The sequence below is a fragment of the Lonepinella koalarum genome, assembly GCF_004565475.1.
GTDB lineage: Bacteria > Pseudomonadota > Gammaproteobacteria > Enterobacterales > Pasteurellaceae > Lonepinella > Lonepinella koalarum.
Map to the genome: position 1 here is coordinate 1 of NZ_SRHX01000011.1, position 57,671 is coordinate 57,671.

The 57,671-nt window shown below is 38.8% G+C and carries 57 protein-coding genes, 1 rRNA gene, 3 pseudogenes and 1 riboswitch (1 of these 62 running past the window's edge); of the genes and pseudogenes, 17 read left to right on the forward strand and 44 right to left on the reverse strand.

The window, feature by feature from the left end:
• The 19 genes from E0709_RS10875 to E0709_RS10965 form a co-directional block, all read right to left on the reverse strand.
• A 16S ribosomal RNA gene (locus tag E0709_RS10875) occupies positions 1 to 224 on the reverse strand; the annotation flags it as partial.
• 366 nt (positions 225 to 590) lie between these two features.
• A complete protein-coding gene (locus tag E0709_RS10880; RefSeq protein WP_132302816.1) occupies positions 591 to 1,802 on the reverse strand; it encodes an acetate kinase in 1,212 nt (403 codons plus the stop codon).
• Between the two features lies 1 nt (position 1,803).
• The gene (locus E0709_RS12560; RefSeq protein WP_132302815.1) at positions 1,804 to 2,274 is read right to left on the reverse strand and encodes a BMC domain-containing protein; all 471 of its coding nucleotides are present in this window, start codon (positions 2,272 to 2,274) and stop codon (positions 1,804 to 1,806) included.
• A 127-nt stretch (positions 2,275 to 2,401) separates the two neighbouring features.
• Positions 2,402 to 3,400, reverse strand: coding sequence for an AraC family transcriptional regulator (locus E0709_RS10890; RefSeq protein WP_165867249.1), 999 nt, complete (start codon positions 3,398 to 3,400; stop codon positions 2,402 to 2,404).
• Positions 3,393 to 4,646, reverse strand: a complete 1,254-nt coding sequence (locus E0709_RS10895) for a sensor histidine kinase (RefSeq protein WP_132302813.1) — start codon at positions 4,644 to 4,646, stop codon at positions 3,393 to 3,395. Before E0709_RS10895 ends, E0709_RS10890 begins: the two co-directional genes overlap by 8 nt.
• A gap of 22 nt (positions 4,647 to 4,668) precedes the next feature.
• A complete protein-coding gene (locus E0709_RS10900) occupies positions 4,669 to 5,583 on the reverse strand; it encodes a glycyl-radical enzyme activating protein (RefSeq protein ID WP_132302812.1) in 915 nt (304 codons plus the stop codon).
• Between the two features lie 75 nt (positions 5,584 to 5,658).
• The gene (grpM, locus tag E0709_RS10905) at positions 5,659 to 8,196 is read right to left on the reverse strand and encodes a glycyl radical diol dehydratase GrpM (RefSeq protein WP_132302811.1); all 2,538 of its coding nucleotides are present in this window, start codon (positions 8,194 to 8,196) and stop codon (positions 5,659 to 5,661) included.
• 80 nt (positions 8,197 to 8,276) lie between these two features.
• Complete coding sequence (locus tag E0709_RS10910; protein ID WP_132302810.1) at positions 8,277 to 8,576, reverse strand: BMC domain-containing protein; 300 nt, start codon at positions 8,574 to 8,576, stop codon at positions 8,277 to 8,279.
• An 8-nt stretch (positions 8,577 to 8,584) separates the two neighbouring features.
• Positions 8,585 to 10,126, reverse strand: a complete 1,542-nt coding sequence (locus E0709_RS10915; RefSeq protein ID WP_132302809.1) for an aldehyde dehydrogenase family protein — start codon at positions 10,124 to 10,126, stop codon at positions 8,585 to 8,587.
• 16 nt (positions 10,127 to 10,142) lie between these two features.
• The gene (pduB, locus tag E0709_RS10920) at positions 10,143 to 10,922 is read right to left on the reverse strand and encodes a propanediol utilization microcompartment protein PduB (RefSeq protein WP_132302808.1); all 780 of its coding nucleotides are present in this window, start codon (positions 10,920 to 10,922) and stop codon (positions 10,143 to 10,145) included.
• A 20-nt stretch (positions 10,923 to 10,942) separates the two neighbouring features.
• Positions 10,943 to 11,227, reverse strand: a complete 285-nt coding sequence (pduA, locus tag E0709_RS10925; protein ID WP_132302807.1) for a propanediol utilization microcompartment protein PduA — start codon at positions 11,225 to 11,227, stop codon at positions 10,943 to 10,945.
• Positions 11,228 to 11,525: 298 nt separating this feature from the next.
• Positions 11,526 to 12,029 (reverse strand): GlcG/HbpS family heme-binding protein, encoded by a 504-nt coding sequence (locus E0709_RS10930; protein ID WP_132302806.1) that lies wholly within the window; start codon positions 12,027 to 12,029, stop codon positions 11,526 to 11,528.
• Positions 12,030 to 12,049: 20 nt separating this feature from the next.
• Positions 12,050 to 12,325, reverse strand: a complete 276-nt coding sequence (locus E0709_RS10935; protein ID WP_132302805.1) for a EutN/CcmL family microcompartment protein — start codon at positions 12,323 to 12,325, stop codon at positions 12,050 to 12,052.
• Positions 12,326 to 12,333: 8 nt separating this feature from the next.
• Positions 12,334 to 13,005, reverse strand: a complete 672-nt coding sequence (locus tag E0709_RS10940; RefSeq protein WP_165867248.1) for a flavoprotein — start codon at positions 13,003 to 13,005, stop codon at positions 12,334 to 12,336.
• A gap of 22 nt (positions 13,006 to 13,027) precedes the next feature.
• Positions 13,028 to 13,687 carry a phosphate propanoyltransferase gene (gene pduL, locus E0709_RS10945; RefSeq protein ID WP_132302803.1) on the reverse strand — a complete coding sequence of 220 codons (660 nt, stop codon included), beginning with the start codon at positions 13,685 to 13,687 and terminating at the stop codon, positions 13,028 to 13,030.
• 4 nt (positions 13,688 to 13,691) lie between these two features.
• Positions 13,692 to 14,804, reverse strand: a complete 1,113-nt coding sequence (locus E0709_RS10950; RefSeq protein ID WP_207905261.1) for a 1-propanol dehydrogenase PduQ — start codon at positions 14,802 to 14,804, stop codon at positions 13,692 to 13,694.
• A 99-nt stretch (positions 14,805 to 14,903) separates the two neighbouring features.
• Entirely contained in the window at positions 14,904 to 16,250 is a 1,347-nt protein-coding gene (locus E0709_RS10955; protein WP_132302802.1) for an anti-phage deoxyguanosine triphosphatase, read from the reverse strand.
• Positions 16,251 to 16,934 (reverse strand): CidB/LrgB family autolysis modulator, encoded by a 684-nt coding sequence (locus E0709_RS10960; protein WP_132302801.1) that lies wholly within the window; start codon positions 16,932 to 16,934, stop codon positions 16,251 to 16,253.
• Positions 16,931 to 17,347 carry a CidA/LrgA family protein gene (locus tag E0709_RS10965; protein ID WP_132302800.1) on the reverse strand — a complete coding sequence of 139 codons (417 nt, stop codon included), beginning with the start codon at positions 17,345 to 17,347 and terminating at the stop codon, positions 16,931 to 16,933. The genes E0709_RS10960 and E0709_RS10965 overlap by 4 nt, the downstream gene beginning before the upstream one ends.
• A 111-nt stretch (positions 17,348 to 17,458) precedes the next feature.
• Between E0709_RS10965 and E0709_RS10970 the strand changes: the two genes are divergently transcribed.
• The 9 genes and pseudogenes from E0709_RS10970 (at position 17,459) to E0709_RS11005 (ending at position 27,069) form a co-directional block, all read left to right on the forward strand.
• Positions 17,459 to 17,977 carry a thermonuclease family protein gene (locus tag E0709_RS10970; protein WP_132302799.1) on the forward strand — a complete coding sequence of 173 codons (519 nt, stop codon included), beginning with the start codon at positions 17,459 to 17,461 and terminating at the stop codon, positions 17,975 to 17,977.
• Positions 17,977 to 19,173, forward strand: a complete 1,197-nt coding sequence (locus E0709_RS10975; protein WP_132302798.1) for a cysteine desulfurase — start codon at positions 17,977 to 17,979, stop codon at positions 19,171 to 19,173. The genes E0709_RS10970 and E0709_RS10975 overlap by 1 nt, the downstream gene beginning before the upstream one ends.
• Positions 19,174 to 19,182: 9 nt before the next feature.
• The gene (locus E0709_RS10980) at positions 19,183 to 19,560 is read left to right on the forward strand and encodes a SufE family protein (RefSeq protein WP_132302818.1); all 378 of its coding nucleotides are present in this window, start codon (positions 19,183 to 19,185) and stop codon (positions 19,558 to 19,560) included.
• A 43-nt stretch (positions 19,561 to 19,603) separates the two neighbouring features.
• Positions 19,604 to 21,142: pseudogene (locus E0709_RS10985) on the forward strand (type I restriction-modification system subunit M).
• A gap of 96 nt (positions 21,143 to 21,238) precedes the next feature.
• The gene (locus E0709_RS10990) at positions 21,239 to 22,243 is read left to right on the forward strand and encodes a virulence RhuM family protein (RefSeq protein WP_391540619.1); all 1,005 of its coding nucleotides are present in this window, start codon (positions 21,239 to 21,241) and stop codon (positions 22,241 to 22,243) included.
• Between the two features lie 33 nt (positions 22,244 to 22,276).
• Positions 22,277 to 22,450, forward strand: a complete 174-nt coding sequence (locus tag E0709_RS12525; RefSeq protein WP_243640875.1) for a restriction endonuclease subunit S domain-containing protein — start codon at positions 22,277 to 22,279, stop codon at positions 22,448 to 22,450.
• Positions 22,419 to 23,405, forward strand: a complete 987-nt coding sequence (locus E0709_RS10995) for a restriction endonuclease subunit S (RefSeq protein ID WP_243640874.1) — start codon at positions 22,419 to 22,421, stop codon at positions 23,403 to 23,405. The genes E0709_RS12525 and E0709_RS10995 overlap by 32 nt, the downstream gene beginning before the upstream one ends.
• A gap of 132 nt (positions 23,406 to 23,537) precedes the next feature.
• Positions 23,538 to 24,671: a Fic family protein gene (locus tag E0709_RS11000; protein ID WP_245188797.1), complete on the forward strand. Its 1,134-nt coding sequence runs from the start codon at positions 23,538 to 23,540 to the stop codon at positions 24,669 to 24,671.
• Between the two features lie 23 nt (positions 24,672 to 24,694).
• Positions 24,695 to 27,069 (forward strand): annotated as a pseudogene (locus tag E0709_RS11005) (type I restriction endonuclease subunit R).
• A gap of 71 nt (positions 27,070 to 27,140) precedes the next feature.
• Here the strand turns inward: E0709_RS11005 and E0709_RS11010 are convergent.
• From E0709_RS11010 to E0709_RS11020, 3 genes are read right to left on the reverse strand one after another with little or no spacing between them, the layout of a single operon-like run.
• Positions 27,141 to 27,470, reverse strand: coding sequence for a branched-chain amino acid transporter permease (locus tag E0709_RS11010; RefSeq protein WP_132302796.1), 330 nt, complete (start codon positions 27,468 to 27,470; stop codon positions 27,141 to 27,143).
• Positions 27,467 to 28,204 carry an AzlC family ABC transporter permease gene (locus E0709_RS11015; RefSeq protein ID WP_132302795.1) on the reverse strand — a complete coding sequence of 246 codons (738 nt, stop codon included), beginning with the start codon at positions 28,202 to 28,204 and terminating at the stop codon, positions 27,467 to 27,469. The genes E0709_RS11010 and E0709_RS11015 overlap by 4 nt, the downstream gene beginning before the upstream one ends.
• 2 nt (positions 28,205 to 28,206) lie before the next feature.
• The gene (locus E0709_RS11020; RefSeq protein WP_132302794.1) at positions 28,207 to 29,133 is read right to left on the reverse strand and encodes a LysR family transcriptional regulator; all 927 of its coding nucleotides are present in this window, start codon (positions 29,131 to 29,133) and stop codon (positions 28,207 to 28,209) included.
• Between the two features lie 200 nt (positions 29,134 to 29,333).
• On the opposite strand from E0709_RS11020, the gene E0709_RS11025 reads away from it, so the two are divergent.
• Positions 29,334 to 31,583, forward strand: a complete 2,250-nt coding sequence (locus E0709_RS11025) for a TonB-dependent receptor (RefSeq protein ID WP_165867247.1) — start codon at positions 29,334 to 29,336, stop codon at positions 31,581 to 31,583.
• 77 nt (positions 31,584 to 31,660) lie between these two features.
• On the opposite strand, the gene ykgO is transcribed toward E0709_RS11025, so the two are convergent.
• Together ykgO and E0709_RS11035 are read right to left on the reverse strand one after the other, a co-directional pair.
• A complete protein-coding gene (gene ykgO / locus E0709_RS11030; RefSeq protein ID WP_132302792.1) occupies positions 31,661 to 31,804 on the reverse strand; it encodes a type B 50S ribosomal protein L36 in 144 nt (47 codons plus the stop codon).
• A 9-nt stretch (positions 31,805 to 31,813) separates the two neighbouring features.
• Positions 31,814 to 32,080, reverse strand: coding sequence for a type B 50S ribosomal protein L31 (locus E0709_RS11035; protein ID WP_132302791.1), 267 nt, complete (start codon positions 32,078 to 32,080; stop codon positions 31,814 to 31,816).
• Positions 32,081 to 32,353: 273 nt separating this feature from the next.
• Between E0709_RS11035 and metE the strand changes: the two genes are divergently transcribed.
• The 3 genes from metE (at position 32,354) to E0709_RS11050 (ending at position 36,104) form a co-directional block, all read left to right on the forward strand.
• Positions 32,354 to 34,624, forward strand: coding sequence for a 5-methyltetrahydropteroyltriglutamate--homocysteine S-methyltransferase (gene metE, locus E0709_RS11040; protein WP_132302790.1), 2,271 nt, complete (start codon positions 32,354 to 32,356; stop codon positions 34,622 to 34,624).
• Positions 34,625 to 34,694: 70 nt separating this feature from the next.
• A riboswitch (TPP riboswitch) is annotated at positions 34,695 to 34,786 on the forward strand.
• Complete coding sequence (gene tenA / locus E0709_RS11045) at positions 34,778 to 35,431, forward strand: thiaminase II (protein ID WP_132302789.1); 654 nt, start codon at positions 34,778 to 34,780, stop codon at positions 35,429 to 35,431. It overlaps the preceding riboswitch by 9 nt.
• Positions 35,432 to 35,501: 70 nt before the next feature.
• Complete coding sequence (locus E0709_RS11050; protein WP_132302788.1) at positions 35,502 to 36,104, forward strand: hypothetical protein; 603 nt, start codon at positions 35,502 to 35,504, stop codon at positions 36,102 to 36,104.
• Between the two features lie 29 nt (positions 36,105 to 36,133).
• On the opposite strand, the gene E0709_RS11055 is transcribed toward E0709_RS11050, so the two are convergent.
• The 3 genes from E0709_RS11055 to E0709_RS11065 all read right to left on the reverse strand — a co-directional run bounded on the left by E0709_RS11055 (position 36,134) and on the right by E0709_RS11065 (position 39,911).
• Entirely contained in the window at positions 36,134 to 37,027 is an 894-nt protein-coding gene (locus tag E0709_RS11055) for a RimK family alpha-L-glutamate ligase (protein ID WP_132302787.1), read from the reverse strand.
• A 115-nt stretch (positions 37,028 to 37,142) separates the two neighbouring features.
• Positions 37,143 to 38,357 (reverse strand): aromatic amino acid transport family protein, encoded by a 1,215-nt coding sequence (locus E0709_RS11060; RefSeq protein ID WP_132302786.1) that lies wholly within the window; start codon positions 38,355 to 38,357, stop codon positions 37,143 to 37,145.
• 174 nt (positions 38,358 to 38,531) lie between these two features.
• Positions 38,532 to 39,911, reverse strand: coding sequence for a tyrosine phenol-lyase (locus tag E0709_RS11065; RefSeq protein WP_132302785.1), 1,380 nt, complete (start codon positions 39,909 to 39,911; stop codon positions 38,532 to 38,534).
• 387 nt (positions 39,912 to 40,298) lie between these two features.
• On the opposite strand from E0709_RS11065, the gene E0709_RS11070 reads away from it, so the two are divergent.
• Positions 40,299 to 40,565, forward strand: a complete 267-nt coding sequence (locus tag E0709_RS11070; RefSeq protein WP_132302784.1) for a GrxA family glutaredoxin — start codon at positions 40,299 to 40,301, stop codon at positions 40,563 to 40,565.
• A 72-nt stretch (positions 40,566 to 40,637) separates the two neighbouring features.
• Here E0709_RS11070 and bamC read toward each other — a convergent pair whose 3' ends face one another.
• Both bamC and dapA read right to left on the reverse strand, forming a co-directional pair.
• Entirely contained in the window at positions 40,638 to 41,645 is a 1,008-nt protein-coding gene (bamC, locus tag E0709_RS11075) for an outer membrane protein assembly factor BamC (protein WP_132302783.1), read from the reverse strand.
• Between the two features lie 115 nt (positions 41,646 to 41,760).
• Positions 41,761 to 42,654, reverse strand: a complete 894-nt coding sequence (gene dapA / locus E0709_RS11080; RefSeq protein WP_132302782.1) for a 4-hydroxy-tetrahydrodipicolinate synthase — start codon at positions 42,652 to 42,654, stop codon at positions 41,761 to 41,763.
• A 141-nt stretch (positions 42,655 to 42,795) separates the two neighbouring features.
• Between dapA and bcp the strand changes: the two genes are divergently transcribed.
• A complete protein-coding gene (gene bcp / locus E0709_RS11085) occupies positions 42,796 to 43,266 on the forward strand; it encodes a thioredoxin-dependent thiol peroxidase (protein ID WP_132302781.1) in 471 nt (156 codons plus the stop codon).
• 58 nt (positions 43,267 to 43,324) lie between these two features.
• Here the strand turns inward: bcp and cgtA are convergent, their stop codons facing one another.
• From cgtA to E0709_RS12335, 10 genes and pseudogenes are all read right to left on the reverse strand, one after another.
• The gene (gene cgtA / locus E0709_RS11090; RefSeq protein ID WP_132302780.1) at positions 43,325 to 44,497 is read right to left on the reverse strand and encodes an Obg family GTPase CgtA; all 1,173 of its coding nucleotides are present in this window, start codon (positions 44,495 to 44,497) and stop codon (positions 43,325 to 43,327) included.
• Positions 44,498 to 44,540: 43 nt separating this feature from the next.
• A complete protein-coding gene (locus E0709_RS11095) occupies positions 44,541 to 45,464 on the reverse strand; it encodes a DMT family transporter (protein WP_132302779.1) in 924 nt (307 codons plus the stop codon).
• A gap of 112 nt (positions 45,465 to 45,576) precedes the next feature.
• Positions 45,577 to 45,834 (reverse strand): 50S ribosomal protein L27, encoded by a 258-nt coding sequence (gene rpmA, locus E0709_RS11100; RefSeq protein ID WP_132302778.1) that lies wholly within the window; start codon positions 45,832 to 45,834, stop codon positions 45,577 to 45,579.
• Between the two features lie 20 nt (positions 45,835 to 45,854).
• A complete protein-coding gene (rplU, locus tag E0709_RS11105) occupies positions 45,855 to 46,166 on the reverse strand; it encodes a 50S ribosomal protein L21 (protein WP_132302777.1) in 312 nt (103 codons plus the stop codon).
• 292 nt (positions 46,167 to 46,458) lie between these two features.
• A pseudogene (locus tag E0709_RS11110) lies at positions 46,459 to 46,664 on the reverse strand (type II 3-dehydroquinate dehydratase); the annotation flags it as partial.
• Between the two features lie 23 nt (positions 46,665 to 46,687).
• Positions 46,688 to 48,073, reverse strand: a complete 1,386-nt coding sequence (locus E0709_RS11115; RefSeq protein WP_132302776.1) for an HlyD family type I secretion periplasmic adaptor subunit — start codon at positions 48,071 to 48,073, stop codon at positions 46,688 to 46,690.
• A complete protein-coding gene (locus E0709_RS11120; RefSeq protein WP_132302775.1) occupies positions 48,074 to 50,347 on the reverse strand; it encodes a type I secretion system permease/ATPase in 2,274 nt (757 codons plus the stop codon).
• A gap of 3 nt (positions 50,348 to 50,350) precedes the next feature.
• A complete protein-coding gene (locus E0709_RS11125) occupies positions 50,351 to 51,610 on the reverse strand; it encodes a TolC family protein (protein WP_132302774.1) in 1,260 nt (419 codons plus the stop codon).
• Between the two features lie 151 nt (positions 51,611 to 51,761).
• Entirely contained in the window at positions 51,762 to 51,935 is a 174-nt protein-coding gene (locus tag E0709_RS11130; protein WP_243640873.1) for a PIN domain-containing protein, read from the reverse strand.
• Positions 51,932 to 52,135 (reverse strand): hypothetical protein, encoded by a 204-nt coding sequence (locus E0709_RS12335; RefSeq protein WP_165867244.1) that lies wholly within the window; start codon positions 52,133 to 52,135, stop codon positions 51,932 to 51,934. The genes E0709_RS11130 and E0709_RS12335 overlap by 4 nt, the downstream gene beginning before the upstream one ends.
• 573 nt (positions 52,136 to 52,708) lie before the next feature.
• Here E0709_RS12335 and E0709_RS11140 point away from each other — a divergent pair.
• Positions 52,709 to 53,290, forward strand: coding sequence for a hypothetical protein (locus tag E0709_RS11140; protein ID WP_132302772.1), 582 nt, complete (start codon positions 52,709 to 52,711; stop codon positions 53,288 to 53,290).
• Between the two features lie 210 nt (positions 53,291 to 53,500).
• On the opposite strand, the gene E0709_RS11145 is transcribed toward E0709_RS11140, so the two are convergent.
• Positions 53,501 to 53,776, reverse strand: a complete 276-nt coding sequence (locus E0709_RS11145) for a hypothetical protein (protein WP_132302771.1) — start codon at positions 53,774 to 53,776, stop codon at positions 53,501 to 53,503.
• Complete coding sequence (locus E0709_RS11150) at positions 53,766 to 54,083, reverse strand: BrnT family toxin (protein WP_132302770.1); 318 nt, start codon at positions 54,081 to 54,083, stop codon at positions 53,766 to 53,768. The genes E0709_RS11145 and E0709_RS11150 overlap by 11 nt, the downstream gene beginning before the upstream one ends.
• A 197-nt stretch (positions 54,084 to 54,280) precedes the next feature.
• Here E0709_RS11150 and E0709_RS11155 point away from each other — a divergent pair, with 197 nt between their 5' ends.
• On the forward strand, positions 54,281 to 54,820 hold the full coding sequence (locus E0709_RS11155) for a stationary phase growth adaptation protein (RefSeq protein ID WP_132302769.1): 540 nt from the start codon (positions 54,281 to 54,283) through the stop codon (positions 54,818 to 54,820).
• Positions 54,821 to 55,044: 224 nt separating this feature from the next.
• Here E0709_RS11155 and E0709_RS11160 read toward each other — a convergent pair whose 3' ends face one another.
• From E0709_RS11160 to E0709_RS11170, 3 genes are all read right to left on the reverse strand, one after another.
• Complete coding sequence (locus tag E0709_RS11160) at positions 55,045 to 55,461, reverse strand: type II toxin-antitoxin system VapC family toxin (protein WP_132302768.1); 417 nt, start codon at positions 55,459 to 55,461, stop codon at positions 55,045 to 55,047.
• Positions 55,461 to 55,688 carry a hypothetical protein gene (locus tag E0709_RS11165; protein WP_132302767.1) on the reverse strand — a complete coding sequence of 76 codons (228 nt, stop codon included), beginning with the start codon at positions 55,686 to 55,688 and terminating at the stop codon, positions 55,461 to 55,463. Before E0709_RS11165 ends, E0709_RS11160 begins: the two co-directional genes overlap by 1 nt.
• Positions 55,689 to 55,852: 164 nt before the next feature.
• Positions 55,853 to 57,671, reverse strand: part of the annotated coding region (locus E0709_RS11170) for a beta strand repeat-containing protein (protein WP_135107935.1) (this coding region is incomplete at its 5' end). 4,387 nt of the annotated region lie beyond the right edge of the window; 1,819 of its 6,206 annotated nt are in view.

Here is a 57,671-nt window from a genome sequence, read left to right on the forward strand (position 1 = left end):
TTATGGCATATGGTCTTGCGATCCCATACTTTAATCCGAAGATATTACGCGGTATTAGCTACAGTTTCCCGTAGTTATCCCCCTCCATAAGCCAGATTCCCAAGCATTACTCACCCGTCCGCCACTCGTCAGCAAAGCGCAAGCGCTTCCTGCTACCGTTCGACTTGCATGTGTTAAGCCTGCCGCCAGCGTTCAATCTGAGCCATGATCAAACTCTTCAATTCAAGTTCAATCGCTCAATAAACTGCTTGCTTCTAAATCTTACTTTCTAAAAAGAAAGTTAATGAATTTCTAAGTTAAGCACCTATTAAGACTTCAAGTTTTTAAAATTTTTTAAACCGAAATCAATCAACAAGTGCCCACACAGATTGTCTGATAAATTTTTAAAGAACGATTTTGCTTTTCCATATTACTATTTTAAAGCGAAAATAAAACGACGCACGTTAGAAAGTTTATGTTTTCACAACTGTGCGTCGTTGTGTGGAGCGTATTATAGAGATCTGGCAATCCTTTGCAAGTGTTTTTTGTAAAAAAATTTCTAAAACAGAGCTTTCTGATTAAAACTCAACCAAGTCACTTAAACAACACTACTAAATAATATATCTATTAATCAATTGATCTGTTTTTTGAGCAATAACTAACTCTTCATTGGTAGGAATAACTAAAGCCTTACGTTCAGCATCATCTCTAGTAATGACACCCATTTTTTGTCCTACCATGGAATTGTTGGCTTCTACATCTACTTCGAATCCCAATATAGACAGTTTGTTTAATACTTTTTCTCGTAATAAAGCACTATTTTCACCTATACCTCCTGTAAATACTATAGCATCAAGTTTCCCATCTAATAAAGTACTATAACCACCAATATATTTGGCGAGTTTATGAACAAAAATATCAAGTGTTACCCCAATTTCTTCTTCAGATTGATGTTCTGCAAGGTAACGAAAATCATTGGTAATCTGAGTTAGACCTAAAATACCCGATTGTTTATTAATCATTTGGCTCACTTCATTAGGTGAAAGCCCTAAATTTTCCTGTAAATATAACAAAATATTAGCATCTAAATCTCCCGTTCTCGTTCCCATCATTAATCCTTCATTAGGCGTGAATCCCATAGATGTATCTACTGATAATCCATTTTTTATCGCTGTAACCGAGCAACCGTTACCAAGATGACAAGTAATGAGATTAAGTTGTTCTGGATCTTTTCCTAAGCAAATACTTGCTTGTTGCATGACATAGTAGTGACTGATGCCATGAAAACCATAACGTCTAATGCCATATTTTTGATAAAGCTCTATGGGTAATGCATAAAGATAGGCAGATTTAGGTAAAGTCGTATGAAAAGAAGTGTCAAAAACAGCTACATTCTTATTTTTTAAATCAGGAAAACTTTTCATTGCAGCTTTAATCCCCACTAAGTTGGCAGGATTATGCAATGGTGCGAAACAACTCACTTTATTAATTTCATCTATAACTTCATCATTAATTAATACTTCTTCCACATATTTTTCGCCACCATGTGCAACACGATGTCCAATCGCTTTTATACTAGAAAGAAGGGACATTTCATTCGCTAGGATATGTGATGTAAAAAACTTAATCGTTGTCTCATGATTTGCATTGGGTAAATTTTCAGTATATTTTACACCCCCTAATGCCCATTTTATACGGCTTTCATTAGTATTCAAACATTCAGCTAAACCCGATAGATACTCTTTTTTTTCGTCTAAATTAATAATAGAAAACTTAAGAGATGAACTACCGCTATTCAAAACTAAAATATTATTTTTAGGCATTTTATTTTCCTACTTTTTTAGTTTTTGATTTAACTGAATTTGGTTTTACAACTTCTTGTCTTTCAATAATATCAAGACAAGAATCGCCACTACAACAAGAAGTTTCATCAACCACTTCTGTAATGTTATGAATAGGAATATTAATTGAACGTGTTGTTATATTTTCTTTGTTTTCTTTTTTAACTAGTGGTTGCACCTGTATAAGTAAAGATTCTATACCATTACTTAAACGAGCAATTGTTTTATAAGCATGGACTTTTCCATTTTTCTGTTCTACCGCATTAATCGCCGCATCAACGGCCGTTTGGACCTCGCTAATCTCACCAATAAACTTCACTAAAACAAGACCTGAACCATTTGTAAGCTCATAACCTAACAAAGTAACATTAGCTGATTTTACTCCTGCATCCGCAGCTTCTATGGCATTAGATAGCCCAATGACCTCGATTAATCCTAAGCTTTGTGTATTCATACTCTTCTCCTAAAAGACTTCTCTAGATAGTGAGAGTATAAAAGAACAAAAAATTCGTTTTTTGTTATTAATCGTAATTATTTTGTTCTCTTTAAACCAGTATGAACAAAATAATCTAGTTATGTATTTAGCTATCTTCAGTCAAGCGATATTCGGAGGGAGTTTTTCCTGTCACCTTTTTAAATAATCGACAGAAATAATTCAAATCATTGTAGGATAATTCAATTGAAATTTGGTTTATTTGCAAATCAGAATAACGTAACAATATCTTTGCCAATGCCATTTTTCTCTCAATGATATATTGAGAGAAACCAATACCAAAGTATTTTCTATACAATCGACTTAAATAAGAAGAACTGATGAATGTATGATCAGCAACATCATCTAACTTAAGTTCATCAAAAATATGACGTTCAATATGATATTGCGCTCTCAATATAGGTTCGACTTTAACCAAGTTTTTCCGATGTAAAAGATCAAAAATATCATTACTCATATTAATCAAAGTGCGGAGTATGTTATAAAAATTTTTTCGATCATATTTCATGATACTTAACTGTTGATTATACTTAGCAGATTTTTCTAACTCTAATCCTTTTAATCGAATAACTGTATTCAGGAGATCTTTCGAATGATTCACGGATTTATCTTCCAACAAATTTTGAGTTATTCTTTCAATCCATTTTACATATTCAAAATTCTCAAGAAAAGTGAGCATTTCTTGCTTATTTTCCTCAAATCGTTCTTCTTTCTCGCTATCTATAGAAAGCGTTGTTTTTAAAACCTCTAGTAATTTAGATGTTCGAATAGGTTTCAATAAGTAATTATTAACTTGTAATCCAAACATATTACAAGCCATATTAATATCATCATTAGCTGTCAGAACAATCACTTTAGTCTTAAGATTTTTTTCTCGTAAATAACGAATCACATCAAGTCCATTAGGCAATGGAATGTTTAAATCAACCAATAACAAATCAAGTTCCGTAATCGAATCTATCCAATTGATAGCTTTTCGACCCGTACTGGCAGTATAAATCTCAGCATCTACAATATGTTCACTTACAATCTTAGTTAGCGCAGCCATCTCCAATTGTTCATCTTCAACAATTAATATATTATACATAACTTGCCTCATTAACTGCCATCGGTATTTTCAAAATAATGGTTGTTCCCATGTTGGGTTCTTGTTTACTTTGAATAATTAAACCATAATCACTTCCAAATGATAATTTCAAACGATGATGAATATTTTTCAATCCAACACTGTTAACCTTATAATCATCATCAGTTAATGAATTATTATAAATATTAGCGATCACTTCTGTTGGAATTCCATCTCCATTATCAGCAAATTTAATACATAAATCTTGTTGTTCTTCATAAGCTGTAATACTAATAAAGCTACTTTTCTCTTTTAATTCAGCCACATATTTAAAGAAATTTTCAACAATAGGTTGCCAAATCAAAAAAGGACATTCAATATCTAAATATTTTTTATCAACATCAATCTTATAATCAAAACGATCTGCCAAACGAAGTTTTTGAATAGAAATATAATTTTCTATTAAATTGAGTTCCGTCCCTATAGTAATGCGATTATTTTTCCTTTTCTTAAGGATATATCGCATCATATCAGAAAACTGATAAACCATATTTTCTGTTTCCATTGCATTTTCTAATAATGCAAGACGACCAATTGTATTGAGAACATTAAATAAAAAGTGCGGATTAATCTGATAAGAAAGTGCTTTGTATTCAGCTTCACTTAATGATTTTTCTAATTCTGCTCTGGTTCGTTTTTCTGTTTCTAATTGTAACGTTTGTGAATGTAGCGTATTTTGCATGATATTTAAATAATTTTTCTCTGCAAGACTACGAGTAATATTAAATAAAAGATAGGCTGAAGACTCAAAACGTTCGTAAGGAATGGTATTTACTTTATAATAAGCTTTTAATAAATTAGGGTTATTTTTCCATTCTTCAGAATGATCTACAATATAAGGAATATCTTCTTCTCGGTTACCCTCTACTCTAATCTGCCCTGAAATAAATGCACCCAAATATTCTTCATTTACAATCAAAGGAACTGCAAATTCAACAAATCCACAATTACAACGATAAACAACGGGTTTATTAGCTCTCATAGCAGCAAGTCCACCAGCTTTATCACATTGAAAGCATTGATTAGCAAATATTGGAGATTCTCGGCAAATTCTACAAAAATCACTAAAACCACTTGGTTCAATTACAGGCACTCCATTTGGATCAACGAAGACTAATGCCACCCCTATTGCTTTACTAAACATATTTTGTATGACTTTTAATTGGTTAAGATCAAGCAATTCGCTAAGATGAAACTTCGTTGTCATGAATATAGCTCCTTTTACTTTGTTAGCCACCTATTTGACATGGAATACCCAATTTCTCGACTTCTATCTTTAAGCTATTCATTGTTATCGTATCTATTGAATCCGGGTGAGATTTCATCGGGTAAATTCGCCCTAATAAGGCATATTTATTTTCCCCATAATTATGATAAGGAAGTAAATGAATAGCTTTCACATTATGCATTAATTGGGTAAATTCAGCAATAGCTCGAATTGATTGCAAATCATTATTGACGCCAATAATGACGGGGATTCTAACAATAGTCTCCGTGATGTAAGAAATCCTAATTACATTCTCAAGGATTAATCGGTTATCCACTCCAGTATTTTCTCTATGCACTTGAGGATTAATCACTTTAATATCAACCAAAGCAAGATCGACAAAAGGAAAAACTGACTCAATCACTTCTTTTGACGCTAATCCAGTGGTTTCGATTGCCGTATGCCAACCTTTAGATTTGCAGGCTTTAAGTAATTCTGTAGCAAATTCAGGTTGAGAAAGTGCTTCGCCTCCTGAAAGCGTAATGCCTCCTCCTGAACGACGATAGGTGCTTTCATCTTTTTGTAATTCTTGAATCACTTCTTTGACGGTTACACGTTTACCTTTCATGAAAAGTGCAGAAGTCGGACAAACTTCCGCACATGCTCCACAATCAACACAACGGTCATGATCAACAAAAAAAGGATTACTATGAGAAATCGCTGAATATTGACAAGTTTCAATACACTTCCCACAATGTACACACTTATCCGGTTGAAACATCAATTCTGGATTCGGTTTTTGAGACTCAGGATTACTACACCATTTACAAGCTAACGGACAACCTTTGAAAAAAGGAATCGTTCTAATCCCGGGACCGTCATGTAAAGAATAGCGTTGAATATTAAAAATCACACCCGCAGCATCATAATTCACCATAATCTATCATTCCCCCATCAACATACATTAGAGCGATAAAGGACAGGTAAATAAACCTGTCCTTTTTTATTTAAATTAGAAGTGTTGTTCTGTTCGACTAATAATATCGTCTTGAACTTCTTTTGCTAATACCACAAATTGAGCACTATACCCTGCAACACGAACCACAAGATCTTGATATTGTTCAGGATTTTTTTGTGCTTTAATTAAGGTATCCCGATCAATTACATTAAACTGAACGTGCATACCTTTACGGTCAAAATAAGAACGTACCATACCGCTAAAGTTTCTTAATCCCGTTTCACCAGCAAGTGATGATGGTAAGAATTTTTGATTATATAGCGTTCCATTTGAGGCAATAAAATGGTCTAATTTAGACACTGAATTGGCTGCGGCTGTTGGACCTAATGTATCTTTACCTTGACGTGGTGAAACACCATCCGCTAAAGGTTCTTTTGCTAAACGTCCATCAGGTAATGCACCAACATCTTTACCAAATAATACGTTTGCTGACACAGGATAAATACCTGCTTGGAATTGCCCACCACGTGGATTTTTATATTTTTCCACTTCTTTACAATAAACCAATGCACAACGACGAGCCACCATATCTACCGCATCAATATCATTACCAAAACAAGGGGTACTTTCAAGAATACGTTTAATTTCTTGATATCTTGGATTGCTACTTGCTTGTGCCGTATAAGAAGAAAGTAAACGATAGACTTCATTTTTAATTGCATCCGCATTTAAATTTCCACCTTGCGACATGACCTGTTGCACTGCATTATAAACATCTTGTTCACTAATTGATGCATTGGTTACTGAGTGTAGATTACTGCCAACTGGATAACCAAAATTATCATGAAGTGCAGATTTTAGCTCATCAAGCGTTAATTTACCGTCTTCAAATACTTGTTTTTGAATGGCATACACTGAGTCCCCAGTATCTGCAACCCCAAACGCTTGTGGGCCAGTAAAGTTATAGATAGCACCACCTTCTTGTAAAGATTTACCACGTCCAATACAGTCATCAACCATGGCAGAAAGGAACGGTAATGGACAACGTTCACCATGAGCAATATCTACACAGTTACAAGCCTCAGCAAGATTACGGACAAAGAATGACATTTGTCTTTCAAATGCAGTAAAGAAATCTTCAATATTACGGAAAGATGTCAAATCTCCTGTAACCGGTCCTAGTTGTTTGCCATTAACTTGACCATTATTTAAGGTAATATCTAATATTTTAGCTACATTAAAGAACGCCGCATCATGCCAACCTTCAGTACGATGTGGTGCTTGAGGTTCAACACAACCAATAATACAATAATCACGTGCATCTTTTAGTGCTACACCACGGTTTTGCAAGGCAGGAATAATCACTTCATCATTATACATCGCAGGAACACCCAAACCTAAACGTACCACTTCACAAGCACGATATAAAAATTCTTCAGGTGTACCTTGCCATACTCGAATAGAAAATGATGGTTGCGGTAAACGTACATGAGCTGTTGCTTCCATACACATATAACTTAATTCATTCGTCGCATCTAACCCATCTTCAGTTTGACCACCAACGCATAAATTTTGGAACACCGCATAACCAGCAAAGGCTTGAGCTGAAACTTCATCACGTGTTTTATTGACATCATTAAGTTTAATCCAACAACAATCGACTAGTTCTTGTGCAAATTCTTTACTGATACTGGTATCCATTTGCAAATAAGGATACATATACTGGTCAAAACGTCCCGGAGAAATAGAATGACCACTTGATTCAATTTGCAATAAACAATGAATAAACCAAAACGATTGGCATGCTTCCCAGAAATTCGTTGCACCATGTTCTGGTACTCTACGGCAATTTTTAGCAATTTGTTGTAATTCTGCTCGGCGAGTTGGATTATTTTCTCGACTTGCTAAGGCTTCCGCATGATCTGCATAACGATGAGCAAAGTTAATTGCTGCACGATAACTGATCATAACCGCATTATAGAATTGTTGTTTTTTGATAAATTCAGGATCATTACGATTTAATCTTGCTGATGCTGCAGAAACTTCATCAATAACCCCCTGGAAACCAATTTTTAGGATTTTGCCATAGTCAACACTAACATGCCCTACCCCACCATAAAAATAGTTACCCACTGTAAAGACGCTATTTGCAATACAATCTTTGGTTTCTTGAGACATATATGCCTCAGCTAAATCACTTGTTGTTTTACCTGGCCAATAAAGGAAAGCATCATGTAATTCTTGTGCCGTTTCTTTAGGAATCACAAATGGATCCGCCAAACGATGCGCCATAGTATCAAATTCTTTTTCAACCCAAGCGAATGAAAATTCTGGGCAGATTTCTGTAGAACGTGGATGTTTAGTGATAGCACCCACAACTAATTCATCTTCACGAATTGTCACAGGTAAGTTATTAAAGATTTTTTCTGCGACTTTGGCTCGACGTAAAATGGCAGGCAAACCTTCCGTTTCTTTGTACGCTTCTGTTGCCAAAACAGCACGTTCAGATTCAACGTGAGGTTTAGCATTAATAATTTGATTTTTTAATCTCACAACTCGTTGAGTTGGATTAGAGAAACCTTTTTCGATCATAATATTGCTCCTAGCATGTATTCATTATCCTACACCGACAACATAATTGTTCAGTGTTATCTTTATTCAGTTCAAATGATTTATTCCATATTCTCTGCTTCTTCTATCGCCTCTACTGCTGTTCGAACGGCAGCCACTTCCCCCCATATCGCCAACGTCGTAACATGTTGTGGACAAGTACCAAAAATTTCAGTTACAACAACATTGGCATTTTTCGTTGCAATGTCTGCATAATAGTAAAGTTCAGGAATAGACAGCATCATCAACGCAACAGAATGAATATCACAATTCTCTAACATTGCTCTACCATCTGTTGACATATGTTTTCTCATCATACGAATCACATCTTGGCTTGGTGCATTGATAATCCGTCTTTTCATAAATTCCCCTAACGAATATTCAACGACTCAACCATGGTACAGCGGCGTTGTCTAGCAAAAGAACGTGCAGAAGTCAGTCCTTCACCAGTTGGTCCTGCAATAGTAAAGGTAGCAAAACCCTCTCCTCCGACACCGATACCCGCATAAGATGGTCCATTTTTAACAAATATCGTCGTTTGAATTAATTTTGCCATTTTGGTTAATTTCTCCACATTGGTAGAGTGCATAATGGCAGTGTGTCGATTACCATGCTCTACTTCAACAGCAAGATCAATGGCTTCATCCACATTATCTACACGAATCAACGGAAGAATCGGCATCATTAATTCATGTTGTACAAATGAATGTTTTTTATCTGTTTCAACTAAAATAATTTTCGTGCCATTCGGTGCAGAAATACCAATTTTTTCCAAAAGATATACCGCACTTTTACCTACACAACCTGTATTCGGTCCAGATTTTTTATCATTCAAAACCACATTTTGTAAAAGCTGAATCTTCGTTTGTTCAGATAACAAATAAGCACCATTATTTTGCATATGACGAACCAAACAATCCGCGACAGTATTCACGACAATGAGTTCTTTTTCCGCAATACAAGGTAAATTATTATCGAAACTACAGCCATTCACGATATCTTTGGCTGCTTTTTCAATATCTGCAGTTTCATCCACAACAACGGGGGGATTGCCTGCGCCGGCACCAATTGCTTTTTTACCACTCGACATCACAGAACGAACAATGGATGGTCCGCCGGTTGCAACCAACATTCTGACTTTCGGATGCACCATTAACGCATTGGTATTTTCAATAGAAGGTTGATCGACTGTTACCACCAAATTATCAGGCGCACCAAGCTCTGCTAATTTTTCGTTAATATATTTCACGGCTAATAACGAAACCTTACGAGAACGTGGATGTGGACTGAATACCACAGAATTTCCTGCTGCCAACATACCAATAGAGTTACAAATAATAGTTTCTGTTGGGTTCGTGGTTGGAGTAATCGACCCAATAACACCATAAGCAGAAAGCTCAATTAGCGTTAACCCCTGATCACCAGATAAGGCTTGTGTGGCTAAATCTTCAATACCTGGAGATTTCGTTGCTGCCACGCGATTTTTAATTAATTTATGCTCGTAGCATCCCATTCCAGTTTCTTCCACCGCTAATTTTGAAATTTCTGCCAAAATAGTTTCTGTCTGAAACACTTCACGAATACCAGCAATAAAATTTGCACGATCCTTCATCGAACAAAGAGAATATTGACGTTGAGCAACCCAAGCCGCTTCCACAGCATCATTCATACTGCTAAATATTCCCTTCACAGATTGAACATGATTTTGTTTACTTTCAGTAACTAGCTGTGAAGCTGAAACATTTTTTTCAGCTAAACAACTCTCTACAACCTGATTAATTAAATTAGCCGGAAACGTTTCTTTCACTGTTGCTGTCACCACTGAGTTTGTGGTACTTTTTTCCTGTTCTGGCTGTACACCATATTTACTGAGCACCGCAGAAACAGCTTGGCTAATCTCTACATCATTCATTATTCCCCCTTAATACCTAAATGTACGGTACTGTGGTAGATTTCACTTCAGCTGGATCAAGCGTTGAAAGTAGTTGCATGCCGACTTCTCGAGCTGCTTGTACAGCTTGTCTCACTGCACCTGAATCACCAGAAAAAGTAAAAATCACTTCATTACTAAAACTTGTACCTTTGGCAGGACTTGAGTAACTAATCGCATCAACAATCGCTGATTTTGCTGCGGTATCCGCCATTAACACACCAATTGCGGCTGGACATCCCACGGTAATACCAAAGGATTTACCAATCGGTGCCCCAAATGCTTTATTTAACGCATAGCTGGCACGAGCTGTATATTGAAATTCTAAATGACCAGCAGGCGTTCCATAGACATCACCAAAAGTGCGTTCCAATTCTGCTAATGCCACTTCCACAGCTCGTCTGGCATCAGAAACATCTTCTGCACCAAATAAAATTAAACAGCCATGACCACCACCGCCATTTGTATCTCGAGCAAGTTCAATTTTTAAAATTTCACTGTTCGTTGCTTTGACGGCTTCATCTGCGGCAAAAATATGAGGTCCAGCCCCTGTTCTTGCCCCCAAAATACCAATAGAACGATATTTCTTATCCACTTCAAGTAGTTCATGAAGTTGGTTATCCACATTAGCGACAACTAAACCAATTGTTTGACCAATTCCTGTACCGACAAACTCTGTCAAACCGCAACCCTCTACACAAGAAGAGGAGCAATTATCTTTCGATGATTGTCGATTTATCACTTCTGATACAATTTTTTCTACAAGATGATTTGTCATTTTGCTCCTCCTTTATTTGCTTAAGGTTTTAGACTTGTTGGCAGAATTTTTTCAACTTCAGTATGTGGACGAGGAATAACATGAATAGATACTACTTCACCCACTTTACTTGCGGCAGAAGAACCAGCGTCTGTTGCAGCTTTTACTGCACCAACATCGCCACGAACCATCACTGTAATTAAACCTGAACCAATTTTTTCATAACCAACTAAATTAACATTTGCTGATTTAACCATGGTATCTGCTGCTTCAATTGCTGCGACTAGACCTTTTGTTTCAACCATACCTAATGCTTCTTGTTGCATAACGAGCTCCTTACTAGATGTTATTAATAAATTAACAAAAAACAGAATATGTCTTTTGTTGGCATTTATATTAAAAAAAGCAATAAAAAATATCTTGACAGAGAAGGGGGATTTTTTGCTAAAGATAGAAATCAAATGTCAAAAAAGTACTATCCCAATCAAAAAATACGTCATAAATTGACACCAGAAAACCCCAAAACAATATCTTAATAAAATGTGAATTTGATGGTTTTAAATAGAAAAGAATAAGAAAGGGAAAGAAATATTTCTTGAGAAAGAAGAACATCAAACTATCATATCAATCAATAGTTATAAAATAGTTACCCAAACAGAATTTTTCTACAGCTTTACGTAATATCGCCATATCTTGCTCTACACTACCACCACTTACGCCAAGTCCAGCCACAATAGAACCATTTCGTTTACACAGAAATCCACCACCAATTCCTGTTATATTAGGATTATTTTGACTAAGTAAATAAAGATCTGCGTGTGGTTGTAGCATCGCATTAAGTTGATGAGTTGGCATTTTCATTGCAATCGCTGTATATGCTTTCTGAAAAGCGAGCTGATGGCTAACCAGCAAAGTATTTGGCATCGCAAAATAAAAACGTTGCAATCCATTTTTATCCACAAGAGAAAAAACAACATCAATCCCCATTTCTTGCGCCGTTTTCTCGACATTGGTTGCAAGCAATACCATTTCATCAAAAGTTAACATTCTATTATGCTGTTCAGATTGAACTCGCTCAATACTTTGTAAAATAGTTTGTTCCAAACTCATTATATTTATGTTGTTCATCAATTCCCCTTGATTAAGATCTATTCATGCACAAATTCAGTAGAATCCACAATACCAACAATCGCCGCATCAATAACAGAATAATCTTTATTCTGTTGCGCAAAACGTGCTGAACTCCCGTTTGAAACAATAACAATTTCACCGATTCCCGCACCAACAGTGTCCACGGCGACTTCGGATGACCCAACTAACTCTAAACTAAGATCTAATCGAGAAATCATTAATAATTTCATTCCTCCTAAAGAAGGATCTTTAGTTGTCGAAACAACTGTACCGATAACCTTTGCCAAATACATAAATTCTCCTAATAACGAATTATTTTGATATGCTGTTTACTTAGCCAATCTTTTGCTGATGGCGTGATCAAGCTTGCATTAGGAATAGATAAAACTTGCTCTTTGACCAAATATCGAACATCTGCAAATTGAATAATCGTCTTATCCAACCTACGATCTAAATTTGTTTGAAAATGTCTTGCAAGCTGCGTTATTGCCGACACAATAACATTCAACCCCAACAGCGCTTTACGATAATATTCACCTAAGTTTTGATAGCCTGATGTTAAACAAGCCATATAATCTAATGTAACAATCACCTGTTTTCTGGATAACAAATATTCCTGTACCCATTGAGAAGCAATATTATCCGCCAAACCTAAACTAATTTTAGCTAAACTATTTAACGATAACTCTGGCAGAATCAATGCGGTACAATCATTCAAATCTGAACTAAATTCTACATTCGGTAAATTTTCAATTATGATCTTCTTATATTTTTCAAAAGAATTTTTCGCAGATTCAGAGCAACAAACAACAAGGCGATAATTAGCAGGAATTTTTTGCAACTGTGCAAAAATCGCTAAATAATCTGGACATTCCTTGCCGGTAAACAACACGGCTAATTTCATCATGGAATTTTTTTTATTCAATTCCTCAATTACCTGTTCAATCAATAAAGAAAGTTGATAATTTTCCATTTTTTCACCGCACATTTTATCTTTAGTTAGACATCACGGTTACCAACGCATCATTCGCTAATCCTAAAGCATTTGCCTCTTCTACATCAATGTGCATTTCAAGGACAAAGGCTGGACTCACTCGTACAATCACATTGTCTAACACTCCACCACGGTTACCTGATACCGCAACAGAAACTTTCTGTTCGTCTTTTATATCATATTGCAAAGCAAGATCAGGAGACATATGAATATGCCGCCAAGCAACAATAGCACAACGATCTTTTTTCACCGAACCTTGTGGACCAATAATTTCCAAAGATTCGGCATTCGCCAATTCTCCAGACATACAAATCGGTGCCTGGATGCCTAATACATAATTATCTCCCACCGAAATTTCAATTTGCGTTTCTTTACGTAAAGGTCCCAATACTCGAACTTTTTGAATCTCCCCTTTAGGTCCTTTTATCGTCACCATTTCCTTAGCGGCAAATTGCCCCGGTTGTTTCACTGCTCTTAAACGTGTTAATTCTGTACCTTGACCAAATAAAATATCCATGTCTTCTCGACTCAAGTGAACATGGCGATTAGACACACCAATTGGCACTCGTAGTTTAGCTTGTCTTCCAAACGCAGAAGATGCAGGAGTATTTAAATTTGTTAATAGTTGATCAGCCAGCTGTTTTGCTTGTGTTAAATTCATATTTTTACCCCATAATACGTTTTAATAAAAATTCAATATCTTTTGCTGTTACTGCTCGAGGATTGGTTGGTGTACAACCATCTTGCAAAATCGCTGCAATAGTGGCTTGATTATCCTTCTGTAATAGCGAGAGATCGACACCTAACTCTCGTAAAGATGCAGGCATTGAAAAACTTTTATTTAATTGACGAATACATTCAATCAATTCTTTCACCCCAACTAAAGGATTATTGGTATTAATTCCCATTCCTTTAGCACAAATAAGATAACGAGCTTGAATAGCTTCATTTCGATCCGCATTAAATTCAATAATAATAGGCAACAGCATGGCGTTAATTTTGCCATGGGGAATATGAAATAATGCCCCTAAAGTATGAGCCATGCCATGCACCAATCCTAATCCTGAAGAGGTAAATGCCATACCTGCCATACAAGAGGCGTTATGAACTTTCTCTCGAGCCAATAGATTATCCGGGGTTTTATAGACTTGCGGCAAATAGGTTGCGACTAATTTAATGGCTTTTTCTGCTAAAGCATCACTAAAATCATTCGCGTTGGTTGAAACAATAGCTTCAATAGAATGAGTTAACACATCCATTCCCGTGTCCGCTGCAATAGGTTTGGGAACAGATAAAACTAAACGAGCATCCAAAATGGCTATATCCGCCAATAAATCCGTGGACACTAATGGATATTTTCTATTTCTTTCAGCATCGGAAATAACCGCATAAGATGTAACTTCTGAACCCGATCCACTCGTTGTTGGAATTGCAATGAGAGGTAAATTTGCACCTTTATTAATTAACGCATAGGTCGCTCGAATTCCCTTGCAAGCATCTAGCGCTGAACCACCTCCCAAAGCAATAAATACCTCTGGGGAAAAATCGCTGAAAAAAGCCGTACCTTGTTGCAAAATCTGAATATCTGGATCAGGTTTAACCTGATCAAACACTTTCACCTGAGTTCCCAAATAATGCAATACTTGGGATAATAAGGGAGAATGAGCAATAAAATTATCCGTAACAATAGCTACCCGATGTTGCTCATACCGTTTTAATATGGCTAACGCTTCATTACCACTAAAAATAGTTGTTTTTACACTAAATTCATCAATCATAGTCACCCACCTAAATAAAACTTCAATAGGTACTATTATTAATATTACTGACAAATTATTTTGTAAAAGAATAGGATTTTTTTGTCTTTATTTTTTTCTTTACGTCAACTGCCGATAAACTTTTAACGCATAAGCATCTGACATGCCCGCCATATAATCGCAAATAATCCGTTTTTTACCGTTTGATTCTGCTTTCAGCCAACGATTTACGGTATTGCGTGGTAACAAGCGTTCAGGATCACTAGCAAAAATTTGGAACATTTCGGTTAAAATGCGTTGCCCTTTATATTCAATTCGTTGGGTTTCCACATCACGAATCACGTATTTAAATACAAAGGCCTTAAACACGTTTAAAACATCTTCCACTTCAGTTGGTAATTCTGCATTATAACGTAGCAATGGCTCGGCAAAATCTGCCGTTAGTTTCCACCGCACGTTGGTAATAAAGAAATTCACCAATGCCCCAATGGCGTTTTTTCGTTCATAATGGTATTCAGAAAATAATTTAGTGGTTAAAGCATCAATATTTTTGACAACCCATTCTGATGAACAGGCCTTTAATTCTTGTAACGCAATTTGCCACAGATTTTGGTTAATCATGCCGACAACAATCGCATCTTCAAAATCATGTACACCATAAGCAATATCGTCAGCCAATTCCATAATGCTACAATCTAAGGACTTAAAACGTGTTTTCAAAAATTCACTTGGTTCTGCCCGCACTTTTTTTAGCGAAGTAAATAATATCCGATCTTGCTCAGATAATGGCTGCAATAACCAATCAAACACAGGCAAATCATCACGGAAAATCCCTTTACCCGGTCGCCAGTCCACCGCTCTAAAATCTTGTTCTGCAAAAGAAAGTGCGGTGTATTTTGGCGAAGTTTCATCTAAAATGGCAGGATATTTTACCACGCCCAATAGGGTTCTACGTGTTAAATTCATACCCGCATTAGGCGTATAAGGTTCTAGCTTAGTTAATAAACGGAAAGTTTGTGCATTGCCTTCAAATCCACCTGAATCATACATCATTGAATTTAAAGCAGTTTCACCACCGTGACCAAATGGTGGGTGTCCAATATCGTGGGCAAAACACAGGCTTTCGATAAGATCGGCAGTTGGCAATAATGATTTAATCTCTTGTTGTAGCTTAGTTTTATCTATGTTTAATTGATCGGCTAAAGCTTTATAAGTATCTACCAATTTTAATTGTGAAACCAAACTACTGCCAATTTGAGCCACTTCCAAAGAATGGGTCAATCGAGTACGGAAGAAATCATTTTCACCCACTGCGTGAATTTGCGTTTTCGCCTGTAAACAGCGAAATGCCGCACTATGTAAAATTCTAGCACGATCACGACGAAATGGCGGACGATGATCTTTTTCTCTTGGTTTATCATTGAGTTGACGTTCTAACCAAATAGGATTAAGATTATTTTTTAACATTTACGCCACCATATATAATAAATGAAACACGAGCGGAGCAAGAATAGAGCTAATAATGCCACATAACACTAACGCAATTGAACTATAAGTAGAAGCCTTAACATCATGTTCCATTAATGCAGCGGTACCAATGGCGTGAGATGTTGCTCCTACCGCAATACCAATACCTTCTGAACTGGTTAGACGCAACTTACGCAAAATTACATAACCCACCACCGCACCTTGCACCCCGGCAATTACAACACCTACGGATGCCATGGCCGGAATACCACCTAAATGCCCTGAAATCGCCATTGCAATTGGCATAGTGACCGATTTAGACATCACGGTTGCCACAATATCGGGATTTGCCCCCAACCATAGTGCGAGTCCTCCTGCCGTCAACATGGCAGTTATGGAAGCGAATGTCGTTACAAACAAAATACTTTTCCAAAAAGTAGCAATTTGACGAAGTTGCTCATATAAAGGCAACGCCAGCGCGACAATACTGACAGTCATCAAATTATTTAATGGCGCATTGCCTGCCATATAATGTTCGTAAGGCACGTTAACAAGCAACAATACACCAATCAAGATAAATACCGTCAAAACAAAGGTATTTAACAACACCGACTTTAATCGTTTGTTAATTTGCAATGCCAAAAAGAAGCTCGCAATAGTTAATAAAGAATATAAATAAATCATAGTCTATCCTTCATTTTACGTTGTAATGCTTTCTTGCGTAAACGAGCAAAAGAATGTCGCATAAATAAATAATCCGCCAAGGTTCCCACGATAACCAACGTAATTAACGAACTCACAATATTTGGAATCAGCAACGCTTTCGCTTGCGAAATAAGCACATCAAAATGTTGCATAATCCCCACGCTAATCGGCACGAACAGCACCATCATATAGCGAATCAACAAATTAGCGCCGAAAAAAATCCATTCTACTTTTATCAATTGCGTAGTTAACCCGAAGAAAAGTAACAATAATCCTACGATACTGCCCGGAATACCAAGGGGAACCAAATACACAATGCCATTCCCAATCCAAAGAAAAGCATATAAAATCGCCAAAGAACGTATCAATTCAATTATTTTTCTTTTTGCCATATCATTTTCAACTCTTTTAATAATTTTTATAAATTTATTTTACGCTTATTTTTTTCACTTTTGTGATTTTTTCAGTAAAATGTCACTATCTTGTAATTTATATCAAAAAATATGAAAAAAATAACGTTTTTATTCACCGCACTTTTTGTTTTTATGTTTTCTAACAGCACATTTGCTATAGAACGCTGGATTAATTGCCGTGTGGTCAGTATTAGTGATGGTGATAGCATAACCTGTCTATTAAGCAATAAAAAACAAATCAAAGTGCGTTTAGCCGAGATTGATGCCCCCGAAAAAGCCCAAGCCTTTGGCAATCGCGCGAAACAAACCCTAGCCCAACTAGTACATAAAACACAGGTCACACTTAAAATCTCAGATTATGACCGCTATGGTCGTACCGTTGCGACGATTTACACTCCGCAAGGGAAAAATATTAACATGCAAATGGTACAACTAGGTATGGCATGGGCCTATACACAATATATGAAAAACCCACAATATTTACAGGCTCAACGGCAAGCGCAAGCTCAACGAATTGGATTATGGAAAGATCCTCACCCCATACCACCTAATAAATTTCGTCAGCTTCAACGTCAACATAACAAGCATAACAAACAAGGACAGCACTAATGTTTAACGTTCACCAATTTCGTCAACAATTTCCTTATTTTAATCAACCAGACGCCGTCATCTATCTAGACAACGCTGCCACTGCTTTAAAACCACAAGCGTTGATTGATGCCACAGTGGAATTTTATCAATCCGCCGGTTCTGTTCATCGCAGTCAATATGATGAAAAAAACACCGCACTTTATGAGCAAGCTCGCGTTCAAGTCAAAAAGCTGATCAATGCGGAAAGCGAACAGGCGGTGATTTGGACATCCGGCACCACACAAGCGATTAATACTGTTGCCAACGGCTTAATCCCCTATCTTCAACCTGATGATGAAATTATCATCAGCGAAGCCGATCACCACGCCAATTTTGTCACATGGCACGCTATTGCGAAAAAGTGCGGTGCAAAATTACATATTTTGCCAATACTGGATAACTTTTTAATTGACGAACAGGTTCTCGTTTCCGCCTTAAACGCACGTACAAAATTGGTGGCGTTAAATTTCGTGTCTAACGTCACAGGCACCCAACAGCCCGTCCAACAACTGATTGAAAAAATTCGTCAATTTTCCACCGCATTGATTTTAGTCGATGCTGCTCAAGCCATTAGCCATCTCAAAATCGATGTACAAAAATTAGATGCAGATTTTATCGCATTCTCCGCCCACAAAATTTACGGACCGAACGGCTTAGGCGTGTTAAGTGGCAAACTATCTGCTTTAGAAAAACTGCAACCGCTGCAATACGGCGGAAAAATGGTTGCCTTTGCATCGAAACAAGACATTCGCTATGCGGAATTACCTTATCGTTTAGAAGCTGGCACGCCAAATATCGCCGCCGTAATCGGCTTTAACGCCGTATTAGAATGGTTAGAAAAATGGGATTTTGAACAAGCAGAACAGTACGCTTTACATCTCGCCAAACAAACTGAAGTGCGGTTAAACAATTACCAGAATTGTCATTTATTTTCTGCCCCACAACCTAGCACGGTGATCAGCTTTGTATTTGAAAATATTGCTTGTTCTGATCTCGCCACCTTGCTTGCCGAACAAAATATCGCTTTACGCACAGGCGCGCATTGTGCCATGCCTTATCTTGCCCGCTTAGGTGTGCCTAGCACATTACGGCTCAGTTTTGCTCCCTACAACACCGAACAAGACGTACAAGCCTTTTTTACTGCCTTAGATAAAGCATTATCATTATTGGACTAAAAAATGGAAATAATTGAACAAATTCAACAAGCTAAAAACTGGGAAGAACGCTATCGCTTGCTGATTCAAGCAGGTAAAAACCTAACCAAACCCACAGAAAACGAACTCGCCCAATGGATGGAAATTCAAGGCTGCGAAGTCAGATTATGGTGTAAAATCTCACCAAATTCAGACCGCACTTTACAGCTACAGGCTTACAGCGAAGCACGGATTATGAATGGTTTGCTTTATGTCTTAATCAACGCACTCAATGGTAAACCACTTATTCAATTACAACATTTTGATATAACAGCATTTTTCACTGAACTCGGTATCGCTCAACGATTAAGCAGTACAAGATTAAACGGCTTGAAACAAATTGAGCAAAGCATTAAGGAACTGTGCTAAACTGCGGTAAAATTCACTTTATTTTTAAGCTATTAAGGAAGATATGATGACAAGCATTCAACAACGCGCCGAACTGCAACGCCGTATTTGGCAAATCGCCAACGAAGTCCGTGGCTCTGTGGACGGATGGGATTTTAAACAATATGTCCTCGGCACGCTTTTCTACCGTTTTATTAGTGAAAACTTCGCTAATTTTTTTAACGATGAACAAACCGATTACGCTACCTTGCCTGATGATGTAATTAGCGATGCGTTAAAAGATGATGCGATTAAAACCAAAGGCTATTTTATTTACCCCAGCCAATTATTTTGCAATGTGGCGAAAAATGCCAACACGAATCCGCATTTAAATATGGATTTGGCTGAAATTTTTGATGAAATTGAAAGTTCTGCTAACGGCTATGAATCCGAACGAGATATTAAAGGCTTATTTGCCGATTTTGATATTACCAGTAACCGTTTAGGCAATACGGTGGCGGATAAAAATAAAAGACTCGCCGCTGTATTAAAAGGCGTGGCAGATTTAAATTTTGGCAATTTTGAAGATAACCATATTGATTTATTTGGCGATGCCTACGAGTTTTTAATTTCGAATTATGCCGCCAACGCTGGGAAATCAGGCGGTGAATTTTTCACGCCGCAAAATGTATCTAAATTGATTGCACAACTTGCCTTACATAAACAAACTAGCGTCAATAAAATTTATGACCCTGCTTGTGGTTCAGGCTCGCTTCTCTTACAAGCGAAAAAACATTTTGATAGCCATATTATTGAAGACGGTTTCTGGGGGCAGGAAATAAATCATACCACCTACAACCTTGCCCGTATGAATATGTTTTTGCACAACGTCAATTACAATAATTTTGATATTTCCTTGGGCGATACCCTATTAAATCCACAATTTAAAGACGACAAGCCTTTTGATGCCATTGTGTCTAATCCGCCTTATTCGATTAACTGGATAGGTTCAGACGACCCGACTTTAATTAACGATGAACGCTTTGCCCCTGCGGCTGTGCTTGCCCCAAAATCGAAAGCCGATTTTGCCTTTATTATGCACGCCCTTTCTTATTTATCGCCAAAAGGCAAAGCAGCGATTGTAACCTTTCCTGGAATATTCTATCGTGGCGGTGCAGAGCAAAAAATCCGTCAATATTTGGTGGATAATAATTTTGTGGAAACCGTCATTTCCCTTGCGCCAAATTTATTTTTTGGCACAAGTATTGCGGTGAATATCTTGGTTTTAGCCAAAAACAAGCAGGAAAATAAAACCCAATTTATTGATGCCAGCGAATTATTTAAAAAAGAAACCAATAATAACGTACTAACGGATGAACATATTGCCCAAATTATTCAAGCCTTTGATGAGAAAAAAGACATCGCTCATTTCTCGTAATTAGTAGATAACAGTAAAATCGCCGAAAATGACTATAATTTAGCGGTAAGTAGTTATGTGGAAGCCAAAGACACCCGTGAAGTAATTGATATTCAGGTGTTAAATAGCGAATTAAAAACGATTGTGGCGAATATTGATAATTTGCGTGAGCAAATTGATGAGATTGTGGAGAAAATTGCGGCATAAGATTTGCAAATGTGCGGTAAAAAATAACCGCACATTTGCAATAATAAAATTTCAGTTATTCGAGATTTTCGAATAACTCAAGTAAAGGAAATGAAAATGAATGATAAAAACCCAATCCAAATCTATCAAGCCATTGACGGCACAACTAAAATAGATGTGCGTTTTGAGCAAGAAAGCGTGTGGCTAAGTTTACAACAAATGGCTGATGTGTTTGGCAGAGACAAATCGGTGATTTCTCGGCATTTACGCAATATTTATGCCGATGAAGAATTGAGCAAAGAAGCAACTGTTGCAAATTTTGCAACAGTTCAAACCGAAGGCAATCGACAAATTACACGGCAAATTGAATATTATAATTTAGATGCCATTATTTCCGTGGGTTATAGGGTTAATTCCAAAGAAGGTACAAAATTCCGCATTTGGGCGACTGAACGATTAAAAGAATACTTGATTAAAGGCTTCACAATGGATGATGAACGCCTGAAAAACTTAGGCGGTGGCAATTATTGGAAAGAATTACTAGATCGTATTCGTGAAATTCGTTCTAGCGAAAAAGTAATGTATCGGCAGGTGCTGGATTTATACGCCACCGCAATGGATTACGATGCGAAAAGCGAAACCAGTCTTCAATTTTTTAAAATCGTACAAAATAAACTGCATTACGCCGCCCACGGTAACACTGCCAGCGAAGTGATTTATTTTCGGGTAGATAGCGACAAACCTTTTGCAGGTTTAACTCATTTTAAAGGCAGTCAGCCCACTCAAGCTGAAGCGATGATTGCGAAAAATTATTTAAGCGAACAAGAATTGCGAGTCTTGAATAATATTGTATCCGCCTATTTTGATTTTGCTGAATTAAATGCCATTGAAGAACGCCCAATGAAAATGACGGATTTTGTGCAGGAACTCGATCGCATTTTAACGTCCGCCAATCGCAAAATTTTAACCAATTCGGGCAGTATTTCGCACGATCAAGCCATAGAAAAAGCCAAAACGGAATACCGTAAATACAAAGCGAGAACCCTTGACGATGTGGAAATTGCTTATTTGGAAAGCATTAATAAACTCGGTAAACAAACAAAAAAACTCAGCAAAAAATAACCGCACTTTCACAAAAAAACAGAGAAAACCAAAATGAGCAAACTGTTAGATCAAATTAGAAATTGTAATGTGGAATGGAAACCGTTGGGGGAAGTGCTTATTCGCACTAAAGGAACAAAAATTACGGCAAATGAAATGAAAAATCTGCATAAAGAGAATGCCCCTTTGAAAATCTTTGCAGGCGGAAAAAACCGTTGCTTTTGTTGATTTTGATGATATTCCTGAAAAAGATATTAACCGAGAACCGTCTATTATTGTGAAATCTCGTGGCATTATTGAATTTGAATATTATGACTTGCCATTTTCTCACAAAAATGAAATGTGGGCATACCATAGTAAAAATGAAAACATCAGTCTAAAATTTATTTACTATTTTCTCAAACAGTCGGAAAGCTATTTTCAAAAAATTGGCAGTAAAATGCAAATGCCCCAAATTGCTACACCTGATACGGATAAGTTTCTAATCCCAATCCCCCCACTTTCCCTACAATCCGAAATCGTCCACATTTTGGACACATTTACCGCGATTACCAGCGAGCTTACCCTAAGAAAAAAACAATATCAATACTATCGGGATAAATTATTAAGTTTTGATGAAAGTGTGGAATGGAAAACGTTGGGGGAAGTGATAGAATTAAAACGTGGTAAGCGTTTAGTTAGAAAAGAGCTTTTAGAAAATGGAAAATATCCTGTTTATCAAAATAGTTTAACGCCATTAGGTTTTTACGATGCTTTCAATGTTAAAGCTGATACAACCATTATTATTAGTGCAGGTGCGGTTGGCGATATTGCTTATTCTGATAGGGATTTTGGGGCGGCGGATGATGTTTTTGTATTGAATACGCCTGAAAACTTATCAAGTAAATTTTTATATTATGCTTTAATGAACCAACAAAATAAATTATATCAACAAGTAAGACGAGCAAGCATTCCAAGACTATCAAGAGAAAGTGTAGAACGGATAAAAATCCCAATCCCAGATCTTTCCGAACAACAACGCATTGTAGCTATTTTGGATAAATTTGATACTTTGGTAAACTCTCTCACCGAAGGACTGCCGAAAGAAATTGAATTAAGACAGAAACAGTATGAATATTATCTGGGGTTATTGTTGGATTTTCCAAAACCACCTCGTCAATCAAAAAAGACGAAATATGATTAACAATATAATTTGTTGCTCATAAATGTGGGACAAACCACTTTGTTAATCACAAAATGCAAAATTTGATTCGCAAACTTGTTTGTCGCTCACAGATGTAGCACAATACAGTTTGTTAATCAAAAACAGCAAAAAATGAGTAACAAAATGATCAATAATTTTAATCTTAACAACGTCGTGCATTATCGTGATGGGCAATTCCCACCGCAAAGCATAGATTTTAACCAGATTATCACCGCATTGCTTGAAGCCACCAACGCCATTGCTCGTTATGACCAAATGCTTAAAAATATGCACAATAGCGAGATTTTGCTTGCTCCTTTGCGTAGTCAAGAAGCGGTGATTTCTTCGCGTATGGAAGGCACAATTAGCACTATGGAAGAGATTTTGCGTTATGAAGCCGATGCCTTTAATGGCGATAATCTCAATGTGCGTAATGATGTGATAGAAACCGTGCTATATCAACGCACCTTAAAAAATGCCCAACTTGCTATGCAAGACGGTTATCCGCTTAGCGTTCATTTGCTCAAAACGATGCACCAGCAATTATTATCCCTTGGGCGTGGGGCGAATAAATCACCGGGGGAATTTAAAAAAGAGCAAAATTATTTAGCCGATACCGTTAGTCGTGAGATTTTATTTGTGCCGATTAGCCCTGAAAAATTACTCGATGGTTTGGAAAATTTATTCCACTATATCAATCATCATTCAGACCCTGTGTTAATTAAAACCGCCGTCAGCCATTTAGAATTTGAAGCCTTGCACCCTTTCCAAGACGGTAACGGACGCATTGGGCGAATGCTGATTACCTTGATGTTGTGGTCTAGTCAAATTATTTCTGCCCCATACTTTTATATTAGTGGTTATTTGGAAGAACACAAAAATCGCTACACTCATTTAATGCGACAAGTATCGCAAACAGGCGATTGGCATGAATGGCTCAATTTCTTTTTAAATGCCATTGCCAGCCAGTCGCAACGCAATTTACAGGTTGCTGAAAATATCCGTGATTTATACGAGCAAATGAAACAGCAATTTAGCGAGATTTTAGCCAGTAAACACGCATTGACAGTATTGGATTTTGTGTTTACTTATCCGATTTTTAGGAATAGCCAACTTAGTGAAAAAACCGACATTCCACCTGCTACGGCGAACCGTTTTACTAAGGCATTGTATGAACAAGGCATTTTAAGCATAATGGAAGAAAGTAGCGGACGAAAATCCACCTTATATTCTTTTGAAAAAATGCTAGAGTTAGTGCGTGTTTAATCGTGAATTTAGGAGCGTAAATAATGACCACCGAAACCACCCCCATCGCCGAAACCAACAATTTCATTGTGTTAGACAAATACGTCAACATCGAAAAAGGCACAAGCTATCAAACAGAAGCGGATTTGGAAAAGGAATTGATTGCGGATTTGGTCAATCAAGGCTATGAATATCGCCGAGATTTACACAATCAGACAGCATTGCTGGCAAATGTGCGGGAGCAGTTGCAGCAGTTGAATAAAACGCCGTTTTCCGACAGTGAATGGCAGCGGTTTATTGTGGAATATTTGGACAGAGCCAATGAAACTGCGGTAGAAAAAACACGCAAAATACATGATGACTATATTCATGATTTTGTGTTTGATAACGGGCGGATTCAAAATATTTATCTATTGGATAAGAAAAATATTACCAATAATAAAGTGCAGGTGATTAACCAGTTTGAACAAACGGGGACGTATAAAAACCGCTATGATGTCACCATTTTGGTTAATGGCTTGCCGTTAATCCAAATTGAATTAAAAAAGCGTGGTGTGGCTATTCGTGAAGCCTTTAATCAAGTGCATCGTTACAGCAAAGAGAGTTTTAACAGCGAACATTCTTTGTTTCAATATTTGCAAATTTTTGTGATTTCCAACGGCACGGATACGCGTTATTTTGCCAATACGACCAAGCGTGATAAAAACAGTTTTGATTTTACCATGAATTGGGCGAAATCCGATAACAGCCTGATTAAAGATTTAAAAGATTTTACCGCAACTTTTTTTCAGAAAAATACCTTGCTGAATGTGCTGATTCATTATTCGGTCTTTGATGTCAGCAATACGCTGCTGATTATGCGGCCTTACCAAATTGCGGCAACGGAGCGGATTTTGTGGAAAATCAACAGCAGTTATCTGGCGAAAAATTGGAGCGACACTCAAAGCGGCGGCTATATTTGGCACACCACAGGCTCGGGCAAAACCTTAACCAGCTTTAAAGCGGCACGTTTGGCGACCGAACTGCCCTTTATTGACAAGGTGTTTTTTGTGGTGGACAGAAAAGACCTTGATTATCAAACCATGAAAGAATATCAGCGGTTTAGCCCCGACAGCGTCAATGGTTCAAACAGTACGGCAGGTTTAAAAAGGAATCTTGAAAAAGATGACAACAAAATTATTGTGACCACCATTCAAAAACTCAATAATCTGATTAAAAGCGAAGAAAATTTGCCGATTTATCAAAAGCAAGTAGTGTTTATCTTTGATGAATGCCATCGCAGCCAATTTGGCGAAGCACAACGCAACCTTACCCGCAAATTTAAAAAATATTACCAATTCGGTTTTACCGGCACACCGATTTTCCCTGAAAATGCCTTAACCGCCCAGACCACTGCCGGCGTATTCGGGCGGGAATTACACTCCTATATCATCACCGATGCCATTCGTGATGAAAAAGTGCTGAAATTCAAGGTGGATTATCATAATGTTCGCCCGCAATTTAAGGCATTCGAACAGGAACAAGATGAGCAAACACTAAGCAGTTTGGAAAGCCAACACGCTTTTTTACACCCTGAACGCATTAAAAAAATTGTGCAATATATTTTGACCCATTTCGCCCATAAAACGCACCGCAGTTTTGGCAACAATAACGGTTTTAATGCCATGCTGGCGGTGAGCAGTGTGAGTGCTGCAAAAAGCTATTACGACACCTTTAAGCAGTTGCAGCAAGGCCACGAAAAGCCTTTGCGTGTTGCCACGATTTTTTCTTTTGCCGCCAATGAAGAGCAGGAAGCCAAAGGTGATATTGCCGATGAAAATTTTGAACCCACCGCCATGGACAGCAGTGCCAAAGAATTTTTGAGCCGTGCCATTGATGATTACAATGCTTATTTTAAAACCAATTATGCGGTAGATAGCCGTGAATTTCAGAATTATTACCGTGATTTAAGTTTGCGAGTGAAAAAGCAAGAAATTGATTTGCTGATTGTGGTGGGCATGTTTTTAACGGGCTTTGATGCCCCCACATTGAACACGCTATTTGTGGATAAAAATCTGCGTTATCACGGCTTAATTCAAGCCTATTCCCGCACCAATCGCATTTACAACAGCACCAAAACCTTCGGCAATATCGTCACCTTCCGTGATTTAGAACAAGCCACCATTGATGCCTTAAAGCCGAACATCAACGGGAAGCGGCAGCGTTAATTGAAAGCGAACATTTAAATCAAGATGCTGCCAAACGCTATATTCAGGTATCGCTAAAACGAGAATACGCCAGCGACAGCGGCACAGCATTAAACGATTTATTGCCGAAAATGAGTCCGCTCAATCCGCAATATTTGAGTAAAAAGCAAAGTATTTTTCAAAAAATTGCTGCGTTTGTGGAGAAATTTAAAGGCATCGGTGGGAAGATTTAAAGCTCAATAACACAAAAGTGCGATGAAAAATGTAAGATTTTTTCACCGTACTTTACGCCGTTTTTCCCACTTTAAACAAACACCCCTTGCACCAACCCCATATACAACATCGTTCCCACTGCCATAGACAAGAACATATTTTTCTTCCAAAGGTGTAAAGCTAAAGTGACAATGCCAGCAATAAAATCGGGTATGCCGTGATAGCCTTGTAAAATATCAATATTTTTATAACAATACACCACTAACATACCGAACATCGCCGCTGGCAACACTTTACCTAAATAACGGATATATTCAGGGATCGGGTGATTCGCTGGGAAAATCCAAAAAGGGATTAGTCGACAAAATTGTACGCCAACTACGCCCATAGTAATGGTGATAATTTGTTCGGTTAAAGTCATTGGTTGCCCCCTGTTAAACGAATAATTTTGCTTTCCAGTTTGGTTCGGCGTAACGTCAACACACCCCAAATAGCGAATAAAGTTGGAATTAAAAAATGTTCTTTGCCAATGGTGATTAGAAAGAATAAAGTAATACCTAAACCCAGTAACGAGCTTTCATGAGATTTTTCTTTCAGCCAATTTTCAGCAAAAATAACAATAAATAGCGCGGTCATAGCAAATTCTATACCTTTTAAACTAAACGGAACAATGTCCGCTGACAGATTACCTAATACCGCTCCAATGACCCAATAGACTTGCAAATATAAACTCACAAAAAAGTAATACCAGCCTTTATCTAAGTGCTCTGGCACGTTTGCCATATAATTCAACGAAAAGGCTTCGTCCGACATAGCTGAAATTAAATACCAGCGTTTTTTACCCAACTGTTTACCATATTTTTCTAACATGGAAATGCTATAAAAAACCTGTCGCCCACTGACCATTAAGGTGACCAACAACACGGAAAGTGGAGAAAAAATAGTCGTCAATGATGTTGCCACAATAAACTCTACTGAACCCGCATAAATTAATGCTGCCATAAAAAACGGAAACCAAACACCAAACCCCAACACTTTCATATAAATACCGTAGGCAATACCTAAGAAAATATAACCGATGATCATCGGTACCGAATAAGGAAAGGCAGCTTTAGCAGCCGTCCAAATCACGGCTGATTTTTTATTCTCTGTCATGATTACTCCAATACTGAAAGCCCCGGTAAAGTAGAAAAACTTTGTGATTTTACGGTATCATAAAAATCATCAATAAATGCACTCTCTGCGTCAATTTCTCGATAGGCACAATATAAATTGCTATGTAAGCGTTGTTCGGTAATTTGACGAGCCACCACATAACCGCGATCTAAATAAGGTTTTACCGCCCAAAATGGTAACGCCGCAATGCCTCGTTTACTGGCAACTAATTGAATAATGGCAATAGTCAGTTCGCTGGTTCGGCGTGTCGGATTGATGCCTGCTGGTCGCAACACTTTACGCAAGAGATCTAACATATCATCAGGGACAGGATAAGTAATCCAAGTTTGATCAGCAAAATCTTCCGCTTGCCAAATTTCTTTTTGGGCTAACAGGTGATCTTTGGCACAAAGCCCAACCATTTCATAAGAAAATAGAGGTTTATATATAATGCCGTCCGTCGGTTCAATCTCCGACACAATCGCCCAATCAGCACGATGACTAAGCAATAATCCTACAGTATCCGTATGAAAACCCGATACAATATCCAATTCGACTAAAGGCCAATGGGTGCGAAAACTGTCCATAGCAGGCATTAACCAATCAAAACAAGTATGGCATTCCACCGCAATCCGTAACTCGCCGGCTTCGCCCTGTTTCACCCGTGAAAGATCTCGCTCCGCTTCAATCACTTTCGGCAACACATCATGGGCTAATTTAATTAAACGTTCTCCCGCCGGTGTAAAGTGTAACGGCATTGTTTTACGTTCAAATAATGGCAAACCATATTGTTCTTCCAGTAATTTAATTTGATGAGAAAGGGCTGATTGGGTTAAATAAACCCGTTTCGCGGCAAGCGAAACAGAGCCTGTTTGTTTTAATGCAAGCAAGGTTTTTAAATGGCGGAGTTCGAGAAATATGGGTTTCATAGCCTTATCTATCAATAGTAAATAAGGCTTTTATTCTACAGTAAATTTCAGAAACATTTAACAAAAAGACGATGAAAGTGCGGTGGAATTTTAGATGATTTTTTCATAATAAGAATGATTTTTTTATAAAAAACACTTGCAAATTTTCTCATATAAAGTTATTTTTCTTCACGAATTATCTTTATATGGAAATAACAATAATGAAACTGAAAAAAATAAGTGTGGCAATTATGCTCACTTTGGGGGCAATTTCCCCCGCAAGTGCGGAGGAAAAAACCGAAATTTTAGATGAAATTGTGGTCACGGAAGTGAGCAATAATCCCTTTAAAAGCGTATCACAAAGCGAATTAAAAAACGGCTCAACGTCACTAGGTAATGCCTTGTCAAAACAAATGGGGATTCAAGCCAATCACTTTGGTTCAGGTGCTTCAACACCGGTTATCCGCGGGCAAGAAAGTTATCGCAATAAAATTGTGCAAAATGGCAGCGATGTAGTGGATATGTCCAATATGTCACCCGATCATGCCATTATGGTTGCCCCTACTTTAGCGAAAGAAATCAACGTTATTCAAGGCGTGGATACGCTATTATACGGTTCAGGTATCACTGGTGCGGTGGTGAATGTAGAAGATGATAAAATTCCGACACAATTACCATCGCGTACTGTTGAGGGCAGTTTAGATACGCGTTACAACACCAATAACCAAGAACAGTTATACAATTTAGCCACGAATTTACGGCTAAATAATCATCTGGTTCTGCATTTAGAGGGCTTAACTCGTCATGCAAAAAATTATAAATCAGCTGGTTATACGGAACAATATAGCGTGGAAAATCCTTGTAATAATTCTAATACACCAGAATGTATTGAGGCTATTTTTTCTGATGATTATCAAGAAAATTTCGTAGAATCAAAGCATTATCGTTATATTAATAATTCCGAAGCAAAATCTAAGCAAGGGGCTGTGGGGCTGTCATGGATTGGTGAAAAAGGTTATCTTGGTATTGCTTATACCGATAGACGCGATCGTTATGGTTTAACTGGACACGAGCATAAAGCTCATTTTTGCCATATTCATACTCATCAAGAAAATGATGAATACTTAGAGGGGATTAACCTACATTGTGAACATACCAGCATCAATATTGATGAAGATTTCCACAATCACGATCCCAGTCAACCTGAACAATATGCCAAACTTAAATTACATTTAAAACGTGTGGATTTACGAGGTGCGATTATTCAACCTATAGCAGGTATTGAACAAATTCGTTTTATCGCTAACGATAGCCGCTATCATCATGATGAAATTGAAGGGCAATACACGATGTCTAGTTTTCAGCATAATGGCAAATCAGTACGTATTGCATTAGATCATAAACCTACTCAACATATTTCTGGCAGATGGGTTGCACAATATAGCAAAGATCAGATTGGCAGTTCAGGCTATGAAGGAATTTTAGATAAAAGCATTACCAAACTATATGCGTTATCTGCGGTGGAGCGTTATCAGTGGCAAGATATTACGTTCTCTTTGTCTGGACGTGTAGATCATCAAGCAATTCAATTACTTGATGACAAACAATTACATCGTGGGAAAAATATTATACCATTACGCAGTATGTCATACAGCACCAATACTTATTCTTTCGCCACAGGTATTGATTGGCAAATTACCCCAGCATTTAAAAGTTGGATAACCTTTTCTCATCAGGAACGAGCCCCTAGCGTACAAGAACTTTATGCTCGAGGCACGCACGTTGCCACCAATTCCTATGAATTTGGTGATGAACAATATGACCGCACCATTCATAATTTGCAGATAGATACCAATGTTTATAGTCAATTTGGTATTAATGAACGACTCAAAAAAGAAAAATCCAATAATCTGGACATCGGTGTGCAATTTAATCATGACAGATGGCAAAGCTATTTCGGCACCTATTATAAGTATTTTAGCAATTATATCTATGCTCATACCATGGATCGTTTTGCACATTTTCGTTTGATACGTTACGCTCAACAACCTGCACGTTTTTATGGCGTGGAGGGAAATATGAGTTATCAATTCACCCCTAAATATCGCTTTACTGTTTTCGGTGATTATGTGCGAGGAAAATTACAAAATGGCAATGTACCACGTATGCCAGCTATGCGTTTAGGTTCTCGTCTGAATGCTGACTTGAGTGATAAATTGTCCGCCAGCATTGAATATACTCATACTTTTAACCAAAATAACACTGCCTATAATGAGCTACCAGTTAAGGGCAATGCTATGTTGAATGCGGGTGTTATTTATTTAGGTTCATTAAGTCAGCATATTGATTATCGTTTAACCCTTGATTTTAATAATATTCTTAATCGGAAAGTGTATGCGAGTACATCTTATTTATCCCATATTCCTTTAATGGGACGTAATGTGGTAATGGGGGCAAGTGTATTGTTTTAAATTAAAAAAGACGAAACAAGAAAAGCGGTGAATTTTTAATCCACCGCTTTTTCTACCAAAAGAACCAGAAAAAATCCCTATCTTCTTTTTTTCTTCATACCCTGACGGGCTTTAAAACGTGGATTTTCCTTACAAATTACATAGACCACACCGTGACGGCGAACTACTTTACAATTTGGGTGACGAGTCTTGGCACTTTTTAATGATGATAATACTTGCATGCTAATCTCCTATTTTGATTTTAATGCACCGAACTTACCATAACGGTTAGTAAAGTCACTAGCTCGACCTTCATTGCCGATTTGACGTGTTTTACCGGTGTAGAACGGGTGTGATGCGGAAGATGTATCACACATAAACACGGGATATTCCTTGCCATCTTCCCATTGCATTGTATTTGTCGTTCTAGCACAAGAACGGATTAAAAAGCCTTGTTTGGCATTGCTATCATAAAATAGCACAGTACGATAATTATCTGGATGAATTCCTTTTTTCATATTTACACCTTATTTTTTATTAAAAAATAACTAGGCTGTGAATATTACCCTAAATTGCGGTCTTTCGCAAAACTTATTTTTCAAAAACAAAAAAGATTTTCACCGCACTTTTGTTTATCTATTTTTTATCAGTCATTCAATTATTAAAATTATTCATACAAAAAATGAAAATTATGAGTTTGCTTAATAAACCAGAATTCGGCATTATCTTGATCAAGCGGACGTTTAGCCGTCTAAATAGACATTTATTATTTCCATTATAGGAGCAAGATTATGACCACATTCCATGTATTAGGATTCCCCCGTGTTGGTGCAAAACGTGAACTTAAATTTGCACAGGAACGCTACTGGCGTAAAGAATTAAGCGAGCAAGATTTATTAGCACTTGCCAAAGCCTTACGTGAGAAAAACTGGAAACATCAAGCTGAAGCAAATGCGGATTTTGTCGCAACCGGTGATTTCACGTTTTACGATCATATTTTAGATCTGCAAGTGGCGACAGGGGCGATTCCTGCTCGTTTTGGTTTTGACAGTCAACAATTAACTTTAGCCCAATATTTTGAATTAGCACGTGGTAACAAAGATCAATTTGCCATTGAAATGACGAAATGGTTTGATACCAACTATCATTATTTAGTCCCCGAATTTAGCAAAAACACTCAATTCAAAGCCAATCCAGCACATTATGTCAATCAATATCGTGAAGCTGTTGCTAACGGACATAAGGCAAAACCTATCATCGTTGGTCCATTAACATTCCTTTGGTTAGGTAAAGAAAAAGGCGAAGCCTTCAACCGTTTTGATTTATTGGCAAAATTAGTCCCTGTTTATCAACAAATTTTAACCGCACTTGCCAATGAAGGGGCGGAGTGGATTCAAATTGATGAGCCAGCATTGGCATTAGATTTACCAAAACCATGGATTGATGCGTTCCAGTCCGTGTACGCAGACTTAAGCAAAGTGAATGCCAAATTATTATTGGCGACTTACTTCGGTTCAGTGGCAGAACACGCTCCATTATTAAAATCGTTACCAGTGGCTGGTTTACACCTTGATTTAGTGCGTTCGCCTGAACAATTAGCGACTTTTGCTGATTATGACAAAGTGTTGTCTACGGGTGTGATCGAGGGTCGTAATATTTGGCGTGCGAATTTAAATAGCGTGCTTGATGTGTTAGAGCCATTAAAAACCAAACTGGGTGAACGTTTATGGATTGCACCAAGCTGTTCATTATTACACACACCTTATGATTTGAGCGTGGAAACGCAATTACAAGAGAAAAATCCTGATCTTTATTCTTGGTTAGCATTCACGTTACAAAAAGTGGAAGAATTAAACCTATTAAAACAAGCGTTAAATCACGGTCGTGCGTCAGTACAAGCACAATTAGATGCCAGCCAAGTAGCTGCTGATGCTCGCAAAAACAGCAAAGTCATTCACAAAGCGGAAGTCGCCGCTCGTTTAGCCAATTTACCTGCCAATGCGGATCAACGCAAATCGCCATTTGCAGAGCGTATTGCTAAACAAAATGCGTGGTTAAATTTACCATTATTACCGACCACCACCATCGGTTCATTCCCACAAACCAGCGAAATCCGTCACGCTCGTGCCAGCTTCAAAAAAGGCGAATTGTCTTTAGCGGATTATGAAACGGCGATGAAAAAAGAAATCGAATATGTGGTGCGTAAACAAGAAGAATTAGATTTAGATGTATTGGTTCATGGTGAAGCGGAACGTAACGATATGGTGGAATATTTCGGTGAATTGCTTGACGGCTTTGACTTTACCAAATTCGGTTGGGTGCAAAGCTACGGTTCACGCTGTGTGAAACCGCCAGTAATTTTCGGCGATGTAACCCGTCCAGAGCCAATGACGGTGCGTTGGTCGCAATATGCGCAAAGCCTGACCAAAAAAGTGATGAAAGGGATGTTGACAGGTCCTGTCACCATTCTGCAATGGTCATTCGTGCGTAACGATATTCCACGTTCCACCGTATGCAAACAAATCGGCGTGGCGTTATCTGATGAAGTATTAGATTTGGAAAAAGCCGGTATTAAAGTGATTCAAATTGATGAACCTGCGATTCGTGAGGGCTTGCCACTTAAACGTGCCGACTGGGATGCTTATCTCCAATGGGCGGGCGAAGCATTCCGTTTAAGCTCAATGGGCGTGGCGGACGATACACAAATTCACACGCACATGTGTTATTCTGAATTTAACGATATTTTACCAGCTATTGCGGCGTTAGATGCTGACGTAATTACCATCGAAACGTCCCGTTCCGATATGGAATTATTGACCGCATTCGGCGATTTCAAATATCCGAACGACATCGGTCCGGGCGTGTATGACATTCATAGCCCACGCGTACCGACCGAAGCGGAAATCGAACACTTGTTACGCAAAGCGTTAAACGTGGTGCCAAAAGAACGCCTATGGGTCAACCCAGACTGCGGTTTAAAAACCCGTGGCTGGAAAGAAACCATTGAACAGTTGGAAGTGATGATGAAAGTGACCAAGAAATTGCGTGCTGAATTAGCGTAATCCATTGAAGAAAAAAGCCCTGTATGCAACATGCAGGGCTTTTTTTATGGTTTAATTTTTGTTACACTACTAGCTCTAGTCGGGGTGCTTCTATAAGCTGAGATCATACCCGTTGAACCTGAAACAGCTAATACTGACGTAGGAAACTAAACCATGAAAAACAATTTTATTCAAACTCTTATCCAAAAATCCCAACCTCATTGGCACCATTATGTAGAACATGATTTTGTGCAACAATTAGGACAAGGTATATTACCTTTATCTAGCTTTCAATACTATTTAAAACAAGATTATCTCTATCTCTTCCACTATAACCGTGCTTTAGCGCTTGCCATGTTTAAAGCAGAAAATTTTGCGCAAATGCGGGATATTCACCAAGCGATTGAGGTATTATTACAAGAAATTCAACTACATATTGATTTCTGTCGAGAATGGGGTATTTCTGAGCAAGAACTGTTAACGCTCGATGAAGATCCTGCTTGTGTTGCCTATACACGCTATGTGCTGGATTGTGGTATGACCGGAGGATTAGCCGAACTTTACGCCGCCATAGCACCTTGTGCCATTGGTTATGCTGAAATTGGATTACGTTTAAGTCAACAAAATATTGCGCCCAATAATCCTTATCAAAAATGGATTGATTCCTACGCAAGTCAAAGCTTTCAAACCGCGGTGGAAAAATATAAAGATTTTTTAACCGCACTTTGCCAAGATTTCAATGCGAAACAATTGGCAAATATCCAGCACATTTTCACCACGGCGACACGAATGGAAGTCGCATTTTGGCAAATGGGGTTAGATCATTAATTTTTTATACTTTACCTATTAATTTATTGTTATAATTTACCCCATATTTTATTTCAGAACGGTTCATTCAATGAAAATTAAACTGATTTTGTGTTTATTATTGGGGTTATTGCCTAGTCTTGTGTTGGCTCAATGGAAATCTGTTGGTAAAGCAGATTATAATTGGGGTCCTTTTCTTGTGTACAGCATTACGCTTTCTACTGAAACAGGGCAATATCAAGAAAATGAACGTCCGTTAATGCTTACCTTTACCTTTGATAAACAGGTAGAAGGCAAAAATTTTGCAGTCACCTTAATTAAGGAAATCGACAACTTGAAAATTGCCAATGTAGATACATCAGCTTGGTTAAAGGAATTACAACGGATTTTCCCTGATTTTTCACCACAAGATCATTTAAGTTTTATTGCATTAGCCAACAAAAGCTATTTTGTCTTAAATGATACGGTATTAGATTATGAATTTGACTCTGAATTTGCTCATATTTTAACCTCAGTTTGGTTATCAGAAAAAACAAATTTCAGCAAAATGCGAGAAATGCTGCTGAATCAAAATAAAATAGAGAATGAAGCGCCAAAAATGGAACTTGAAACGGTTCCATTAAATGAAGAGGACGTCAACCCACAACTCCCACCGGAATACCCATTAGAAAATCAACCAGAAGCAGTATCATAATGCAATGGGGCTATAGGATAGCCCAACATTCAGCATTTTTGCTCTAAATACAAAATCATTTCCAACGCAATATCCACCCCACTGGTCTTTTCGATCATTTCTAATCCCGGGCTTGCATTGACCTCCAATACTAATAACCCCTGCTTAGAACGAATTAAATCTACCCCAGCCACATCTAATCCTAACGCTTTAGTTGCCTTAATTGCGATTTGTTGTTCATCCATCGTTAGCGTAATTTTTTTCGCCACGCCACCACGATGAAAATTCGCACGAAACTCGCCATGTTGTCCTTGACGTAACATGGTTGCGATCACTTTATCCCCGATAACAAAGCAACGAATATCCATATTTTCTGCCTCTTTCACAAAATCTTGTAATAATGTTGGCACATTAACTTGTTGCAAGGTTTCTAAAATACTCGCTGCAGTCTGTGGTTTTTCTGCTAGCATAACCCCAATACCTTGCGAACCATTTAAGGTTTTCAAAATAACCGGCATTGATGCCTGAGCAACGGCATGTTTAACTGAAAATTCACACCCTGCTAAACCGCTCGTTGGCACCGTAATACTGGCTTGTTGTAATAATTGTAAACTTTGCCATTTATCTCTTGCTCGTAAAAAAGCCTGTTCATTATTCAAACAAACAGCCCCCTGAGCCGTTAAATGACGTAATACCGCACAGCCCATCTGTGTACTTGCAGTACCAAAGCGTGGCAAAACTGCATCATACTTAGGTAATAAATCTGCAACATCTCGCTCATTACGTTGATAATAAAGCGCAAAGTGCGGTGCATTTGGTATCAATTTTAAGAAACAGCGGTTAGGATCAAGAATGTCCATTGAATGCCCGCGTTTTTCCGCTGCGGTTTTTAGACGTTGACAACTGTATAATCTAGGTTCTCGGCATAGGATTAGAATGTGCATAATATTATCTAAAATAGAAAATCATTCTGATATTATAAAGATTTTGAGCAATGATAAAAGAACAAAGCCACTCTTATCTCAACAATGATTGAATAAGAACGGCTTTAATACTATGTTACCCCACCACTTCAGGTAATATCCCTGCTTGAATAAGAGATGGAATAATGGAAATAAGCATGCCAAAAATGATAGAAATAATCAACACTGCATTTCCACCCCAAACTCGATATGGCAAATTAGGGTGTTGTTGACGAACTTTATAAACTAATACCGCAGGCAATACAACCGCATAGAATGCAAACATTTGACCAGCATAACTTAGCGCAAGTATAAAACCTTTCGGGAAGAAAAGCGCAAATAATATTGGCGGTAAGAATGTCAACACGCCTAATGAACTCCGACCCACATTAAGATTAAATGCACCTCTGAGTAAGTCATCAATACATTCAAATAAACCTAAGGCGACCCCTAAAAAAGAAGTAATTAAGGCGAGTACAGAGAAAGTTTTAACCACACCACTGAGAATTTCACTTCCGGTTAGTTCATAACAAGCATTAATCAATCCATTCAACGTTGGATCTTTACGCAACATTTCTAAAAAAAGATGTTGTCCTAAAACACCGTGAGTGGATAATTGCCATAAAATATAACAGATTAATGTGGTCATTGAACCCACGATAATGGCAAAACGTAGGGCTTTATAATTACCGTTTAAATAATTATTCAGGCTAGGAATTGAACCGTGAAAACCAAATGCGGTAAAAAATACTGGCGTTGCTGAAATAAGCAATGCATTATCAATCGGCATGGCTCCTAAATTATCAAAGGTGATTTCTGGCGACATCACCAACAATACCAATACTAAAGCGCCTAGCATAGTAAAAAAGAGCAGGCGATTCACAAGGTCTACGCTTTTAGTTCCTTTGACAATAAAAAAGCCAAAAACTAAAGTGAAAACAATAGCAGAAATAGCTTCTTTAGATATACCTAAATCTGTATCAGGTAAGAAAGAGGCAAAAATATTCCCCCCACCAGTGACATAGGCTGACAACAAAGCATATAAAAATACCATTAGAACGGTGGTAGAGACAACTCGCCCCATTCGACCAAAATATTGAGCAGTGAGTGACCCAATGCCAGCATCTGATTCAATAGTTTGATAGGCTTCAACAAAAAGCAAAGCACTATAAGTTAGAAATACCCATAGTGCAATCAACAAAATGATAGTGAATAGAAATCCTATACCTGCAGATGTCAGAGGCATAGCTAACATGCCAGCACCGATCATCGTGCCGGAAATCAATAGTGTAGTTCCTAGTGTTTTATTCACGATATATCTCCTTTCGTGAGAAAAAGGGCGAAACCGCTTCTCTTGACAATACAACAAACAACAATGTCGCAGGAAATGCTTTTTATATACAACGCTAACCTATAAATTCGCCTTTAAGATAAGTGATAAAAAATGATACGAAAAAAGGGGTAAACAAACCCCTTGATTTAACAATTATGCTTTCGGTTCAAAAAGTGCTGTAAAGAAACGAAGTTGTTTTGGTTCATACACAAAACGCAACCCTTTAATATCTTCCTTATGCTTGAACAGTTTGATAATACCTTCCGCCACTAAATCCATGTGAGCATAGGTATATACACGACGCGGAATGGTCAAACGCACAGTTTCAAGTTTTGGATGATGGTTTTCACCTGTATTCACATCACGACCTGCAGAAATGATTCCGCGTTCCATAGTACGCACACCGCATTCTACATAAATAGCCGCTGCCAATGCTTGAGCAGGGAAGTCTTCTTCTTGTTTAAGATGTGGACAGAAACGACGAGCATCTAAGAATACCGCATGTCCTCCAACAGGTTCTAGAATTGGCACGCCTGCTTCTTTTAATTTTTCGCCTAAATAGCGTACTTGCTTAATGCGGTGCTCAATGTATTCTTCTTGCATTGCTTCACGTAAACCAATTGCCATGGCTTCCATATCACGACCAGCTAAACCACCGTAAGACGGCATACCCTCAAATACCACCACTATTTCTTTGGCAGCCATAAAGAGATCTTCGTGATTCATACATAAAAAACCACCAATATTAGTTAAGCAGTCTTTTTTACCACTCATTGTACAACCGTCAGCGTAGCTAAACATTTCGTGTACAATAGATTTAATTGAGCGGTCTTGATAACCTGCTTCTTGTTCTTTGATGAAATAAGCATTTTCAACACAACGGGTTGCATCATAGAACACTTTAATGCCGTGTTTTGCAGTCAATTCACGTACAGCTTTCATATTAGCCATAGATACCGGTTGACCTCCCGCAAGGTTCACCGTTACGGCTAAACAAACATAGGCAATATTTTCCGCCCCTTTTTCTTTGATTAAATTTTCTAATTTATTTAAATCAATATCCCCTTTGAATGGCACATCTAAGGTCGCATCGTGTGCTTCATCACGAATAATATCGTAGAAAATACCACCATTTGCTTCTTGGTGATAACGAGTGGTTGTGAAATACATATTGCCAGGTACATATTGTCCTTTTTTAATCGCAATACGAGATAAAATATTTTCTGCACCACGACCTTGGTGAGTTGGTACAATATATTTAAAACCAAATAATTCTTGTACTGTTTCTTGCAAATGATAAAAATTTCTGCTTCCTGCATACGCTTCATCACCTACCATTAAACCAGCCCATTGACGGTCACTCATTGCATTGGTACCACTATCTGTGAGTAAATCAATGTAAACATCTTTAGAGTCGATTAAAAAAGTGTTATACCCTGCTTTCTGAATAACTTTTTCACGCTCTTCACGAGGTAAAATAGAAACAGGCTCAACACTTTTAATGCGAAACGGTTCTGCTGGATAATTTTTCATATTACATCTCCCTAAAAGTTAAAAATAATTTTTTATTCGAAAAATAAACCAATAAAAATACAAACTCCATTTATTGTTTTTTTATTTAGTTTTCTTTCGGGAAAAAATATTAAATTGTTTTTTTTTTGAGCAATCACTTTTTAACCAATTTGAGAGATTTGTCACAAAATTGAAAAATAAATTTTTCAAGTATTTTACATTATTTTTCAAAGTGGTATTCTTGTGCGTCTTACTATAGGGTAGGTTATAGTGAGAATAAGGCCGTCTATTTTATCCATATTAACCACGCATAATTTAACGAATTCATTCTTCTCAAAATAATTTCTCATTTAGTTGAAAAATAATGTAAAATAGCGTTATATAGACTTCATTAAGTAAGGAAAATTTATGTTTGTAAAAATTTATGGTCGTATGACTTGTCCATTTTGTGTTCGTGCCAAAAGCTTAGCGGATAAACTGAGCGCCGAAGTAGATGGTTTTAGCTATGAATTTATTGATATTATTGAAAAAGATATGAGCAAAGATGATATTGCTAAAGCTATCGGTGTTACTCAAGTACAAACTGTACCGCAGGTCGTTATTGATGAAAAACCAATCGGGGGTTGTACTGATTTTCAAGCCTTTGTACAAGAAAAATTTGGTATTACGCTTTAATCAACAATAAAAAACCTAGTGAGATCACACTACACTAGGTTTTTCTTTGCTCTATAATTTAGCGACAATATATTAATTAGCCAACAGTTTCTGCAACGCCTGATACAAGATTTGTGCGTTTTCACCGCTTAAAGCAAACTTATCTTCATCACTAATGACCACAGCACTTTCATTGCCGTAAGCACTAATCTGCATTGAATATTCGCCTTTTTCTAGATCTGGCTTGGTTAAACCCAAACGAGCCCATTGAGTATCATCTAGCGGTTTGTATTTTAATACAGCATAACCTTTACCAACCGTAGATTCTTTAAATTCAAAACCTAGTTGTGGTAAGGCTTGTTGCAATTTTTGCCAAGATTGTTGGAAATTAATATTCATTGCCAAGGAGGTATGCTGATTGGCATCCGTTACAATCGCAGATTGAATTGCACCAGTGGCAACATCAAATGTGGCGACTTGTTGCTGTTGTTGACGATAAGCCATATTTAATTCACCCACTAACTGATTTAAACGATCAGATGTATAACGTGCTTTATCTTTCACCGCTGGCGTGAAAATCACTTCATCTCGTTTCATTTGAGCAATAGCAACTACTAAGGCATTAGAATCACTGTTACCCACTTCTTCAATAATATAGCGGGCTTGTACATCACCGATTTCATCTGCTCGACCAGTCTTAGCCCAATCAGTTTGCACTTGATTACCAGAGGTGCTGAAAGGAATACCTTGCTCGGTTAATAAACGTTGTACTTGTTGGATATTGTACACCCCCTTTTTTTCGGCAGGATAAATAATAGATGAACGCTCACCATCAAAATGGGTCACCGAATTACCGATAATTGCCATGGGAGCTGATGGTGGACGAATGTCGGTAGCGTCCGTTTTTACCGATACATCCGTAGGCAATTGATAGGTATTTTCTTGTCCTAGGATAGTTACCCCACCAGTATCTAATTTAGTGAACACCGGAATGACACCACGTTTTTCATAACTATCATTTGCTATTTGTTTACTTTCATTACTGGTTGAACAAGCAGTCAAGGTTGCTAATACGGTTAATGGTAAAAGCCATTTATTCATCATCTATCCCTTTAAATTTATTATAAAATATCACCGCACTTATAGACCACAAAAATGCCAAAAAGTTTAAGGCTCATCAATAACCCTAAATACGAAAAAATAAGTGCGGTTAAAATCAAATAAGTTTTGCTTGCTGTAAAGCAGCTAACACTTTCGGCTGTGCTTGTTCACTTAATACTGTCAATGGTAAACGTAAATTTGGATTGCTAATTAATCCTAATTTATACGCCGCCCATTTTACTGGAATAGGATTACCTTCCACAAATAAATCATGATGCAGTGCCATTAGCCGTTGATTAATTTGTTCCGCTTCGTCAAATTTGCCCGCTAACGCTAATTGGCATATTTTTGCCATATCTGTTGCAGCAACATTATTGGTAACAGAAATAACACCTTGCCCGCCCAGTTTCATGCTCTCTAAGAAAGTAGCATCATCACCGCTCAAGAAAATAAAATCTTCACCGGCAAGCGCTTTAATTTTGCCAACACGGCTGACATCGCCTGTTGCTTCTTTAATGCCGACGATATTGTGAATTTTAGCCAAACGTCCTACGGTTTCTGGCTGCATATCACTGCCTGTTCTGCTCGGAACATTATATAAAATTTGTGGTAAATCAGTACATTCTGCAATGGCTTTAAAATGTTGGTACATCCCTTCTTGGGTTGGTTTATTATAATAAGGCACGACTGACAAACAACCGGCTACACCACTATCATGTAATAGTTTTGTCATGGTAATAGCTTCACTGGTGGCATTTGCCCCAGCGCCAGCAATCACAGGAATTCTACCATCTGCAAATTCCACGGTTTTTAAAATCGTTTTGACATTTTCATCAATACTTAATGTGGCTGATTCACCGGTTGTCCCCACAGAAACAATGGCATCTGTGCCTGCGTTCACATGGAAATCCACTAATTTTTTTAGTTCGTTATAGTCCACTTCGCCATGACTATCCATTGGCGTAATTAGCGCAACAATGCTACCGTAAAATAAAGGAGTTGAAGACATAAAAAAACCTCTCATAATTTCTTGTTGATGTTTGCTTGATAAACTTCTTCTATCATTGCTAAAATAATCCAAATTTGCAAGCAAGTTTTATTATTTTAATCAAAAAACGACAAAATAAATCAACTAATAAGGAATTTACTGATGGATCTATTAAAAATCGGTGCCATTGCGCCACAATTTTGCTTACTCAATCAGCATGATCAGCAAGTTTGTTTGAAAGATTTTCAAGGTCGAAAAGTACTGGTTTACTTTTATCCTAAAGCATTAACGCCGGGTTGTACTGCACAAGCTTGCGGTTTACGCGATGCCAAAACGGCGCTAGACCAGTTAGGCGTTGTTATTCTTGGTATTAGCCCGGATAAACCGAAAAAATTAGCACAATTTGTAGAAAAAAAAGAACTGAATTTTGATCTGTTATCCGATCCCGAGCATCAAATTGCCGAAGAATTTGGTGTATGGGGAGAAAAGAAATTTATGGGAAAAACCTATCATGGTATTCACCGCATCAGCTTTTTAATTAATGAGCAAGGGGTGATTGAACAGGTATTTGATAAATTCAAATCAGGCGAGCATCATCAAGTGGTATTGGATTATTTACTGGCTGATCAATAAATCCGACTGATAGGATGCAAGTGCGGTGAAAAAGTTTCTATTTTTCACCGCACTTCAATTAGCGTTCGTAAATAATCTCTACACCCTCATCGTCTTCTTCAGACCAATCGTCCCAGAAATCATCATCGTCATCTTCCACTGCATTTTGCATCGCTTCTTGATGATAATCATCCCATTTAAATTTCACTTCATCAGTTGGTGTATTTTCTTCTTCCACTTCTCTTGGGTTAGCTTCAATGAAGTCCATAATTTCACGGGTTAAATCAGACACGTTTTTGCCTGTGACGGCGGAAATTAAGAAATAATCTTCTTCATAGCCAAGGCGTTCAGTAATCTCTTTAGCTAATTGTTGGGCTTCATCTTCGGACATCGTATCAATTTTATTAAACACTAACCAACGTGGTTTATCGGCTAATTTTTCACTGTATTGGAATAATTCATTTTCAATAATCGCAATATTATCGGCTGGATCACTTTGATCAATGGGTGCAATATCAACCAAATGAATCAATACTCGACAACGTTCTAAGTGTTTCAAGAAACGAATACCTAACCCTGCCCCCTCGGATGCATGTTCAATTAAGCCGGGAATATCTGCCACCACAAAGCTACGGTCAGAACCGATACGAGCAACGCCTAAACTGGGTACTAAAGTGGTAAATGGGTAATCAGCAACTTTAGGCTTCGCCGCAGAAATGGCACGAATAAAGGTCGATTTTCCAGCATTTGGTAAACCGAGCATACCCACATCCGCTAATAACATTAATTCAAGCTGTAAATCTCGTTTTTCCCCGGGCGTTCCCATGGTCTTTTGACGTGGTGCTCGATTCACGGAGGATTTAAAACGCGTATTACCCAAACCATGATAACCCCCTTTGGCGACCAGCATTTTGGCACCATGTTTAGTCAGATCGCCTAAAGTTTCCTTGGTATCATTATCAATGGCTCTGGTTCCTACTGGTACACGCAAGGTAATATCTTTGCCACGTTTACCTGTGCAATCGGAACTACGTCCATTTTCACCACGTTCTGCCGCAAAACGTTTTTCAAATCGGTAATCAATCAAGGTATTTAGGTTCTCATCAGCAATTAAATACACGTCACCACCATCACCACCATCACCACCGTCTGGTCCACCTTTCGGGATAAATTTTTCACGGCGGAAACTGACACAACCATTACCACCGTCGCCTGCTTCAACTCGAATTAAGGCTTCATCAATAAATTTCATTCTCTCTTCTCCATAACACAACTACATCTGACCTATTGAACAATTAAGGGGCTTTTTTGTGAAATAATTTATGTCCTATAGCCGCCAACATTGCCCCAAATACTGACACAAATGCCCCAATATAACTTAGTGTATTAAATTCAGGATAAGCAAAATCCGTTGGATCAAGCATATAAATTAAATGGCTAAACAATAGGGTAAATAATGGGCCTACCGTTACCACGACACTCACTTTAGACACTTCCCATTGATTTAAGGCTTCCGCATAGGCACCGTAGGCAATCGGTGTATTTAAACAGCAATAAATAAAACATCCCCATGCAAAAGGGCTTAAATCATCAAACTGTTTATAATCAGACATCGGCATAAATACCAATACACAACCCAAATACATTAAAAGTAAAATTTGTTGGGTGGTAAAAAAGCGAATCAGTATTTTTTGAGCTAATCCATACAATACCCAAATTACTGCGGCACTAAAACCTAAAATAACGCCAATTGAATAGATATTTAAATTTAAAAACAACGCAAAGCGATCATTAAAAAATAAACCTAATCCTACAATCAACAACACTAATCCCATTTTTTGATGAAGACCTAATTGCTCTTTAAATAAAAAAATACCAACTAACATCATGCCAAACGAGGATACTGGGCTGAACACCTGAGCGATCAAGGGTTCCACATAATTTAGCGACGAATTATACATAAAGAAATTGCCCGCCAAGCCAATGACACCCATAACAACCAAAATTAATATTCTGGGATTAAATTGTGATAATTTCGGTAATTTCTTTTGCCATGCTAAGATCACCAATAAAATACTTGTTGCTACCATAAAGCGATAAAATACGATGGTTTCCACACTGACGGTTGCGGTTACTTTTTTTAAAGCAATGGGTAACGATCCCCATGCCATGGCGGCTGTTAGCGCTAAGAAAAAACCAAGAACAGGATTTTGTTGCATATTACATTCCTTATGATTGATTCTCGTGGTTTAATTGCCTATATTACGTTAAAAAATATAAAAACGCCCTACTATTTTTTCTAGTAGGGCGTTTCAATTCGTTGGCTTAAAATTATTCAGCGACGATACTGACGTATTTACGGCTTTTATCGCCTTTTACTTCAAATTTCACTTTACCATCAGCAGTTGCAAATAAAGTATGGTCTCTACCTATACCTACATTTGAACCTGCGTGGAATTTTGTACCACGTTGACGAACGATAATGCTACCAGCTAATACTGACTCACCGCCAAAGCGTTTTACACCAAGGCGTTTAGCTTCAGAATCACGACCGTTACGAGTTGAACCACCCGCTTTTTTAGTTGCCATCTTCTATAACTCCTCTGAAATTATGCTGAAATCCCAGTGATTTTCACTTCGGTGAACCACTGACGATGACCTTGTTGTTTACGACTGTGTTTACGGCGACGGAATTTAACGATTTTAATTTTATCGCCACGACCTTGTGCCACCACTTCAGCTACCACTTTCGCACCAGTAATAACTGGGGCACCAATTTTAATATCTTCACCATTAACGACCATTAACACTGAATCAAACTCAATATTTGAGCCAACTTCAAGTTCAAGTTTTTCTAAACGAACAACTTGACCTTCGCTTACTCGGTGTTGTTTGCCGCCACTTTGGAAAACTGCGTACATAAATACTCCGCTAAATTTGTGCTTAAATAATGTTTAGTTCATTTTTAGCACATTAAAATCATATAAATAGGTCGCAAATTCTACGGAAATTTCTCTCAATTGGCAAGTGTTAATTTGCAATAAAATGAAAAAAGTTGGAATTGGGATTTAAATCCAAGATTAGGGCGTATGGATACTTCATTTTTTATCAAATCATGCCCGTACAACACTACCCTTTAGGACAGGACGGTGTATAAGGCACGATTTGATAAAGTGTTAGACATATCGCATATGGTGATGTTTGCCAGTCACCTTGAAGATTCTGATGAATTTTATCAATCAATTTTTTTCGCTATTGCTTTGAAAACAATCTAAATTTACACCGCGGTTTTGGGCAATTTGCTGTAAATTTTGCTCAATTTGGGCAAGGGAAAGTGAGCCATAATGCTTGGGTTCTCTTGCCCCAAGCATGTTTAGGTTTGGGCCGTTTAACAACAAAATATGGGTAGAATTTGACATTAATTTCCCCTTTTTCCTTTCACTTAACGTTCTTGCATCGCTTGTTTTAAGCGAGTGATTGGCTTGATTAAGTATTCAAAGACGGTTTTCTTGCCCGTGCGAATGTCGGCGGTTGCCGTCATGCCGGGGGTGATTTCCATTAATTCGCCGTTGCGATCGGTGATGTTGTTTTTGGTGGTTTCAATTAAAATCCGATAATAGGATTGATCAGGGTTTAATTTTAACTCACTTGGGCGGCGATCGTCTTGTAACGTGTCTGGGCTGATGAGTGTCACCGTGCCTTCTAAACCGCCGTAAATGGCGTAGTCATAGGCACTGATTTTCACCATGGCTTCTTGCCCTGGGCGGATAAATGCCACGTCTTTCGGTTGAATGTAAACTTGCACTAACAATTTTTCGTCCAACGGCACAATTTCCAAAATGGTTTGTCCTGCAGAAACCACCCCACCAATGGTGTTAATTTGGATATTTTTCACAATACCACGCAACGGCGCACGAATTTGTGAACGTTCCACGGGGTCGGCACGCATCACACGGTTTTCACGGGCTTGTGCCAACTCGGATTCTTTGGTAACCAATTCATTGTTGGCATCGGTGGCGTAGCGGTTACGTCTTTCGCTAATTTGGCTGGCTAAATCAATGGATTGACGACGCATACGCAACAATTCCACTTCAGGCATTACGCCACGTCTAACCATGGGTTCAGTAATACCAATTTCCCGATCTAGCACGGCTTTGCTTTCTTCAAAACCTTGAATGGCTTCTTCTAAAGCACGGCGGCGAGTTTGGTAGGCGGCAGTTTCGCTGTCGATAAGCTCTTGATCTGTGCCTTCGGGGAAAACTAACGGGCGATCATAGGCTTCCGCTTGCAAACGAGCAATGGTGGCTTGAAGCGTGTGAATTTTGGCATCAATTTCACGCAAAATCGCCAAACTTCGGGTGTCGTCAAGGCTGAGTAACACTTGCCCTTTCTCCACAATTTCCCCTTCTTTGACTTTCATTTCACTGATAATGCCTGGATCTAAACTTTGCACAATTTGATCACGGCTAGAGGGAATCACGCTGCCTTGTCCACGGGTGACTTCTTCCAAGGGGCTGTTGTAAGACCAAACCAAAAACACCACGCCTAACACAAACAGCAAAATAATCATGGCAAAAGAGCGATGATGTTTTTCGGTTTGTAAGGCAGCATGCAAATCGTTAATCAAGGCTAAATCGGCATTTTTGACTTTTTCCACTGGTGGGGGAGCTTGCACCACCACTTGCTTCACATTTTGCGGATTGACTTTTTCTTGATTAGCCTTTTCTTGATTAACCTTTTCTTGATTGGGTTTCGCCAAGTTAGCCTTTGCCTGATTGTTGTCTTGCCCCGTTTGATTTTCTGGGGGCGTTGGGTTTTCTTTGCTCATTTACTTATCCTGTCCACTGGTCGGTTGTGTTCCTGCCGATTTTCCTTGTTGTATTTGCACTTGTGGGGTTTTTACCACGGTGGTGGGCTTGTTGGCAGTGGGCGGATTTTGCCCTGCCTTGCCTTGTGGCGGATTGCCTTGAGCTTGTTGTTGCTGTTGCTGATTTTGTTGTAAACGTTGCAACACCGCTTCTCTCGGGCCGTCCATTACCACTGCCCCATTGTCTACCACAATCACTCGATCCACAATTTTCAACACTTGGGTGCGATGGGTGACCACAATCAGGGTGCGGTTGCGAACCCATTGGGCAAGGGCATTTAACACCTGATCTTCCGTGCCTTGGTCTAAGCTGTTAGTGGGCTCATCTAGCAACACCACTCTCGGATCTTTCAAGGTTAAGCGAGATAACGCCACCACTTGTTTTTGTCCGCCTGACAGCCCCTGACCGTTTTCCCCCAATGGCATGTCCAATCCCCGTGGATGCCCTTTGATTAAGCGATCCAAGCCGAAACGTTGCAGGGCGGCGAGTAATTGCTGATCGGTGGTGAAACTGTCGGTCATGGCAATATTCATGTTTTCCCGTAGCGTGCCTAAAAACAAGCGTGGCGATTGCCCGAGCATGGTCACTTGACTACGCAAATAATTCGGCTCTAACTGACGCACATCCACGCCGTCTAAGGTCACATTGCCTTGACTGGCTTCATATAAGCCTGAAGCTAGGTTTAACAAGGTGGTTTTGCCACTGCCAATCCGTCCCAGAATGGCGACTTTTTCCCCAGGGCGAATTAAAATATTCACATTATTTAACGCTGGCGGCGACTCTTTGGTGTATTTAAAGCCCACGCCGTTAAATTCAATTTGTCCTTGCACGGAGTCTAAGGTGATATACTTGCGATTTTCGTCCCGTTCAATAGGGCGTTTGACAATATCATCGACCCCTTTGAAGGCTAAACGGGCAGATTGAAAACGGGTAGCAAGCCCTGCGATTTGTCCCAATGGGGCAAGCGCTCGTCCTGATAAAATCACACAGGCAATCAATGCCCCCATGGTGATCCGTTCTAACTCGTTTTCGCTGTGGATTAAATAAGTGCCGTATAACACCAAAAATACCGTATTTAACTGTTGCAATGCGGTGGAAAAATGCACCACAAAATTGCTTAAATCCTTACTTTTGGTTTGCGATTTGGCAGTTTTTGCCGTATAAAAATCCCAACGTTGCAACGCCCAGTTGGTGGCGTTATTGGTTTTTAAGGTTTCAATACCCTCCACTGCTTCCACGGCTAAGCCTTGACGTTGCGAACTTTCTCGCATGGATTCGTTAATAAACCGAGAAAGCAAGGGTTGCACCGATGCCCCCACTAAAATCACTAGCGGAATAATAATCAACGGCACAATCGCCAGTTTGCCTGCAATTAAGGTCATCACAAACACAAACAGCAAAATAAACGGCAAGTCCACCAAGGTGAGCAAGCTGGCACTGGTCATAAACTCTCGCACGGATTCAAAATCCCGCAAGTTATTCGCATAAGATCCTGATGAAGCAGGTTTGTCCGTCATTTTCAAGGACATCACTCGGCGAAACAGTGCCGAGCTAATAATTAAATCCGCTTTTTTGCCTGCAATATCGGTTAAATGCCCCCGAATCATTTTGGCAGAAAACTCAAATAAAATCGCCAAAATCACCCCAATACTCAACACCCACAGGGTTTCATAGCTTTTATTGGGGATCACTCGGTCATACACATTCATCACATATAACGAGCTGACCAAGGCTAAAAAGTTGATCACAAAAGTCGCCAAAATCACTTGATAATAATAGGATTTAAACCGCCAAATGACTTTCCAAAACCACGCCTTACCTAATTGATATTCAGGCAATTCGGAACGAATATCCGCTTCCACTTTCGGTTTAATAAACCAACAATAGCCGAGATATTGGCTATCTAGTTGAGCGGCTTCAATTTTTTGCTCCAAGCCGTCACTTTGGCGAATGGTGTACACTCGTTGATTTTTATAGCCTTCAATTTTGGTAATGACAGCGGCTTCTTCGTTTTTCAAAATCACCACTAACGGCACAGAAAGACTGGGAATTTCCGCCAAGGGGCGTTGCGATAATTTATTTTCAAAACCATGCACACGCAACACGTCCACCAGTGATGCCAGATTTAACTTATTATTGCGATCCCGCACGGTTTGGGCTGCCAAGGTTTCTTTGGCAATGGGCGCACCATGTAGCTTACTGATGAGCTCCAAACTTTCTACAATGTTTTTCATGTTTTATAATCCTTTTAAGCTCACCACGCCAGCCCAGTTAGACAACTGAGCTTGAGCCACTAAATAGGCTAACACCGCCTCACGATAATCGCCTTTGGCAGCGGCTTGGGATATTTGCACATTCGACAGCGTTTGATGCGCATCCAGCACATCAATTAACGAACGGCGTGAAATTTGAAATTGATCTTGATAAATCACCACCACATTGCGTTGCGACTGAATTTGTTGAGCAGACACTTTTAAATAATTCAAACTTTGCTGCATACTGATTTCCGCTGTTTGCGAATTTTCCTGCATAGAACGTCCAATTTCCGTCATTTTGGCTTTCGCCGCTTCCACAGAATACAAATCTTGCACGCCCGAATAATAAGTGGCAGGGTCAAAGAAATTCCACGACACATTCACACTGGCTTCATAACCACCATGACGATCGGTTTCTGCCACCAAATTAATGGACGGTAAACGCTTGGCTTTGGAGGCTTTTTGTTGTGCTTGTGCCCGCTGCATTTCCGCTTGTTGGGCTAAATAACTGGGATTTTGTTGCTCCAGCGTTGAGGTGTATTTGGCTTTTAAAATCTCAGGGGTAATATTGGCGAAAGGATCGCTTAATTGCGCAGGATTGAGCTGATAGCCCGTATAACGGCTTAATTGGCTCAGTGAGGTTTCCAAAATACGCTGTTGCCCCACCAAATTAGATTGGGCTTGCAAATAACGGGATTCCGCTTCCACGGTTTCGGATTCACGCCCTGGGTCATGGGAGGCAATCACCTTTAATTCATTTAAAATCTTGGCGTAAGACTGCATACTTTCTTGATACACCGCAATATATTCTTTGGCGCGCAAAGCATTTAAATAAATTTGCCCCACTTCACGCCCTAATTGCTCACGGGTTTCGTCATATTTGTGTTCCGCATAGCGTTGACCTTGTTTATCCCGCTCCACGGAATTGGAAATTTCTCCCCAAGAATATAAATTCACGCTGGCTTGTAGGGTGTTATGACTGGTATTACTGCGAGTATAATGATCATTATAACGGCTCGCCATTTTTTGTTTGGTGGCAACGCCGACCACGGGCCAATGCCCCGCTTGAGAAATTTTCACCTGTGTATTGGCAATATCAATATTGGCTTTGGCTTCCTGAATAAGCGGGTCGCCTTTCATCGCCGCTTGCATAATTTCTTTCAAACCACCTTGTTGTGCCACACTCGGCAAACTCACCGCCGCAACCAACAACGCAAAGCAAGATTTCATCAATGTTTTCATATAAAAATTACGTTCTAATTAATCAAAAATAAAAGGTCAACAGACCCTAACGCCAGTCATTCTACGAGATTAAAAATAAAAAACAATATTTCATTCTATAAAAACCTAAAAGTAGATAAAATAGGCGTAAATTTCACCGCAGTTTTACCAATCAATCTCTCTCACGTTCATAAATGCGTTGCAGTTTTTCGTCCAAAGTTAGCAGTTGCAACCCATGTACTTTGGCAGTGGCGAGAATTAGGGCATCGGGCAGTTTGATTTTGTGGCGTCTGCGGATTTGTATGCAATGGTTAATCACGGTTTTGCTGACATCAAGACAAGTCAAATCGGACAGCAAAAATGAAGCTCTCGTTCCGCTTTGTCTGTAATCCCTTGAAAACCAAACACTTCGGCATAAGCAATGTCGCTGTAAGCACATTCATCTGCTCGCAAATGATACCACTTGATTATCTCAAAAATTTGCCGATTGTGGGCGTGCCATTGAATCACAAAGCAGGTATCCAGTAAATATTTAATCCCACTCATCACGCAAGGCTCTCTGAATGGTTAAACCATCTCCTAAAATGCTGGGGTTTTGATGGATAATGCCCTTAAATTTAGCCGTTGGGATTAGTGTAGTATAAGCAAATGTGGATTTTCAAGCCGTTATCAGGGTTCACATGACAGGTTTCAGACAGCAAAAAAACCGCCACTCTTTCAGGCTACGGTTTTTATCAACCTACCCCAACACTTCCCTTAACACATTACTACTCACGCTTTTTCAATTCTCTAACTGCCTTAGTTTTTAATAAAGAATTCATTTGTGAAATGGCTAGGCGGTTTAGGATAAGTAAACGTTGTTGTTGGTTGATGTTTTGTTCAATCAATAAGACGTTTTGGGTTTCTAAACTTTTGATTAACTTTTAATTGTGGCGAATTCGCCATAATTAAAATTGGGGTTGTTCAGTTGCTCCCAAATGCCGATATATTCTAGCGTATTGCGGTTGCGTAGCCAGTCGCTGATGAAAATCTCACACTCCTTTCATTTATCCAGTTTTTCCCTCCATCTTAAACTGCTATAATCCATACCCAATTATTCCTAACTATGTTTTTACCCCCATGAAACTTGATAAACAAAGTGCTTTTCCACCCTTTCAGTTAAATGGGTGTCACTATGATTTATCGCATTTAAATGCGTTTTATTGGGTGTTTCGTCAAGCGGCGAAAGGAGTACTAGGGGAGAAAATTTACCGTTGTGTGATTGAGTTTAGTCATCATTGTTTTAGCAAAAGTCCGAATATTCACAAGGGTGAAACGCTGGCTGATTATGATAAAAGTCTGCATTATGTTACGGACAAGGAAACTCGCATTTTTGATATGCAACGTTATCATTTATCACAACAATTGCCTGCTATTTTACGCAATATGGATAAGCAAAAATGCTATTTTACGTCTGCTGATGATAAGTTTATGACGGTGTCTTTGCAACAACTTGACGGTTCAATGATTGATTATGAAATCTATTTTTCTTTAAAGAAATCAAAAAAATATGATGTGCATATTTTTATCAATAGTGCTTATGCCAGAGATGAACAATATAAACATCAACAAGGACAACGCCCAATTAGACGTAAGCCGATTTCTTTTTTTGTACTACTACATAATACGCTAGCGAATAAGAAAATAAAACGCCCTAAATAAAACAAAGCCCCACCATTGCTGATAGGGCTTGTACAGAAACCGCTTTATAACCGCACTTGGGCGAGTAACCAAAAGGTTGGGCAAACGCTGGGAAATCCCATTTCTGCTTATACGTTTTGTTGATGTTTGTATTTTAATACAAATCAATCCTTTTTTGCAAGGGAAAGTGTAACCCACAAAAAATTACAGCATTTCACCGCGGTTTACTTCCTACCCCAACACCGCTCTTAACACATTATTCGCACGTTGGCGGTCTTGGCTGTTGTTGTGTTGAATAATAAGGTTGATGACATCGGGGTCAAAAAATGCTTCTATTTCACCGTGGTGTGCCTTGTGGATTTTTTGGGCGAATTTGAATTGTCCACGCACTGCACCTTGCCAGTCGCCGTCATCAGGTGCATCGGGGTCGGATAAATCTATGGGGTATTTTGCCAAGGCATTTAATTCTGCTTGCATTTTTGGGGTGAGTGTAGGTTTAGTAGGCATGGTAATACTCCTTCTCTTCTTTGCTTTCGGCTCGGCGAGCGGAAATAATGCGAATGTATTCTTTACCGCCGGGGTGATGGTTTTCGTACAAATGGACAATAAACACCACAATCAAGCTGTTTTCAATGCGTGCCAAGGTTTTAAAACGTTGTTCACCGTCTACAATTTTATGCGGTTTGGTGAGTGCATTGGGGTCAAAAAAGGCAAAATGTGCGGTTTCAAACGATAATTTGTGTTTTTGCAAATTGGTTTGGGCTTTGTTGTCGTCCCATTCAAAAATCACATCATTATATTCAATATACGCCATTTTGTTGTATCTCACAGGGCTAAAAGTATACTTAGTGGTTTGATTATAATGGATTGATTTTGTATTTTCAAGCCACTATCAGGGGGCAGACAACAGGTTTCAAACGGCAGAAAAAACCTTTCATTTATCCAGTTTTTCACTCAATCTTAACCTGCTATAATCCATACCCAATTATTCCTAACCATGTTTTTACCCCCATGAAACTTGATAAACAAAGTGCTTTTCCACCCTTTCAGTTAAATGGGTGTCACTATGATTTATCGCATTTAAATGCACATATTGTGGATTATGTTCAGCCTGCTTTGGGGCAAAAAACAGCGATGACTTATCGTTTTTATGTCAGCTATTCTATGCACTGTTTTACTAAGGCTTATGCTCATCAAAGTGAAGCGGAAAAACAAGCGTTGATGTATGTAGCCGAGAAAGAAGCACGTCCGTTTTGTGTGGAACGTTATCAATTTTCTAAATATTTACCTGATATTATTAAAAATCTTGCCAATGCTAAAATTGGGTTTGCTGGCTATGATAATTTTGCCACGATTGAAATTATGGACGAGAAGCAAATTAAGCGATTTTATAAGGTGGCGTTTGTAATGTATCGTTTTCAGAAAAAATTACGCTTGCATATTTCTAGTGCTTATCCTATTGAAAAATGGGAAAAGTTAAAACCCGTGGGATTTTTTAAGCTAGCACATAATCTATTACAAGGTAAGTCTTTACCGAAACCTTATCGTTAAACCCAAAATAACAAACCCTGCTAAATTTGCATCTAGCAGGGTTCGCCCAAAAGTTGGGTATCCAGAAACGCCATTACCGGACTTTGCCTCGACCATAAAGGTTGCGGAGTGTCTACCTTGCGGTACTCTGTCGCACTCTATTCTTCTATTTTAACCAAGTTGACTAATTTTTGCAAGTGGTGATAAAAAACCACGATTTTCCACCGCAGTTTTGCAAAAACAGCTTATTGAAATGGGTTAATGATACTAATGGGTAAATCTTGAAAATCCTTGGTGTTACGGGTTAGTAAAGTGAGTTTATTTGCACTGGCAATTGCGGCAATCCAGCAATCATTTTCAGGGCGTGGATTGGGTGTGTGAAATGTGGCACAAATTCTGCTTGTTTGCGTATTTATGGTTAAAATCCTGCCTGAAAAAGTAGGCAAAACAAAATGATCAAACCAATTTTGTAGACTTTGAGCTTGCATGGGATCTTTGCGTTTTTTTAAGGCAATCCCGCGCAATATTTCCATAATCACAATTTCACAGGTATAAAGTTGCGTGATAGGTCGCTGTTTTATCCAGTTCACTACGCCTGTATTGGCTTTGCCTGATTTGATTTTGCGAATTTCTGCAATAATATTGCTATCTAATAAATACATTAGTCAAAATCTTGATGACGAGCATGGCTAAATTGCGGGTTACGTGGTAAGTCTAACTCAATTTCAGCGACATCTTCGCCTTGATAGTTCATGGCTAAATCATACAGCGTGGTTGGTTGAAAATATTCTACAACAATTTTTTCCATTAACTGCTGCGTATTGATGCCTTGTAGATTCGCATTATGGGCAATGATTTGTTCAAGTTGCGGGTTTAGGTTAATTTGCATGACATTCCCCTTTTATCTTTGATATGAATTGAGTGTAGCATAAGCAAATGTGGATTTTCAACAAAAAAACCGCGATTTCCCACCGCGGTTTTCCCTTTTCAGCGTTCAAACCACAGGCATCAGACCGCAACCCTGCCGTCTGACCCCTGCCGTCTGACCCCTGATTAAATCACCGCCAAATCCTTATCCACAAACACAAACAAGTCGCTGTATGTTTGGGATTGGTACACATAATACTCTTGGTTGTTGTTGGAGACTTCCACGTAGCCTGTGTATGCAAAATCGCTGTCTAGTTTCAGCTGGTTGCCTGCGTCGCCGTCGCTGGTGTCGCCGATTCGCATGACGTATCTGCCGGCTTGACCGATTTCGCTGTCAATCAGAATTTCGCCTGTGCCTGTGTCCACCAAGTCGCTCAGTTTCACCACTACGGTGTTGTCGCTGCCGGTGATAGAAATGGTTTCTACCGACATTGGGGTGCTGGAGAGTTTGCTTAGCTCGTATTCCTGACCGCTGCCTGTAAACTCCAAGGTGTCCATGCCATAACCCATATGGATTTGGTTGCCTGTACTGCTGTAATCCCCGTTGTTCGTGCCATACTCAATACTCAGGGTATCGTCATTGACGGTATCAGGGTTACTCTCATACTCGCCGTCATAGTCTTCATCTTTATAACCCCTTAAATCCACCACGCTGTTTTGCAAGCCTGTGGTGATGATGGTGTTATCGCCTAGGTATGTATATGGTATTTCGTCCCCAGCAGGAGTCCAATAAGTAGTCTCTTGTGGATACGTACCGTTCACACTCACCACCACAATCGTGGATTCCAGTATCATTCCTGAATAGTCGGTTTGCCCTGTGCCGCCTGTGGTGATGATGGTGTCGTTGCCACTACCTAGGGTTATCAAGCTGTTGTAAATGGCTGCGTTGGTTCTTTCTTGGGCAGCGGTTGTGTCGCTGATGCCTGATACAATCAGGGTGTCATCGCCATTAATCGCTTCAGTTTCCTGATCTAGACCTGTGTTCATCATACCGTCCATCAGGATTTCGGCGTGGCGGATTGTGCCGCCAGTGCTTGATGTGCTTGATGACTCAACTTTTGTCCCTGCATTCGCTGGGGGTGTTTCGCCTGCTTTGACTAGGGTGTAGCCTGTGCTGGCGTTGTAGTAAAGGTCGTAGTTGGCATTCGTTCCGCCCACCCACAGCAAGTCCGCTCCACCGCTAAGCTCTACCCCAGTACGCGCAATACTACTATTACCCGTAGTATTTTGGGAAAGACCATAGCTGAAATCTATCAAGGCTGGGGTTCCCGATTCGGCGGTGTAGGTTGTGCCGTAGATGCCACCGCCAATCACCAATGCGGTTTCGCCGATAACTTTGACTGCCACATTGGTGTCTTGACTGGCTTGCATATTGCCTGGGATAACGTAGGTGACGGTCTCGTCCAAGCCGCCGTTCATCTCTATTCTTGATAGGTTCGTATACTCTTCTCCATTTTCTGTCGGTATGCTTGCGTTTCGTTCGCTTTCGTTGTACGTCGTCACCGCACCACTTATACCCGCAGTATTCCAAACAGCAATCAAGTCATCTATGTTGTCAGGGGTGTAATCCACAAGGCTTTCTGGTGGGGTGATGGTTTGGTCTGGGTTGGTTGGGTCGTAGGTTTGTTCGTCACTCAGGGTTATTACAGTGGTAGATTCGGATTGGTCTCCTGCTCGGTTGTAGGAAACCGCAGTTACCTCTGTGTCATCTTTCACGGCATCACGGTTAAGCGTGGCGTAGTCGCCGTCGCCAATGTTTAAGACGCTTGATGGCACTGGGTTGCTATACTCTGTATTGCCCTCCCCATCCACACTTTCAGTGTAGTAGGCAGCCCATGTACCATCGGCGTTGTTGATGACGTAAATGGTTACAGGATTGTCGCTTTCATCTTCAAAGCTGAGTTTAACGCTGACCTTGGTTTCAGGGAAGTAAATCCGCACATCG

Bases quoted from the DNA above. Each gene is read 5' to 3' on its own strand.
- E0709_RS10915 (WP_132302809.1), bottom strand. From the start codon at position 10,126: ATGAATGATGTAGAGATTAGCCAAGCTGTTTCTGCGGTGCTCAGTAAA.
- E0709_RS10895 (WP_132302813.1), bottom strand. From the start codon at position 4,646: ATGACAACGAAGTTTCATCTTAGCGAATTGCTTGATCTTAACCAATTA.
- E0709_RS11000 (WP_245188797.1), top strand. From the start codon at position 23,538: ATGAGTAACAAAATGATCAATAATTTTAATCTTAACAACGTCGTGCAT.
- E0709_RS11155 (WP_132302769.1), top strand. From the start codon at position 54,281: ATGAAACTTGATAAACAAAGTGCTTTTCCACCCTTTCAGTTAAATGGG.
- E0709_RS11125 (WP_132302774.1), bottom strand. From the start codon at position 51,610: ATGAAAACATTGATGAAATCTTGCTTTGCGTTGTTGGTTGCGGCGGTG.
- E0709_RS10970 (WP_132302799.1), top strand. From the start codon at position 17,459: ATGAAAAAAATAACGTTTTTATTCACCGCACTTTTTGTTTTTATGTTT.
- metE (WP_132302790.1), top strand. From the start codon at position 32,354: ATGACCACATTCCATGTATTAGGATTCCCCCGTGTTGGTGCAAAACGT.
- E0709_RS10965 (WP_132302800.1), bottom strand. From the start codon at position 17,347: ATGGCAAAAAGAAAAATAATTGAATTGATACGTTCTTTGGCGATTTTA.
- pduL (WP_132302803.1), bottom strand. From the start codon at position 13,687: ATGAATTTAACACAAGCAAAACAGCTGGCTGATCAACTATTAACAAAT.
- rpmA (WP_132302778.1), bottom strand. From the start codon at position 45,834: ATGGCAACTAAAAAAGCGGGTGGTTCAACTCGTAACGGTCGTGATTCT.
- E0709_RS11035 (WP_132302791.1), bottom strand. From the start codon at position 32,080: ATGAAAAAAGGAATTCATCCAGATAATTATCGTACTGTGCTATTTTAT.
- E0709_RS11095 (WP_132302779.1), bottom strand. From the start codon at position 45,464: ATGCAACAAAATCCTGTTCTTGGTTTTTTCTTAGCGCTAACAGCCGCC.
- E0709_RS10940 (WP_165867248.1), bottom strand. From the start codon at position 13,005: ATGGAAAATTATCAACTTTCTTTATTGATTGAACAGGTAATTGAGGAA.
- E0709_RS11140 (WP_132302772.1), top strand. From the start codon at position 52,709: ATGAAACTTGATAAACAAAGTGCTTTTCCACCCTTTCAGTTAAATGGG.
- E0709_RS12560 (WP_132302815.1), bottom strand. From the start codon at position 2,274: ATGAATACACAAAGCTTAGGATTAATCGAGGTCATTGGGCTATCTAAT.
- E0709_RS10880 (WP_132302816.1), bottom strand. From the start codon at position 1,802: ATGCCTAAAAATAATATTTTAGTTTTGAATAGCGGTAGTTCATCTCTT.
- tenA (WP_132302789.1), top strand. From the start codon at position 34,778: ATGAAAAACAATTTTATTCAAACTCTTATCCAAAAATCCCAACCTCAT.
- E0709_RS10935 (WP_132302805.1), bottom strand. From the start codon at position 12,325: ATGTATTTGGCAAAGGTTATCGGTACAGTTGTTTCGACAACTAAAGAT.
- E0709_RS11025 (WP_165867247.1), top strand. From the start codon at position 29,334: ATGAAACTGAAAAAAATAAGTGTGGCAATTATGCTCACTTTGGGGGCA.
- E0709_RS12335 (WP_165867244.1), bottom strand. From the start codon at position 52,135: ATGAGTGGGATTAAATATTTACTGGATACCTGCTTTGTGATTCAATGG.
- E0709_RS11120 (WP_132302775.1), bottom strand. From the start codon at position 50,347: ATGAAAAACATTGTAGAAAGTTTGGAGCTCATCAGTAAGCTACATGGT.
- E0709_RS11055 (WP_132302787.1), bottom strand. From the start codon at position 37,027: ATGCACATTCTAATCCTATGCCGAGAACCTAGATTATACAGTTGTCAA.
- E0709_RS11010 (WP_132302796.1), bottom strand. From the start codon at position 27,470: ATGACTTTAACCGAACAAATTATCACCATTACTATGGGCGTAGTTGGC.
- E0709_RS10960 (WP_132302801.1), bottom strand. From the start codon at position 16,934: ATGATTTATTTATATTCTTTATTAACTATTGCGAGCTTCTTTTTGGCA.
- E0709_RS10990 (WP_391540619.1), top strand. From the start codon at position 21,239: ATGAATGATAAAAACCCAATCCAAATCTATCAAGCCATTGACGGCACA.
- E0709_RS11070 (WP_132302784.1), top strand. From the start codon at position 40,299: ATGTTTGTAAAAATTTATGGTCGTATGACTTGTCCATTTTGTGTTCGT.
- E0709_RS10950 (WP_207905261.1), bottom strand. From the start codon at position 14,804: ATGATTGATGAATTTAGTGTAAAAACAACTATTTTTAGTGGTAATGAA.
- E0709_RS11150 (WP_132302770.1), bottom strand. From the start codon at position 54,083: ATGGCGTATATTGAATATAATGATGTGATTTTTGAATGGGACGACAAC.
- E0709_RS11065 (WP_132302785.1), bottom strand. From the start codon at position 39,911: ATGAAAAATTATCCAGCAGAACCGTTTCGCATTAAAAGTGTTGAGCCT.
- bamC (WP_132302783.1), bottom strand. From the start codon at position 41,645: ATGAATAAATGGCTTTTACCATTAACCGTATTAGCAACCTTGACTGCT.
- cgtA (WP_132302780.1), bottom strand. From the start codon at position 44,497: ATGAAATTTATTGATGAAGCCTTAATTCGAGTTGAAGCAGGCGACGGT.
- pduA (WP_132302807.1), bottom strand. From the start codon at position 11,227: ATGCAACAAGAAGCATTAGGTATGGTTGAAACAAAAGGTCTAGTCGCA.
- E0709_RS11115 (WP_132302776.1), bottom strand. From the start codon at position 48,073: ATGAGCAAAGAAAACCCAACGCCCCCAGAAAATCAAACGGGGCAAGAC.
- E0709_RS10910 (WP_132302810.1), bottom strand. From the start codon at position 8,576: ATGAAAAGACGGATTATCAATGCACCAAGCCAAGATGTGATTCGTATG.
- E0709_RS12525 (WP_243640875.1), top strand. From the start codon at position 22,277: ATGAGCAAACTGTTAGATCAAATTAGAAATTGTAATGTGGAATGGAAA.
- ykgO (WP_132302792.1), bottom strand. From the start codon at position 31,804: ATGCAAGTATTATCATCATTAAAAAGTGCCAAGACTCGTCACCCAAAT.
- pduB (WP_132302808.1), bottom strand. From the start codon at position 10,922: ATGACAAATCATCTTGTAGAAAAAATTGTATCAGAAGTGATAAATCGA.
- E0709_RS11020 (WP_132302794.1), bottom strand. From the start codon at position 29,133: ATGAAACCCATATTTCTCGAACTCCGCCATTTAAAAACCTTGCTTGCA.
- E0709_RS11160 (WP_132302768.1), bottom strand. From the start codon at position 55,461: ATGTATTTATTAGATAGCAATATTATTGCAGAAATTCGCAAAATCAAA.
- E0709_RS10975 (WP_132302798.1), top strand. From the start codon at position 17,977: ATGTTTAACGTTCACCAATTTCGTCAACAATTTCCTTATTTTAATCAA.
- E0709_RS11165 (WP_132302767.1), bottom strand. From the start codon at position 55,688: ATGCAAATTAACCTAAACCCGCAACTTGAACAAATCATTGCCCATAAT.
- E0709_RS11015 (WP_132302795.1), bottom strand. From the start codon at position 28,204: ATGACAGAGAATAAAAAATCAGCCGTGATTTGGACGGCTGCTAAAGCT.
- E0709_RS10930 (WP_132302806.1), bottom strand. From the start codon at position 12,029: ATGAACAACATAAATATAATGAGTTTGGAACAAACTATTTTACAAAGT.
- E0709_RS11145 (WP_132302771.1), bottom strand. From the start codon at position 53,776: ATGCCTACTAAACCTACACTCACCCCAAAAATGCAAGCAGAATTAAAT.
- dapA (WP_132302782.1), bottom strand. From the start codon at position 42,654: ATGTCTTCAACTCCTTTATTTTACGGTAGCATTGTTGCGCTAATTACG.
- E0709_RS10890 (WP_165867249.1), bottom strand. From the start codon at position 3,400: ATGTATAATATATTAATTGTTGAAGATGAACAATTGGAGATGGCTGCG.
- bcp (WP_132302781.1), top strand. From the start codon at position 42,796: ATGGATCTATTAAAAATCGGTGCCATTGCGCCACAATTTTGCTTACTC.
- rplU (WP_132302777.1), bottom strand. From the start codon at position 46,166: ATGTACGCAGTTTTCCAAAGTGGCGGCAAACAACACCGAGTAAGCGAA.
- E0709_RS11050 (WP_132302788.1), top strand. From the start codon at position 35,502: ATGAAAATTAAACTGATTTTGTGTTTATTATTGGGGTTATTGCCTAGT.
- E0709_RS10955 (WP_132302802.1), bottom strand. From the start codon at position 16,250: ATGTTAAAAAATAATCTTAATCCTATTTGGTTAGAACGTCAACTCAAT.
- E0709_RS10900 (WP_132302812.1), bottom strand. From the start codon at position 5,583: ATGGTGAATTATGATGCTGCGGGTGTGATTTTTAATATTCAACGCTAT.
- grpM (WP_132302811.1), bottom strand. From the start codon at position 8,196: ATGATCGAAAAAGGTTTCTCTAATCCAACTCAACGAGTTGTGAGATTA.